This is a genomic window from Mumia sp. zg.B53, assembly GCF_019550935.1.
Lineage (GTDB): Bacteria > Actinomycetota > Actinomycetes > Propionibacteriales > Nocardioidaceae > Mumia.
The window spans coordinates 284,660-340,427 of sequence record NZ_JAHWCK010000006.1 but is presented as its reverse complement, the minus strand read 5'-3'; the positions used below and the strand labels follow the sequence as shown (position 1 = coordinate 340,427).

Here is a 55,768-nt window from a genome sequence, read left to right as displayed (position 1 = left end):
CGTCGGCCTGCTCCGCGGTCAGGATCAACGGCGGCACGAGCCGCAGCCGTCGAGGAGTGGCGGCGTTGATCACGACGCCGCGCTCGAGAACTGCGGCCTGCACCTGCGGCGCCACCGGAGCGTGCAGCCCGATGCCGATGAGAAGGCCGGCGCCCGAGACGTCGGTGACCATCGGGTGATCGGCCAGCGCGGCGCGCAGCCTCTCCCCTGTCGCGGTCGCCTGCGCCAGGAGCCCTTCACCCTCGATCGTGTCCAGCACGGCGTGGGCAGCCGCTGCGGCGACCGGGTTGCCGCCGAACGTCGTACCGTGGTTGCCGGGCTGGAGCAGCTCACCAGCCTCACCGACGGCGATGCAGGCGCCGATGGGGATCCCGCCGCCGAGGCCCTTCGCGAGCGTCACGACGTCGGGCACGATGCCTTCGGTGCTGTGCGCGAACCACGCGCCCGTGCGACCGATGCCGGTCTGCACCTCGTCGAGCCACAGCAGGGCTCCGTGGCTGCTCGTGATCTCGCGCGCGGCGGCCAGGTAGCCGGCACCGGGCACCACCGCTCCGGCCTCGCCCTGGATGGGCTCCAGCACGACCGCGGCCACGGTGTCGTCCACCGCTGCCCGCAGCGCCTCCACGTCACCGTAGGGAACGAACGTGACCTCGCCCGGGAGCGGCTCGAACGGCGCCCGGTAGGCCTCCTTGCTGGTGAGCGCGAGCGCACCCATGGTGCGTCCGTGGAAGCCGCCGACGGCCGCCACGAGGCGGGTGCGACCGGTCCGCCGTGTCAGCTTGAACGCGGCCTCGTTGGCCTCGGTGCCCGAGTTGGTGAAGAACACCTTGCCGTCGGTCCCGAGCAGTGCCAGGAGCCGCTCGGCCAGGCTCACCTGGGGCTCGCTGGCAAAGAAGTTGGAGATGTGACCGAGGGTGCCGATCTGCGCGGTCACCGCCTTGACCACCGCAGGGTGGGCGTGCCCCAGCACGTTGACGGCAATGCCTGCGAGCAGGTCGAGGTAGCGGTTGCCGTCGGCGTCCCAGACGTACGCGCCCTCGCCACGCACGAGAACGCGCTGCGGAGGACCGAAGGTGTTCATGACTGCGCCGGAGTAGCGCTCGAGCCACTCCTGCTGGTTGGTGCTCTCGGCACTCATGCCTGCCTCCTCAACGCGGTCCGTACCTTGGTCTCCGCCTCGGGGAGGACCTGCGTCCCGACACCCTCGTCGGTGAAGATCTCCAGCAGCACGGCATGCGGCTCCCGGCCGTCGACGACCGTTGCTCGTGGCACTCCCCCTCGTACGGCCTGGGCGCACGCGCCCATCTTGGGGACCATGCCGGAGGCGAGGCTCGGCATCAGGTCCTCCAGTGCGTCCACGCCGATCTCACCGATCACGTCGTCGCTGTCGGGCCAGTCGCGGTAGAGGCCTTCGACGTCGGTCAGGACGAGCAGCTTCTCGGCACCGAGCGCGACCGCGAGCGCGGCGGCGGCGGTGTCGGCGTTGACGTTGTGGACCTGGCCCGACGCGTCTGGGGCCACCGACGAGACCACCGGGACGCGTCCGGCCTCGATCAGGTCGAGAACCGCCTCCGGACGCACCTCGCTCACGGTGCCTACGAGTCCGAGGTCGACCTCCTCGCCGTCGACGACGGCGCCGGTCGCGACCGCGGTGAAGAGTCCGGCGTCCTCGCCCGACAATCCGACGGCGACAGGTCCATGGGCGTTGAGGAGCCCGACGAGCTCACGGCCGACCTGGCCGACGAGCACCATGCGGACCACCTCCATCGCCTCGGGCGTGGTCACCCGCAGCCCGCTTCGGAACTCCGAACGGATGTCGAGCCGGTCGAGCATCGTCGAGATCTGCGGCCCACCGCCGTGGACCACCACCGGCCGGAAGCCGGCGTAGCGCAGGAACATCACGTCCTCGGCGAACGCCCGCTTGAGCTCGTCGTCGACCATGGCGTTGCCGCCGTACTTCACGACGATGATCTTGCCGTGGTACTTCATCAGCCACGGCAGCGCATCGGCCAGGATCGCGGCCTTCTCGGTCTTCCGCTTCCAGTGGGCCGGGACGTTGGTCGTCAGGTCGGTGCCGCTCATGAGGAGTACGCCGAGTTCTCGTGGACGTAGGAGTGCGTGAGGTCGTTGGTCCAGATCGTCCCCGCGGCGGACCCGGCCTTCAGATCGATCGTGACCGTGACCGCCCTCGGCTCCAGGTCGACCTTCTCCCGCGGGTCTCCTGGGCCACTGTTCCGGCAGACCCAGACCCCGTTGATCGCAACGTCGAGGTCGGCGGGATCGAACGCCGCTGCGGTGGTGCCGACCGAGGCGAGGATGCGCCCCCAGTTGGGGTCCCGGCCGAAGATCGCGGCCTTGAACAAGGCACTGCGCGAGACGGCCCTGCCCACCTCCAGCGCGTCGGCCTCCGAGGCCGCGTTGACCACGTCGATCGCGATGTCGTGGTCGGCGCCCTCGGCGTCGGAGAGCAGCTGGAGCGCGAGGTCGCGGCACAGCGTCTCCAGCTGGCCCTGGACCTCGGCGAGGTCCGGCTCTACGCCGGACGCGCCGTTGGCCATCAGGAGGACGGTGTCGTTGGTGGACTGGCAGCCGTCTGAGTCGAGCCGGTCGAAGCTGCGTGCGGTGGCGTGCCGGAGGACGGTGTCGCACTCCTCGGAACTCAGGACGGCGTCGGTGGTGATCACGACGAGCATCGTCGCCAGAGACGGGGCGAGCATGCCTGCGCCCTTGGCCATCGCTCCGAAGGTGTATCCCGCACCCTCGAGCACGACCTGCTTCGGGCGGGTGTCGGTCGTCATGATCGCCCGCGCCGCGTCGGGCCCGGCCTCGGCGTCGAGGGACGCGACGGCCGTCCGGACCCCGGCGAGCAGGTCGTCGCGGTCGTTGAGCAGACCGATCAGGCCGGTCGAGGCCACCTGGACCTCGATCGGCGCGATCCCGAGCAGCCCGGCGGCCGTCTCGGCGGTCAGGTGGGTCGTCGCGAACCCTTCCGTCCCGGTGTAGCAGTTGGCTCCCCCGGAGTTGATGACGACCGCACGGGCGCTCCCGGCCTTGATCGCCTGCTCGCTCCAGAGGACGGGGTTGGCCTTGCAGCGGTTGGCCGTGAAGACGGCGGCGGCACCGGCGCGAGGGCCGTCGTTGACCACGACGGCGACGTCGGGCTCACCGGTCGACTTGAGACCGGCGACGACGCCGGCGGCACGGAAGCCTTGAGGTGCGGTCACGCTCACGGCGCCACCCCGACGACCGGCAGACCGAGCGTCTCGGGAAGCCCGAGCGCGAGGTTCATGGACTGGATCGCCGTGCCGGCCGTCCCCTTGGTCAGGTTGTCGATCGCCCCGACCGCGACGACCCTCCCGACCCTGGTGTCGACCGCGACCTGGACGTGGACGCTGTTGGACCCGAGCACGGCCTTGGTGGCCGGCCACTGCCCCTCGGGGAGCAGGTGGACGAAGGGCTCGTCGGCGTAGGCCTTCTCGTACGCCACCCGGACCGCGTCGGCGTCGACTCCGGCTGCGAGCGGAGCGCTTGCCGTGGCGAGGATCCCCCGTGACATCGGGGCGAGGACGGGAGTGAAGGAGACGCGTGCGTCGGCGGCACCGGCGCGCCGCAGGTTCTGCTCGATCTCCGGCGTGTGCCGGTGAACTCCCCCGACGCCGTAGACCGAGGCCTGCCCCATCACCTCCGATCCCAGGAGGTGCGGCTTGAGCGACCTGCCCGCGCCCGAGGTACCCGTGGCGGCGACAACGACCACCTCGGGCTCGACGAGGCTCTCGGCGACCGCCGGCAGGATGCTGAGCGTGGTGACGGTCGGGAAGCAGCCCGGCGCGGCGATCCGGCGTGCGCCCGCCAGCCGGTCGCGCTGACCGGGAAGCTCGGGCAGGCCGTACGGCCACGTGCCGGCGTGCTCGCCGCCGTAGAACGCGGTCCACTCGTCGGGGTCGTCCAGACGGAAGTCGGCGCCGCAGTCGACCACGAGGACGTCGTCGCCCAGCTCCCCCGCGAGCGCGGCGGACGCGCCGTGCGGGAGGCCGAGGAACACGACGTCGTGACCGGCGAGGGTCTCAGGCGTGGTGTCAACGAGCGTGCGTCCGGCGAGCGGGGTCAGGTGCGGGTGGTGGGCACCGAGCGCGGTCCCGGCGCTCGATCCGGCGGTGAGGGCCCCGATCTCGACCTCGGGATGGCCGAGGAGCAGCCGGAGGACCTCGCCACCGGCGTACCCGCTCGCTCCTGCGACGGCGATCGTGAGGGAAGCCATGTGCATAGTCTTGCAGCCCATTGCAAAGTCCTGCAAGGCGGGGTGGGGGTGGTGCCAGTCGTCCGGCCCCACCCCTCTCCCGTCAGGTGCGCTGAACCGCTCCGGTGACCTCGCCGGCGCGGGCAACGGCCGCGTCTCGTACGGTCGCCGTCTCGGCCTCGGTCAGCGTGCGCTCGGGCGCCCGCATCCGCAGCGCGAAGGCCAGGGACTTGTGCCCCGCGGGCACCTGCTCGCCGGTGTAGACGTCGAAGAGTCGCACCGACTCCACCAGGTCGCCGCCACCCTCGAGGAGGGCGTCGGCCACGTCCTGGCTGGGGACGGACTCCGCGACGACGAGGGCCACGTCCTCCTTGGCGACGGGATACGTCGAGAAGGAGGGCCGCGGGCCGAGCTCCGGCGCCGCACCCAGGATCGCGTCGAGATCGACCTCGGCCGCGACGGTGCGGGCCGGGACGCCGTAGGCGCGACAGACACGGGGGTGCAGCTCCCCGGCGAACCCGACCGGCGCACCGTCGACGCGCAGGACAGCCGTACGGCCGGGGTGCCATGGCGCAGGCACCTCACCGCCGCCGACCGCCAGGTCGACGTGCACCGCGGACGCCACGCGGCGGACGGCCTCGACGGCGTCGGCCCACTGCACGCGACGGCCGTCGCCCCACCAGCCGGCCCGCTCGCGACGACCGGTCGCCGCCAGCACCAGGTGCAGAGGCTGGTCGGGCAGAGCCTCGTCGAAGGCGGCGTACTCCTCCGCGCTCGGCGCCCGGTCGACGCCGTAGACCGGGGCCTCCGGTGCGGACTCCTTGGGCAGGAAGACGCGGCCGGTCTCGAAGATCGCCACGTCGTCGTGCCCGCGCCCGACGTTGAGGGCGAGGGCCTTCATGGCGCCCGTCATCAGGGTGGTCGTCAGGCCGGGCTCCTCCGCGGAGAGCGGGTTCTCGAGGAGGACCTGGTCGCGCCGAGGATCGTCCTCGGGGATGCCGAGCTGGTCGAAGTCGGCGGGCCCCGCGAACGGGAACGTCTTGACCTCGACGTAACCGGCTCCGGCGAGCACCAGCCCAGCACGCCGTCGCAGACGCTGCTGGGTGCTCAGCCCGCGGCCGGCCGGGGCGTGCGGCAGCACGGACGGGACCTTGTCGTAGCCCACGTAGCGCAGCACCTCCTCCACGACGTCGTACGGGTCGGTGAGGTCCAGGCGCCACGAGGGTGGCACGACGTGGAGGGTGCCCGCCTCGTGCTCGACCGTGCACGCGTTGGCCTCCAGGGCACGCACCGCCGTCTCGGCATCGACGTCGACACCGGAGATCCGCGCCGGAAGATCGTCGGCGAGCGAGATCTGGGGCGCCGCAGGCGGCGTCCCGACCGATGTGAGGCCGTCGGAGATCCGACCTCCGCCGTGCTCCACGAGCAGCTCGGCCACCCGCTGGGCGGCGTACGGCGGCAGTGCCGGGTCGACCCCGCGCTCGAACCGACGGGACGCCTCGCTGCCGAGGCGCTGCAGCCGGGCCGTGCGCGCGATCGTCGGGGGGTCGAAGTGCGCCGCCTCGATGACGATGTCCGTCGTGCCGGCAGCGAGCTCTGTCGTCTGACCACCCATCACCCCGGCCAGACCGATCGGGCCGGAGTCGTCGGTGATCAACAGGTCGTCCGGCGTCACGTCGCGCACCACGTCGTCGAGGGTCGTGACCTTCTCCCCCGGACGTCCGCGGCGCACGGTGATCGGACCCGTCAACGCGCTGCGGTCGTAGCCGTGGATCGGCTGACCCAGCTCGAGCATGACGTAGTTGGTGACATCGACCGCCAGCGAGATGGGACGCATGCCCATCAGCTCCAGCCGGCGTGCCATCCAGCGAGGGGTGGGCCGCGTCGGGTCGAAACCCGTGACCGTCCGGGTGACGAAGACCGGACAGGCGAGCGGGTCCTCGACGACGACCGGGTACGCGTCGGACCCGTCGCTCGGGACCTCGATCGCCGCCGGGTCGCGGAAGCCGACCTCGTAGCCCATCGCGGCGTCACGGGCGACGCCACGCAACGACAGCGCGTACGCACGGTCGGGGTTGACCTCCAGGTCGAGCACGTCCTCGCGGAGGCCGAGCAGCGCGATCGCGTCGTCACCGACCTCGGCGGAACCCTCGGGCAGCACGATGATCCCGTCGGGGTCACCCGCCGTCCCCAGCTCGGCACCCGAGCAGATCATGCCGTCCGAGACGTGGCCGTACGTCTTGCGCGAGCTGATCGCGAACGGTCCGGGCAGCACCGACCCCGGGAGGGCGACGACGACCAGGTCACCGGGACCGAAGTTGTGGGCGCCGCAGACGATGCCACGGGGCGCGCCGTCGGCGGCGTTGTGGTCCGGGCCGACGTCGACCGAGCACCAGTTGATCGTCTTGCCGTTCTTCTGCGGCTCGGGCTCGGCCGACAGCACCCGACCGACGACGATCGGACCCGAGATGTCGGCGCCGACGGCGTCGATCTCCTCGAGCTTGAGGTCGAGCATGGTGAGCCGGTCGGCCAGTGCGGCAGTGCTCAGGTCGGTCGGCAGGTCGGCGTACTCCCTCAGCCACGAGACTGGGACGCGCATCAGATCTCCACTCCGAACGGTTCGGTGAACCGGACGTCTCCGTCGAACAGGTCGCGCAGGTCGGCGATGTCGTACCGGCCGGTGATCGTCCGGTCGAGCCCGATCCCGAAGGCGAAGCCGGTGTAGCGCTCGGGGTCCACGCCGTTGGCGATCAGCACCCGCGGGTTCACGACGCCGCAGCCGCCCCACTCGACCCAGCCCTCGCCCTTGCACGTCCGGCAGTCGGCGACCGTGGCGGGATCGTTGTGGCAGACGTAGCAGAGCAGGTCCATCTCGGCGCTCGGCTCGGTGAACGGGAAGTAGGAAGGACGGAACCGCGTCGTCATGCCCTCGCCGTAGATCGCCTGCGCGAAGTGGTCGAGGGTGCCCTTGAGGTGGGCCATCGACAGACCCTCGTCGATCGCGAGGCCCTCGACCTGGTGGAACACCGGCGAGTGCGTGGCGTCGAGCTCGTCGGTGCGGAAGACCCGCCCCGGCACCACGACGTAGATCGGCGGCTTCCGGGTGAGCATGGTCCGCGCCTGCACGGGCGAGGTGTGCGTGCGCAGCACCATCGCGGCCTTGTGCGGGGCGACCCAGAACGTGTCCTGCATCGTACGAGCGGGGTGGTCCGGTCCCAGGTTGAGCGCGTCGAAGTTGAGCCACTCCGCCTCGACCTCGGGCCCCTCGGCGACCTCCCAGCCCATCGCCACGAAGATGTCGGCGACGCGCTCCTGGATGGTCGTCAGCGGGTGACGCGCACCGACGGGCTCGCGGTCGGTCGGCAGCGTGACGTCGACCGTCTCCTCGGCGAGCATGCGCGCCTCGGCCTCGACCTCGAGCACGGCCGTACGCTCGGCGATCGCCTCCGCGAGGGCCTTGCGGGCCTGGCCGACACGCATGCCGGCGTCCTTGCGGGCCTGCGGCGGGAGCGCGCCGATCTCGCGGTTGGCGAGTGCCAGCGGCGAACGGTCTCCGGCGTGGTCGAGGCGCACCTGCTTGAGCGCCTCGAGCGAGTCTGCGGCCGCGACCGCAGCGAGAGCCGCGTCACGCATCGCCGCGACCTCCTCAGGCTGCAGCGGCGAGACCTCGACCGGGTCGTAGTCGCTGTTGGGTCCGGACATGGTCACCTTTCTTCGGCACGGGACGTCGGCCCCGGCGCTGCTCGCGCGGCACCGAACACGTCCTCGGCTCCTGCGTCGTCCCGTCTGGTCAAGTCTAGGGAGGTTGTCGAACCCGTTATCCCCGCGGGCCGTCGCGGAGCACCTCGGGCACGTTCTCGGGGAACCAGACCCCCACGCACGCGCCTCCCTTGTCACCGTCGCAGACCTCGATCTCGCCCCCGTGGGCGTCGACCACGCCCTTGACGATGTAGAGGCCGAGGCCCGTGCCGCCCCGGTCGCCCGAGCGCCAGAAGCGGGTGAACATCCGCGCGCGGATCTCCTCGGGGATCCCGGGTCCGAAGTCGAAGATCTCGAACGCCACTCCGTCGGGGAAGCGCGACGGGCGCCTCACGACGATCTCTCGGACACCCATCCCGTGCCGCTGGGCGTTCTCCACCAGGTTGGTCACGACCTGCGCGAACCGGTCGGGGTCGACCCACACCTTGGGCAGGTCCTCGTCGGCGGTCACCTCGAGCGTGAGGCCGCTCCCGGCCGCGACGTTCTCCAGGATCCGTCGTGTCTCCTCGGCCAGGTCGACCGGCTGCGGGCGCAGCGTGAGCCGCCCGGAGTCGATCCGTGCGGCGTCGAGAAGGTCGGTGATCAGACGCGAGAGGCGGTCGGCGTCGGAGTCGACGGTCTCGAGCATCAGCTGACGCTGCTCGTCGGAGAAGCGGTCCCAGTTGTTGAGGAGCGTGGCCGTGAACCCCTTGACGCCGGTCAACGGCGAGCGCAGCTCGTGGGCCACCGTCGCGACGAGGTCGGATCGTGCGCGGTCACGGTGGGCTCGTGCCTTCGCGGTGCGCAGGCACACAACGACCTCGCGGACGGGCTGGCGCGGGGCGTCACGGTGGAGCGTCGCGGTCACGAGGATCTCGACCCCGGACTGGGTGTGCCAGCTGGACTCCGAGAGCCGGGTGCGCGTCGACAGCCCGGTGTAGGGGCGCATGCAGTCGAACCAGCAGTTGCCGGCCAGGTCGTCGAGCGGGAGGGCGTCGGAGAGGTGGAGCCCGATCAGCTCCTCGGCGCTGCGCTGGAGCATCCGGGACGCCGCCGCGTTGACACGGAACACCGTGCCGTCGGCGTCGGCGAGCACGACCCCGTCGGGAAGCAGGTCGACGTCGATCATGGCCGCCGTCCCTCGGCCGGGGTCGTACGCCCGGCGCGTGCGGAGGCGTACAGGCAGACCGCGGCGGCGGTGGCCAGGTTGAGGCTCTCGGCGCGGCCGAAGATCGGCACCGCGACGACCGTGTCGGCGAGCGCGCGGGTGGCGGCGGGCAGCCCCCATGCCTCGTTGCCGAACAGCCACGCCGTCGGGCCGTCGAGCAGGCCGCTCTGCTCGGCGGCGAAGAGATCGACGTCGGCGACCCCGTCTGCGGCGAGGACTCGGAGTCCGACGGCCTGCAGCGCCGACACAGCCGCGGCCGTGTCGCGCTCCACCACCACGTCGAGGTGGAAGAGGCTGCCGACGCTGGCGCGGACCGCCTTGGGGTTGTAGGGGTCGACCGAGTCGCCCAGCAGGATCACCGCGTCGGCACCAGCGGCGTCCGCGCACCGTACGACCGCGCCGGCGTTGCCGGGGTCGCGAACCTCCGCGCAGACCGCGACCAGGCGCGGGGAACGCTCGAGCACCGAGGAGAGCGGGACGTCGAGGTAGTCACAGACCGCGACCACGCCCTGCGGCGACACCGTCTCGCTGATCGCCGCGACCACCTGGTCGTCGACGACCTGCCAGCGGGATCCCGCAGCCGCGACCAGCTCGGGGTAGCGGGCGGTGACGTCCGGGGTCGCGTAGACCTCGCGGACGAGGCCGGCCTCTCGCGTCGCGGCGTCGAGCGCCTCGCGGACGGCCTGCGGCCCCTCGGCGAGGAAGGCCCGCTCCTTCTCCCGGAAACGCCGCGTGGCGAGCCTGCGGGCAGCCTTCACCCTCCCCGTACGGGGGGTGAGGACGTGCTCGGGACTCGCCACGTTGCGTACGCAGAAGCCTGAATCAGGCCGCGGCGTCCTTCGGCTTGTTGACGTCGTCGGGGAGGCTGGCCTTCGCCGACTCGACCAGAGCCGCGAAGGCGCCCGGATCGCTGATCGCCAGGTCGGCGAGGATCTTGCGGTCGACCTCGATGCCGGCCAGGCGAAGACCCTGGATGAAGCGGTTGTAAGTCAGGCCGTGCTGACGGACGCCGGCGTTGATGCGGGTGATCCAGAGGCGACGGAAGTCGCCCTTCTTGGCGCGGCGGTCACGGTAGCTGTAGACCAGCGAGTGGGTGACCTGCTCCTTGGCCTTGCGATACAGGCGCGAACGCTGTCCGCGGTAGCCGGATGCGCGCTCGAGCGTCTCGCGGCGCTTCTTGGCTGCGTTGACGGAACGCTTGACGCGTGCCATGGGTTACTCCTCGTTCGGTGTGACTCGGGTGCGGCGTGCGAGGTCTCGGCTCAGAGGCCGAGCATCTTCTTCACGCGGGGGACGTCAGCCTTCGCGATCGGCTGGTCGCCGCTCTCGAGGCGGGTGCGCGCCGTGTTGGACTTCTGCATCAGGTGGGTACGACGACGGCCGTGCTTGTGCACGAGCTTGCCGGTGCCCGTCACCTTGACGCGCTTCTTCATGCCCGAGTTGCGCTTCATCTTCGGCATCTCATGCCTCCATGTCGGGGTCGATGTTCTCCGAGCGCTTGCGCGGCTTCTTGGCCGACACAGGCTGCTCGCTCGCGTCACGCTGCGCCTTGTCGAACTCTCGGTCGGCGTCGCGCTCGGCTGCCCGCTCGGCTGCGAGACGATCCTTCGCCTCCTTGGCCTCCACACGGGCTTCGGACTTCTTCTTGTGCGGTGCCACGACCATCGTCATGTTGCGGCCGTCCTGACGAGGGGACGCCTCGACGAAGCCGAGCTCCTCGATGTCGCCGGCGAGGCGCTGGAGGAGACGGAAGCCGAGCTCGGGCCGGCTCTGCTCGCGACCGCGGAACATGATCGTGATCTTGACCTTGTCGCCCTGCTTGAGGAACCGCTCGACGTGACCCTTCTTGGTGTCGTAGTCGTGCTGGTCGATCTTGGGGCGCAGCTTCATCTCTTTGATGATGGTGTGCGTCTGGTTGCGCCGGGACTCGCGTGCCTTCTGGGCGGTCTCGTACTTGAACTTGCCGTAGTCCATCAGGCGGCAGACCGGCGGGCGGGCCGTCGGAGCGACCTCGACCAGGTCGAGGTCGGACTCCTGAGCCAGCCGCAGGGCATCGTCGAGTCGGACGATGCCGACCTGTTCGCCGTTGGGTCCGACGAGACGCACCTCGTTGGCGCGAATGCGGTCGTTGACGCGCAGTTCTGTGGTGATGGGTCCTCCTGGGTTCGTACCGGTCGGTTCGTCGTGCGACGACCACCGTGAACGAAAAAATGGCCTTCGCTTGCGAAGCGAAGGCCAGGGTCCCCACGCATGAGATGCGCGCTGTCTCCTCGACGGTCCGGAGGACGTCTCGGTGACGAAGAACCCGACGATCCGAAGATCGCCCAGGTGGGAGTGGTCTCCACTTCGACGGCCCACAGTAGCAGACGGTCCGAACCGACCGAAATCCGACGGGGATCGTGCCGAGCACCACCGTCCAGGGTCAGAGCCTGCGACAGATTTGTTAGGCTTCCGCGCGTCCCCGGCCCTCCCCGGGACATGACCGAGGAGCAGTCGTGAGGATCCCCCTGCGTGTCGTGGCCGTCTGCGGCGCAGCCGCCCTGCTCTCCGCCTGCGGGAGCGAGCCGATCGACGCCGACCGCCTCGAGCAGCGCATCAGGACAGGGTACGAGCGCCAGGTCGAAGGGACCACGGTGAAGTCCGTCACGTGCCCCAGCTCGCTCAAGCGGGAGCCCGGCGTCACCGCCACCTGCCGCCTCACGCTCTCGACGGGTGTGTCCGGGACGGTCGACATCCGTGTGCGTGACGACAAGAAGATCGAGTGGAAGGTCGCCGGCGCCGCGGGCTGAGGCCAGGGACCCGCGGGCTAGGAGTGCCGGGTCCAGCCCCACGAGCCGCCGACCAGGACCAGCTCGTCGCCGGCGGCGAGGTGCTCGAGGTCGTCGGTCTCCACCACCACCGGCACGGTGCCGGCGAGGTCGAGAAGCAGCGCCGTGGCGCCCTCTGCGAGCGCGGCGCGTGCCGCCTCGCGGGCCCACACCGGCACCGGACGCGCCTCGGGGCGCCAGCGCCGGAGCGTCTCGAGCGCGCTGAACGCGAGGAGACCCTTGCGGCCGTCCGCCCCCGTGAGCATGACCGTCGCCATGTCGGCTTCCTTGTCGCCGTCGGTGGCCGTCTCACCCCGTACGGCGACGACCGGGACCAGCACCCGGGCGCGGGCGAGGGCGACCAGGACAGGCCCGAGGTCACCGTCGGCGTCATACGTCGTCAACGCAGCAGCGAGGCCCGGATCGACCGAGCCGTCGTCGCCCGGGAACGCGGGTTCAGCCAGAGATGCCACACCCACCACGCTAACCGGTGGGCACGACCGCACCTGCTCCGAGGTCGGTGCGGCAGACTGGGGGCATGACCGCCGATGCCGTCACCCTGCTCCCCTGGGCAGCCCTGCTGTCCGCGATCGCCGTCTTCTTCGCGTGGCGGGCGTGGAAGGCAGGCGACCGTGCCGCCGTGGTCCGGCGCGTCGGATGGGCGCTGGTGCCATGGGCGCTCTGGCTCGTAGGGGCGCTGAAGCTCGTCGTACGCATCGGGTCCGCCGTCGCCGACTGGGCGGCCGGGTTCGTCTTCCGGCCCTCCGTCTGGCTCGGCATCGCCCTCGCGATCGTCGCGGTGCTGTTGATCGTCGCGGGGTCGCGGGGCCGCGGCAAGAGTCGTGCCGTCGAGGGCGGTGCGCCCACGAGGGACGCCCCGGCGGTGGGGGCCGCGCCGAGCGCGCGCCGGAAGAAGGGCAGCCCGAAGAAGGGCGGCGCCACGGCGCAGGACGACGACCTCGCCGAGATCGAGGACATCCTGCGACGGCACGGCATCGAGTAGCCGTCGCAGGTCGCCCTCACCGGTGCGTTCGCGTGAGCGTCGGCGGCTCAGCGCCCGGCGTCGAGGATCCGCTCGCGCAGGTACCAGACCGCGTCCCGTGCCCGCGGGCCGTCCGACGCCGGGATGCCCATCATCATGATGCGCCGGTCGTCCCGGGTCGCCAGCACGGGCCACGGGGCACCGGACGAGTAGGCGACATCGACGATCTCCGACCACCGGAGGTCGTGGTTCCGATAGCCGTTGCGGACGTGCAGTCCGTCGTTGTCGGCGATCACGCGACTGCGCCCGATCCCCCACATCGCGGCGTCGAACGCCAGAAGGAACAGGGCTAGCGTCGCCGTCTGCGGCCAGGTGAACTGCGCGCGGACCTCGGCGGGCAGGGTCAGCGCGATCGCGAAGAACAGCACCCACAGGCACACGATGGCCACGATCCCGACGACGCGGGGTCCGACAGGTCGGAACACCCGTCGACCGTCAGCCGCCGCGCCGGGCGTCTCGCCGCTCACAGCCGGCACGCCAGGATGTCGGTGACGAGCGTGCCGCGTGCGCCGAGGGTCCACAGCTCGTCCATGACCTTCTGGGCAGCGTCCCGACGCACCATCGAACGGACCGCGACCCACCCTTCGCGATGAAGCGGCGACACCGTCGGCGACTCGATCCCGGGGGTGAGCGCCACGGCGGCCTCGACCTGCTCGACCCGGATGTCGTAGTCCATCATCACGTACGACCGGGCGACCAGGACGCCCTGGAGACGACGCTCGAACACCGCGAAGCCGTCCGGCTCCGGGCGGTCCTTCGGACGGATGACGACGGCCTCGGAGGTGAGGATCGGCTCACCGACCACCTCGAGGCCGGCCTGTCGCAGGGTCGAACCGGTCTCGACCACGTCGGCGATCACGTCGGCCACGCCGAGGCGTACCGACGACTCGACCGCACCGTCGAGGCGGATGACCTTGGCGTCGAGTCCTCGCTCCTCCAGCCAGGCGCGCACGATGCCCGGGTACGAGGTGGCGATGGTGCGACCGCCGATCGCATCGAGGCTCGGCAGCTGACCCAGCGGTGCTGCGAAGTGGAAGCTGGATCCGCCGAAGCCCAACGACACCACCTCGTCGGCTGCCGCCCCGGAGTCGAGGAGCAGGTCGCGGCCCGTGACTCCGACGTCGAGCGTGCCCTCGCCGACGTAGATCGCGATGTCACGCGGACGGAGGTAGAAGAACTCCACGTCGTTGTCGACGTCGAGGGTGACGAGGTCCCTGGTGCTGCGGCGCTGGCGGTATCCCGCCTCGACGAGCATCTGGGCGGCGGACTCGGACAGCGAGCCCTTGTTGGGTACGGCGACTCTCAACATGGCGATCTTCCCGATCGGTTCTGGTGCTCACCGGACCCGGAGGCACGGCGGTCGTCTGCAGGCGAAGGCACGGGCAAGGGTGACGTGGCAGCTTGCCCGTCACAGATGCGCGTAGACGTCGTCCAGCGTCAGTCCCTTGGCGAGCATCATCACCTGCACGTGGTAGAGCAGCTGGCTGATCTCCTCGGCCGTCCGCTCACGGGTCTCGTGCTCAGCCGCCATCCACGACTCGGCGGCTTCTTCGACCAGCTTCTTGCCGATCGTGTGCACGCCGCCGTCGAGCTCGACGACGGTGCGCGAGCCCTCGGGGCGGTTCACCGCCTTGTCGCTCAGCTCGGCGAAGAGTGCGTCGAAGGTCTTCATCGAGGCCTAGCGTACCGAGGCGAGGACGCGCGCCGTCGCGACGGCTGCCTGCGCCGCCTCCCGACCCTTGTCCTCCCTGCTGTGGGGCAGGCCGGCACGGTCCAGCGCCTGCGCCTCGTCGTCGCAGGTCAGCAAGCCGAACCCGACCGGGACCCCGGTCTCGAGGGCGACACGGGACAGGCCGTCCGTCGCGGCCTGGCAGACGTAGTCGAAGTGCGGCGTGCCACCTCGGATCACGACGCCGAGCGCGACGACCGCGTCGTACCCGCTGCGGGCGTAGGCCTGGACGACGAGTGGGAGCTCGAACGAGCCGGGAAGCCGTACGAGGACAGGCTCGGCGCAGCCCATCGCCGAGAGAGCGTCCTTCGCGCCGGCGATCAGTCCGTCCATCACGACGGTGTGCCACGACGACGCGACGATCGCGATCTTCAGGCCGTGTCCGTCGGCGCTGCTCAGGTCGGGCGACCCCTGTCCGCTCATCGTGCGTTCTCCTCCATGTCGGCAGCCTTCTCCTCGATCTCGACCAGGTCCGGAAGGTGGTGTCCCATCCGCTCGGCCTTGGTCTGCAGATAGCGCAGGTTGTCCTCGGTCGGGTTGATCGCCAGCGGGACACGCTCGGTGACGGCGACCCCGAAGCGCTCCAGCGCCGCGACCTTGTCCGGGTTGTTGGTGAGCAGCCGCACCGAGGACACGCCCAGGTCGCGCAGGATCTGCGCTCCGTCGGCGTAGTGCCGGGCGTCGATGGGCAGCCCGAGCGCCAGGTTGGCGTCGACGGTGTCCTGACCGTCGTCCTGGAGCGCGTACGCCCGCAGCTTGGCGAGCAGTCCGATCCCCCGTCCCTCGTGCCCCCGCAGATAGACGATGACGCCGGCACCGTGCTCGGTCACTGCGGCCATCGACGCCTGCAGCTGCGGGCCGCAGTCGCAGCGCTGGGACCCCAGCACGTCCCCGGTCAGGCACTCGGAGTGGACCCGGACCAGCACGTCGGTCCCGTCGCCCAGGTCGCCGTGGACCAGCGCGACCTGCTCGTTGCCGTCGACGACGTTGCGGTAGCCGTACGCGGTGAACGTGCCGAACTCGGTGGGCAGACGCGTCTCGACCTCCCGCGCCATCTGCGACTCGTGCCGCCGGCGGTAGGTGATGAGGTCCTCGATCGAGATCATCGCCAGGTCGTGCTCGTCGGCGAACTCCCGCAGGCGCGGCGCCCGCATCAGGCTGCCGTCGTCGTTGATGAGCTCGCCGATGACACCGGCAGGCGTCAGGCCCGCGAGGCGGGTGAGGTCGACCGCCGCCTCCGTGTGCCCGGCTCGCGCCAGGACGCCGCCGGGCTTGGCGCGCAGCGGAAGGATGTGGCCGGGCTGCACGAGCTCACGCGGCTCGGTCGCGGAGTCGGCGAGGACTCTGACGGTGCGTGCCCGGTCGGCGGCAGAGATGCCGGTGGTCACGCCGTCGCGGGCGTCGACGGAGATCGTGTACGCCGTCTTGAGCCGGTCGCGGTTGTGCGGCGTCATCAGCGCGATCCCGAGCCGGTCGAGGATCTCGCCGGTCACCGGAGCGCAGACGTACCCGCTGGAGTAGCGGACCATGAGCCCCATCAGCGCCGGGGTCGCCTTGCTGGCCGCGAAGATCAGGTCGCCCTCGTTCTCGCGTCCCGGGTCGTCCACGACCACGACCGCCTTGCCGGCCGCGATGTCGGCGACCGCCCGCTCGACCGTGTCCAGGCGTACGGCGTCCAGCGCCTCGTACGGGTCGGGATCCTGCTTCGCCGCAGTCCTCATGCCACCGCCTCCGCTCGCGGGTCGTCGATCCTCGGTGCCTCGTCGCGTGCCGCCCGCCGCCACACCACGAAGCCCCAGACGACGAAGCCCGCGTAGACCGCGTAGAGCACCGCCGACGGGTAGTACTGGAAATAGATGAGCTCGGGGACGCCGACCAGGTCGACGGCGATCCACACGAGCCAGAAGTCCACCCACCCTCGGGCCATCGCGAAGGTGGCGAGGATGGAGCCGACGAAGATCCACGCGTCGGCGACGTAGTACCAGCCCGGAGCCGGCCAGCCGGCGCCGATCTGGGTGAACAGCCACGCGCAGAAGACGACGGCGATCGCGCCGGCGAGCAGGTACGCCGTCCGCTCGCGGCGGGTCGCCCAGCGCGGGACCACGGCCGGCGCATCGGGCTCGGTCCGGCTGCTCCGCCAGCGGTACCAGCCGTAGACCGAGACGGCGACGAAGAACACCTGGCGCGCGGCCTGCCCGAAGAGCGGCGCACCGTAGCCGCCGAGCGCGGTCCCGAGGAACACGGTGAACAGCAGCACGTTGCCGACGATCCCGACCGGCCACGCCCAGACCTTGCGGCGCATGCCCCCGATCGCGGACGCCAGCCCGAACCCGTTGCCCGCGATCTCGCGCCACGCGATCGGGTGCCCGCCGATCGTCAGGTGGGCGTCGTAGAGGTCGATGAGGACGCTCATGAGCGCGGTTCCCCCTCGGTCGCGCGGCCAGAGGCGAGCAGACGCTCCACGTACTTCGCGAGCACGTCGACCTCGAGGTTCACCGGGTCGCCCGGCTGCTTCGTGCCGAGCGTCGTCGCCGCCAGCGTGGTCGGGATCAGCGAGATCGTGAAGGTCTCGTCGCCGACGTCGACGACCGTGAGCGACGTGCCGTCGACGGTGACGGAGCCCTTAGGAACGAGGTAGCGACCGAGCTCGCGGGGATAGGCGACCGCGACGACCTCCCAGTGCTCGCTCGCCGTCCGCGACGCGATGGTCCCGGTACCGTCGACGTGTCCCTGGACCACGTGACCGCCGAAGCGTCCGTCGGCTCGCATCGCACGCTCGAGGTTCACCGGGTCACCGAGGGCCAACGCCCCGAGCGAGGTCTTGTCGAGCGACTCCTTCATCACGTCCACGGTGAAGGTGTCGGCGTCGTGGTCGGTCACGGTCAGGCAGCAGCCGTTGACGGCGATCGAGTCACCGTGGCCGGCGTCGGAGACCACCAGCGGCCCGCGGAGGGTGAGCCGGATCGCGTCGTCCTGCTCCTCGATGCCGGCGACGCTGCCGAGCTCCTCGACGATTCCTGTGAACATCAGGCGCCTTCTTTCCGGGTGGATCCGGCCCGCTGAGGGCGGGCGGTCAGCCTCAGGTCGGGGCCGATTCGGGTGATGTCGGTGACGTCGAGCCGTACGGTGTCCGCGATCGTGTCGATGCCGGTCCCCCGCAGGGCGTTCGGGCCGGCGCCGAGGAGGGCGGGTGCGAGGTAGGCCACCACCTCGTCGACGAGTCCAGCAGCGATGAACGCACCGGCGAGCACCGGGCCGCCCTCGAGCCACACGTGGCGGATCTCCCGCTCGGCGAGCGCAGCCATGGCGTCGTCGACGTCGCGGGTCCGCAGGTGCAGGAACGGTGCCTCGTCGTCGCGGACTCGCGCGTCGGCCGGGACGGAGCGCTCACCGATCACGACCCGCGCCGGCTGCTCGTCGTACGGCAGGGGCGCGTCCTCGTCGTCGCGGAGGGTGAGTCGCGGGTCGTCGGTGATCACGGTCCCCGTGCCGACGACGATCGCGTCGCACACGCTGCGCAGGCGCTGCACGTCCAGACGCGCGGCCGACCCGGTGATCCACCGGCTGGTGCCGTCGGCAGCAGCGCTGCGCCCGTCGAGGGTCGCGGCGAACTTCCAGGTCACGAACGGCCGGCCGGTGCGTACGGCGTGGGCCCACGCTGTGTTCAGCGCCTCAGCCTCGTGGGCCAGCACTCCGCCCTCGACGTCGACGCCCGCCGTACGGAGCCGATCGGCACCGCCGGCACCGATCGGATTCGGGTCGTCCATCCCGTAGACCACCCTGACGACCCCTGCGGCGATCAGCGCCTCCGAGCACGGACCCGTGCGGCCGGTGTGATTGCACGGCTCCTGCGTGACGACGACCGTCGCCCCGCGAGCCGCCTCACCGGCGTGCGTCAGCGCATCGACCTCGGCGTGCGGCGTCCCCGCACCTCGGTGGGCGCCCACGGCGATGACGGCTCCGGACGGGTCCAGGATCACGCAGCCCACGCGCGGGTTGGGCAACGCCGTGCGCACCGCGTCTCGGGCGGCGGCGAGCGCGCGCCGCATCGCCGTTTGCTCGTGATCGTCTGCCACCGGTCCGCCCTCTCGTCTACTGACGCGGGCTCCGGGGTCGTCGAACGGACGCCTCTGCGTGCGGACCCACGGGTCCCACGTCAGAGGTGTCTGCGTGATCCTCCCATCCGGACTTTCACCGTCGGTCCTGGAGTTCCACCAGGTCAACCAGTCTCCCGGAGGCTTCTGGGTCGCGGACTGTTACCGCCGGCTCGGAATTACACCGACCCCGGAGCACGCAATGCTCTGGAGCCAGTGTACGAGAGGCCCCGCGACACCCGCACCATCCCGCCGGTCGGTGAGACGTACGCCACGCGCCCAGGGGTGAGCCGGGGCTCCTCAGGCGTGACGGTGGTTCGCGGCCGCGGCCTGCTCCCGCAGCTGGTCGACCATCGCCGCCGGGTCGTCCGCGCCGAAGACCGCGGAGCCGGCGACGAACGTGTCCGCACCGGCCTCGGCGCACCTCTCGATCGTCGTCGCGGAGACTCCGCCGTCGACCTGGAGCCAGATGTCGCCGCCGTGCTTGTCCAGCAGCGCCCGGGTGCGCCGGATCTTGGGGAGCATGATGTCGAGGAACGCCTGCCCACCGAATCCCGGCTCGACGGTCATCAGCAGCACCATGTCGAGCTCGGGGAGAAGATCCTCGTACGGCTCGACGGGGGTGGCGGGCTTGAGCGCCATCGACGCCCGTGCGCCACGCCCGCGCAGCTCGCGGGCGAGGCGCACGGGCGCGGCCGCCGCCTCGACGTGGAACGTCACGCTGCCCGCCCCGGCCTCGGCGTACGCAGGCGCCCAGCGGTCGGGGTCCTCGATCATCAGGTGCACGTCGATCGGGGTCTCGGTGACCTTGCCGATCGCCTCGACCACGGGCAGGCCGAGCGTGAGGTTGGGGACGAAGTGGTTGTCCATGACGTCCACGTGCAGCCAGTCGGCGTTCGCGATCCGCGTCACCTCGCTCTCGAGGTTGGCGAAGTCGGCGGAGAGGATGCTCGGCGAGATGCGCAGGCCCATGGCGTCAGGCTAGCCGGACCCGCCGATGTGCCCGACACGTGAGTCCCCGTCCCCTGCCGCTCGCGGGTCGCCGTCGCGCACTCGCGGGTCACTCTCGCGTGCTCGCGGGTCACCGCCGCGTGCGCGCGGGTCACTCTCTGGCGCCCGCGGGTCACCATCCGCGCGGAGAGTGACCCGCGGACCCCAGAGACTGACCCGCGGACGCCAGGAAGTGACCCGCGGACGCCAGAGGGTGACCCGCGAGCGGAGAGGAAGGGGTCAGCGGGTGCGGCGCAGGGCCGCGACGAACATCGCGTCGGTCCCGTGCAGGTGCGGCCAGAGCTGGACGTACGGCTCCGAACGCTCGAGGTGGGGCACACCGGCGAGCACGCTGGTCGCGTCGACGAGCTCGACGTCGTCACGTGCGGCGAGCACGGCCTCCACGACCTCGCGGGTCTCGCGCCGGTGCGGCGAGCAGGTCGCGTAGGTCACCACCCCGCCAGGTCGCGCAAGGTCCACCGCATGGTTCAGCAGGTCTCGCTGGAGCACCGTCAGGTCGTCGAGGTCCGACTGCTGCCGGCGCCACCGCGCCTCGGGCCGCCGCCGCAGCGCCCCGAGACCGGTGCAGGGCGCGTCCACGACCACACGGTCGTATGCGGTGCCGGTCTCCAGCGTGCGTCCGTCCTCGACCGACACATCGACATTGTCGAGCAGCCGCACGGCCGATCGGACGAGCTCCGCACGGTGCGGCGTGACCTCGTTGGCGAGCACGTGCGCGTCACGTCCGCCGGCGATGGCGCCGAGCAGGGCCGCCTTGCCGCCGGGGCCGGCGCAGAGGTCGAGCCAGTGCTCGTCGGCCCCGTCGACGGCGAACGACGCGGCGGCGATCGCGACCAGCTGCGACCCCTCGTCCTGGACGCCGATCCGACCCTCGCGCACGGCCGGCACGGCGCCCGGGTCGCCGCCGGCGAGCCGGAACGCGTACGGCGACCACTCCCCCGCCTCGCCCTCGAGGCCCTCGAGGTCCTCGGGCTCGGCGAGTCCCGGGCGAGCCACCAGCGTGACCCGCGGAGGTGCGTTGTCAGCCGCCAGCAGCGCCGCGAGCTCCTCCGGCGCGGCGTCGCCGAGCGCATCGCGGAACGCCTCGACCACCCATCGCGGGTGTGCGTGGACGACCGCCAGGTGGCCGACCGGGTCGTCGTCGTACGGCGGGGCGACGCGCGACACCCACGTGTCCAGGTCAGCGGCGGCGACCTTGCGCAGCACCGCGTTGACGAACGAGGCGGGCCGGTGCCCGATCACGGCGCGGGTCAGGTCGACGCTGGTCGAGACCGCCGCGTGGCTCGGCACCCGCATGGCGAGGAGCTGGTGGGCCCCCAGCCGCAGAACGTCACGCACCGGGGCGTCGATCCTCTTGGGAGCGAGCCGGTCGAGCACCGCGTCGTAGGTGCGGGACCGCCGGATCGTGCCGTGGGTCAGCTCGGTGGTGAAGGCCGCGTCCCGTCCCGTGATGCCGTTCTCACGCAGGAGGCCGGGCAGCAGGAGGTTGACGTAGGCGTCCTGCTCCTCGACCGCGCGCAGCACCTCCCACGCGACCCGGCGGGTGGGGTCGACGCGCTGGCGCGTCTGCGGACGGTCGCGGCGCTCAGCCAAGGCGGGTCCCCGACTCGAGACGGGCGCCTCGCGCCCAGTCCGCGGCCGGCATCGCCTTCTTGCCGTGCGGCTGGACGTCGCCGAGCACCACGTCGGTGGTGCCGGTGCCGACCCGGACCTCCGTCTTCGAGACACCGAGCGCGCCCGGCTTCAGCTCGGCGCTGTCGAGCACCGTGACCGGCCCGACCTTGAGGCGCTCGTCGGCGTAGGTCGTCCACGCGCCCGGGGCGGGAGTGCAACCGCGGATCCGCCGGTCGACCCCGAGGGCGGGCGCGGACCAGTCAACCCTCGCGTCCTCGGTGGTGAGCTTCGGCGCGTACGACAGCCCGTCCTCCGGCTGGGGACGCGCCTCGATGTCACCGAGGGCGAGATGGTCGAGCACGTCGACGAGCAGGCCCGACCCCACGTCGGCCAGCCGCGCCAGCAGCGTCCCCGCGGTGTCCTCGGGCCGGATGCGCTCGGTCAGCAGCCCGAAGACAGGACCGGCGTCGAGCTCGGGGACCAACGAGAACACCGACGCTCCCGTCACCTCGTCCCCGGCGATGAGTGCGTGCTGCACCGGTGCGGCTCCACGCCAGGCGGGCAGGACGGAGAAGTGGAGATTCACCCAGCCCAGGCGCGGGATCGCGAGCACGTCGGACGGGATCAGCCCGCCATAGGCGACGACGGGTGCGCAGTCCGGAGCGATCTCGCCCAGGCGCGCCACGAAGTCGGGATCGCTCGGACGCGGCGGCCGCAGGACCTCGATCCCGAGGTCGAGTGCCCTCGCGGCCACCGGAGACGGGCGCAGCGTACGGCCGCGGCCCGCGCGCGCGTCGGGTCGGGTGACGACAGCGGCCACCTCGTGGTCGCTCTCGACGAGGGCATCCAGGGCAGGCAGCGCGACCTCGGGGGTCCCGGCGAAGACGAGTCTCACAGGACCAGCGTAGGGGGCGCCTCCTGCCGAAATCCGGTCGCTCCGCGCCACCGGCGTGATGGGGTGGAGATATGACTCAGCAGCCGCACCCCGTCGTCCATCCCCCGAAGCCCCGACAAGGCGACCGTGTCGCGGTGCTCTCCCCCTCCTTCGCGGCCCCCGCGCACTTCCCCGCCGTCCACGAGCAGGCGATGGTCCGGTTGCGCGAGGTGACCGGTCTGGAGCCGGTCGAGTACGCCACGACACGGGCCGACTCCTCCGCAGAGGCACGGGCGAGCGACATCAACGCCGCATTCGCCGATCCCGACATCCGAGCGATCCTCGCCACGGTCGGCGGCGACGATCAGATCACGGTCGTCCGCCACCTCGACCCCGCCCTCGCCCGCGCCGACCCCAAGCCCTTCCTCGGCTACAGCGACAACACCAATCTCCTCAACTGGCTCTGGGTGAACGGCGTCGCCGGCTTCTACGGCGGATCGACGCAGGTCCACCTCGGGGCGGGACCCGGCGTGGACGCGATCCACGCGGCCTCGTTGCGCGCGGCGTTGCTGTCCGGCGGCACCCTCGAGCTCAGCGAACCCGGGGAGTCCGAGGACACCGGGAGGCCGTGGGACGACCCGACCGCGCTGACCGCGTACGGCGAGCGCGAGGCCACGGAGCCGTGGACCTGGCACGGCCCGGCACGCTCGGTCACGGGCCGCACCTGGGGCGGGTGCCTGGAGGTCCTCGAGTGGATCCTCACCGCCGACAGATTCCCTTTCCCGCCGAGAGTGCTCGACGGGGGTGTGCTGCTCGTGGAGACCTCCGAGGAGCTGCCCTCGGCACAGACGGTGGGTCGCATCCTCCGGTCGATCGGTGAGCGCGGGCTCCTCTCGGCCGTCGACGCGGTCGTCGTCGCGCGCCCACCGACGTCCGACCTGGAGCACCGACCCCCGACCGACGAGCGTCGACGCCTCCGCGACGCCCAGCGAGACGTGGTCACAGCGACCGTCGCGACCTACAACCCGGAGGCGGTCGTCGTCGTCGGCATCCCCTTCGGACACACGCGTCCCCAGTGGATCGTGCCCTACGGCGGCACGATGACCGTCGACGGCGTACGGCAACGGGTGGTGGCCGACTACTCCTGACAGCGCCTGGTCACCGGGGTCCGCCTCGACGGGCCGCAGCCTGTCAGCCGAGAGCCTGGGGATCGATCGCGATGCGGTACGGGCGAGCCTTGTGCACCGCCCGCTCAGACTGCGCCACCTGCAACCGGCGCGCGAGGGCAGCACCCTCCGTACGGGGCACCGCCACGATCAGCCGACCCCACGGGTGGTCCTCGTCCTCCCCTGCCGGCCGGAGCTCCACAGGCCCGAGGACCTGAGCGGGCTCCGGCCACGGCCCACCCGCGAGCTCGCGGAGGGCGGGCAGCTCGCCCTCGACGGCTGCGAGCCGGGCCGCGGGCGGGAGCCGGGTCTCGATCCGGGCGACCAGCTCTCGCTCGGCGTGGCCGACGGGATCGGCCCGCACCAACGCCTGGAGCACGGGCAGCCCAGGATCTCCGACGGCGACGACCTGGCCGCCGTCGGTCGACGACCGCACCAGCGCGGAGGCGTTGAGCCAGCGGCGCAGCGACTCCTCGTGCGTCCGCAGGTCGGGTCGGGAGAGGGAGGCGGCGGTGTCGAGGAGCAGCGCGGCAGCGTATCCGCGCTCGGCGCGCGGCTCCGCCCCCGGCGTCGCGACGACGATCGCCGGCTCGTCGGGCACCTCGCGCAGCACCGCGTCACCGGCGGAGCTGCGGACCCGCACGCCGGGGAAGGCGCGCCCGAGCTCTTCTGCGGTACGCCGCTCCCCCGACACCGGTGCCCGCAGCCGCCGCCCCCCGCAGGTGGGGCACGACCAGTCGGCGGCCGCCTCGCCGCACCACCGGCAGCGGGGGGCGTCCCCGGGCCGGTCCTGGCCGAGGGGTCCGCTGCAGCGCCCGCACCGGGCCGGTGTCCGGCAGTCCTGGCACGCGAGTGCGGCCCGGTAGCCGACGCGCGGCACCTGGACGAGCACCGGGCCGACGGCGAGCCCCGACCGGACCGCGGCGAACGCCGCGCCGGGGATCCGTGCGGCCTGGAGCGCCCCCGCCCCCGCGTCGACGGTGATCCGCGCCCAGTGCGCACGGCGTTCGCGCATCGGGGCCGTGAGAGAGCGGCACCACCCGGAGGCGACGAGCTGCTGGGCCTCGGCCGTGCGTGCGTAGCCTCCGACGAGCACTCCGCACCCGGTGTCCCACGCCCGCGTCAGCAGGACCTCACGGGCGTGCGGGTACGGCGCCCGTGGCTCGGCGAGCAGGTCGTCGCCGTCGTCCCAGACGGCGACGAGCCCCAGGTCGTGCACGGGTGCGAAAGCGGCCGCACGGGTGCCGACCACCGCGCGGACCTGACCTCGGGCGAGGGCGAGGAACGCCGCGTAGCGTGCCGACGGACCGAGGTCGGCGGTGAGGACCACATGGCGGCCCGGTCCGAGGACCTCGGTGAAGACGGCATCGGCGCGCACCACGTCGGAGACGTCGGGGAGACAGACCACCGCCCCGCGTCCCGAGCGCAAGACGGCGTCGACGGCCTGGGCGAGCGCGCGCTCGGGCGGATCGGACGGCACAGCGTTCCACACGGCGCGGGGGCCGGAGCCGTCGGCAAGGGCGTGGACGAAGTCGGAGCCGCCCTCGTACACCGCCCAGGCGGCGTCCTGGGCAGGACCGAGCGGCTCGATCGCGACCTCGCGCGGGGCCTTCTTCTCGGTGCGGGCATGACGGGGCGGGACGGCCAGGCGGACGACGTCGGCGAAGACACCGGCGTAGCGGTCGGCGACCTCGCGGCACAGGCGGACGACGTCGGGACGCAGCACCACCTCCGGCGAGAGGACACGACCGAGTCGGCCCAGACGGCCGACGTGCTCGGTCGTGGCCGCTCGCTCGAGGACGAAGCCGCCCACCTGCTTGCCGGCGAAGCGGACGGTGACTCGACAGCCAGGCACCGCGTCGTCGGCCAGGTCGGCCGGCACCAGGTAGTCGAACGGGCGGTCGAGGTGGGCGAGACTGACGTCTGCCGCCACGCGCGCGATCGGGAGGTGCTCGGCGGCACCGGCGAACCGTGGGTCGGCCGCGCGCGGCCCCGGCGGAGGGGTCTCCTCCACCAGGGCCGGCTGAGCGTCGCGCGTCTCGGTCACCAGGTAGTTCTACCAAGGGGTCTGGACGTGGGCGTGTGCCGCAGTCAGACTCCGGCGGCCGCGCGCAGGGCGTCGGCCCGGCCGGTCCCCTCCCAGGTGAACTCGGGGAGCTCGCGTCCGAAGTGACCGTAGGCCGCGGTCTTGGCGTAGATCGGGCGCAGGAGGTCGAGGTCGCGCACGATCGCGGCGGGACGCAGGTCGAAGACTTCATCGACGGCGGAGACGATGCGCTCCAGCCGCACCTTCTCGGTGCCGAACGTCTCGATGTAGAACCCGACCGGGTGCGCCTTGCCGATCGCGTAGGCGACCTGGCACTCGACCCGGCTGGCGAGTCCGGCCGCCACGATGTTCTTGGCGACCCACCGCATCGCGTACGCGGCGGAGCGGTCGACCTTGCTCGGGTCCTTGCCGGAGAAGGCGCCGCCACCGTGGCGAGCCATGCCTCCGTAGGTGTCGATGATGATCTTGCGGCCGGTCAGGCCGGCGTCGCCCATGGGGCCGCCGATCTCGAAGCGACCGGTCGGGTTGACCAGCAGCCGGTAGTCGGCGTGGTCGATGTCGAACGTGTCCAGGACCGCGTCGACGACGTGCTTCTTGACGTCGGGGGTGAGCATCGCCTCGAGGTCGATGTCGGCGGCGTGCTGGGTCGAGACCACGACCGTGTCGACCCGGACAGGCCGGTGGTCGTCGTCGTACTCGATGGTGACCTGGGTCTTGCCGTCGGGACGCAGGTAGGGAACCGTGCCGTCCTTGCGTACGGCGGTCAGCCGCTCCGCGAGCCGGTGCGCGATCGTGATCGGCAGCGGCATGAGCTCGGGGGTCTCGTCGGTGGCGTAGCCGAACATCAGCCCCTGATCACCGGCACCCTGCAGGTCGAGCGGGTCGGCCGAGCCCTCGGCCCGCTCCTCGTAGGCCTGGTCCACGCCCTGGGCGATGTCGGGCGACTGCTGGCCGATCGTCACGGTCACACCGCAGGATGCGCCGTCGAAGCCCTTGGTCGACGAGTCGTAGCCGATCTCGAGGACGCGGTCGCGCGCGATCCGGGCGATGTCGGCGTACGCGCGGGTGGTCACCTCTCCACCGACGAGAACGAGTCCGGTCGTCACGAACGTCTCACAGGCGACGCGCGCCTGGGGGTCCTGCGCGAGGAGTGCGTCGAGCACGCTGTCGCTGATCTGGTCGGCGATCTTGTCCGGGTGACCCTCGGTCACGGACTCAGAGGTGAACAGGCGGCTCACAGGGTGTCCTTTCGGCTGCCGTTGGACGAGTCGACCCAGCCTATACCGCGGGTCGGCGAACGATCAGCCGTTGTCCAGGCGCTGGGCGACCGTGTCCCAGATCGAGTGGGCGACCGCGACCTTGGGGCCGTACGGGACCTCGGCGACGCTGCCGTCGCGGCCGAGGACGACGACCTCGTTGTCGGCACGGTCGAACGCCTTGCCTCCGCTCACGTCGTTGAGCACCAGAAAGTCGCAGCCCTTGCGTGCCAGCTTGGCCCGAGCGTGGTCGAGGACGCCCGCGGTGTCGTCCCCGGTCTCGGCGGCGAAGCCGACGATCAGCGGCGCGGCGGCGCCCGAGCGACGCTCGACGAGGTCGCGGAGGATGTCGGGGTTCTGGACGAGCGTGACCTGCGGGACCGACCCGGCGTCGTCCTTCTTGATCTTGGTCGCGGCCACTGCGGCGGGACGGAAGTCGGCGGGCGCCGCGGCCATCACCACCACGTCGGCAGCCCCAGCCCGCTCCAGCATCGCGTCGTGGAGCTCGGCGGTCGTCTCGACCCGGACGACGTCGACACCGGCCGGCACGGGGACCGACACGTTCGCGGCGACCAGCGTGACCTTCGCTCCTCGGGACACGGCGGCCTGGGCGATCGCGATGCCCTGGCGCCCGGAGGACCGGTTGCCGAGGTAGCGGACGGGGTCGAGGTATTCGCGGGTGCCTCCGGCACTGACCAGGACGCGCACGTCACCGAGGTCGTTCGTCCGCGCCTCGTCGCGCGCAAGGACGGCCAATGCGGCCTCGACGACCTCGCCCGGGTCGGGGAGACGCCCTTTGCCGGTGTCCTTGCCGGTCAGTCGACCCACGGCGGGCTCGAGAACGATCACGCCGCGCGACCGCAGCGTGGCCACGTTGGCCTGGGTCGCCGCGTGCTCCCACATCTCTGTGTGCATCGCCGGTGCCATCACGACCGGGCACCGGGCGGTGAGCAAGGTGTTGGTCAGCAGGTCGTCGGCCAACCCGTGCGCGGCCTTGGCCAGCAGGTCGGCGGTCGCCGGTGCCACGACGACGAGGTCGGCGGACTGACCGATCGAGACGTGCGGGACCTCCGGCACGGACGTGAAAACGTCCGTGCTGACCGGCTGTCCCGACAGCGCCTCCCAGGTCGGGGCACCGACGAACTTCAGGGCCGCGGCCGTCGGCACCACGCGCACGCGGTGGCCGGACTCGCTGAACCTGCGCAGGATCTCCGCGCCCTTGTAGGCGGCGATGCCGCCGCCTACACCCAGGACGACGTTGCTCATGGGCTTCGACGCCGTCAGCAGGTCAGGCCTGCTTGGCGCCCTGCTCCTCGGCGTCGGGAGTCTCGGGCTCGGTCTTGAGCAGGCCACCGTCGATCTCGCGCAGCGCGATCGAGAGCGGCTTCTCCTGGACGTGGGTGTCGAGGAGCGGACCGACGTACTCGAGCAGGCCCTCGCCGAGCTGCGCGTAGTACGCGTTGATCTGGCGGGCGCGCTTGGCGCTCACCAGGACGAGCTCGTACTTCGAGCCCACCTTGCTGAGCAGGTCGTCGATGGGCGGGTAGGTGATGCCTTCAGGGGCAGCCTGGGTGCCGGACACGTGGTGGCCTCACAAGGGATTCGTGGGTGTTCCCCGGACGACGTCCGGGGGATTCTGGACCAATGCTACCAACTCGGCACAGGCGCGGCGGACGTCGGCGTTGACGATCGTCACGTCGAACTCCTTCTCCGCGGCGAGCTCCACCCTGGCGGTGGCCAGCCGACGCTCGCGCTCGGCCTCGTCCTCGGTCCCTCGTCCGACAAGGCGGCTGACCAGCTCCTCCCACGACGGCGGCGCGAGGAAGACGAACAACGCCTCGGGCATCGCCTCGCGCACCTGGCGCGCACCCTGGAGGTCGATCTCCAGCAGGGCGGGCGTGCCGGCGGCGAGGTGCTCGTCGACGGGGATCCGGGGTGTCCCGTAGCGGTGGTTGCCATGGACGACCGCCCACTCGAGCATCTGCCCGTCGTCGACCAGCCGGTCGAACTCGGCCGGGGTCACGAAGTGGTAGTGGACCCCGTCGACCTCTCCGGGCCGTGGAGGTCGCGTCGTGGCCGACACCGAGATCCAGATGTCAGGATGCTCGGCGCGCACGCACGCCGCCACCGTGCCCTTGCCGACAGCGGTCGGTCCTGCCAGCACGACGAGCCGGGCAGCGCCCGAGGCGGGGGGCACGGACTCAGCCACGGTTGGCGAACTCGTGCTCCAGAGCCGCGATCTGCTTGACGCCCAGTCCGCGCACGCGCCGCGAGTCGGCGATACCGATCCGCTCCATCATCTGGCGAGCACGCACCTTGCCCAGGCCGGGCATCGACTGCAGCAGGTCGTAGACCTTCATCTTGCCGACGACGTCGTTGGTCTGGCCGTCCTCCAGCACCTCCGAGAGCGAGGCACCCGAGTGCTTGAGGCGATTCTTGATCTCGGCGCGCTCACGGCGCGCGGCCGCCGCCTTCTCGAGCGCGGCCTGGCGCTGCTCAGGCGTGAGCGAAGGAAGGGCCAACGTGGGTCACCTCGTGGGTCGGGTCGATTCAGTGAACTTAGCCAGGGTTTCCGCAGGGCGGCAACACGAAGTCGCCCACCGCGTCGCGGGTCGGCGACAGCCTAGTAGGCCGCGCTGGTCACGACGCGGAGAGGTCGACCCGGCACACGCGCTTCACCTGCGCCTCGACCGCCGCACGGGTCTTCGGGACGCGGCTCTGACGCTGCACGGCCTTCCGGACGGCGACCCGTTGCTGCGCCGAGAGCTCGGCGGTGACGGAGGCGTCGGCAAGGTCCTCCATGCGCAAACCCGCTCGTGCGATGCCTCGCTGAAGGTCGACCAGGCTCTTGTGGAGCACGCCCCAGCGAGGCGCGACACGCCGTGGCGATGCATCGCGGACCGCAGCGACCGCCGCCACGGTCTCGCTCAGCGCGTCGTCGGTGGGGTAACCGTCACGACCGATGCCGGTGAGACGGTCGCGATGGGCGACCACGACGTCGCAGTACGGCGAGGTGACAGGGCGCGGCGTCGGCGACGCCGTCGCGGACGGGGTCGCCGACGCCGTGGCCGGAGCGTCTCCGCTCGCCGAGGCCTCGTCACCGGCCGCGGCGGCAGGCATGTCCTGGTCGCGGTCCTCGCCGCCGCTGCACCCGGCGAGACCGACGACGAGAAGGACAGCGACGACGGTGGGAAGCGTGCGACGGGACATGCGGGGGGCCCTCCTCAACGACACCGGACACGAGGTGACACCAGAGGTGCACCCCGAGGTCCCAGCACCTTAGCCCGCGATCGGGGTCCCCGAGAAGGGACCGAGCTAGCTGGTGCTCTCGTTCAGGTCGATGTCGCAGTCGGCCTTGACCTGCTTCTCGAGGTCCTTGCCGGCCTTCTCCAGCTTGGCGGAGTCGACGTCGGCGACATCGCCCTTCTGCACGGCCTCGTACGAGGTGATCAGGATGTCCCAGTTCTCCTTGGTCTTGCCCGAGGCCTCGTCGCGAACCTTCTTGAGACTGTCTACCGCGGCCTTGATGTCGCCCTGTCCCGTGACGCCGTTGATCGACTTCGCGGCGGACCGTACGGAGTCGCAGTAGGCCTCGTTGGTGTCCTTGTCGTCACCACCGCATCCGGCCAGGGTGGCGACGGCCAGCGTGGCGCTCGCGATGGCGAAGGTGAGACGGCGCATGGAAGCTCCTTGTCGTGCGGCCGCTCGGCGACCTGGTGGGGCGTACGTATCCGCGATCGCGGGGTACGAGCGCAGCGACCGGGAGAGGGACGTCGCCGCACGGCGAGTGCCACCTTAGCCGCCGTCGAAGTCCTGGGCGAGGGCCCTGGTCAACCGAGCTGGTCGCGCACCGCGCGTGCCGCACCCCGCAGGGCGGACACGTCGGGACCCGCGGCGAGGATGCCGCGGGAGCTGGCGGGCAGCACGTGCTCCCACACGTGCCCGAAGAGCCGTCGCAGGTCGGCGACGGTCCCGCCCTGCGCTCCGAAGCCCGGGATCAGGAGAGGACCGCCGATCGCCACGTCCTCGGTCAGGTCACCCACTGTGGCGCCCACGACGGCACCGTACGAGCCCTGCGGCTGCGCCCCGGCGTTGCGGTCTCGGAGGTGGCCCAGCATCCGTCCGGCGACGGTCTGCTCCCCCACGCGGGCGTGCTGCACCTCGGGCCCCTCCGGGTTGGAGGTCAGTGCCAGGACGAACACGCCTCCCCCGTGCCGCTCGGCTGCGCTGAGGAACGGCTCGAGGGACCCGAAGCCGAGGTACGGCGACACCGTGACCGCGTCGACACGCATCGGCGAGGCCGGATCGAGGTACGCGTCGGCGTACGCAGCAGCCGTCGAGCCGATGTCTCCGCGCTTGACGTCGAGCAGGACGAGGAGCCCTGCCTCGCGCGCGGTCTGGATCGTCTGCTCGAGGACCGCGACACCAGCAGCGCCATGCCGCTCGAAGAACGCCGACTGCGGCTTGACGACCGCCACCTCGCCGGACATCGCCTCGACGACGGTCGACGCGAACCGCTCGAGTCCAGCGACATCGTCGGAGAGCCCCCAGTCCGCGAGCAGCGACGCGTGCGGGTCGATGCCGACGCACAGTGGGCCGTACTCCCCCACCGCCTCGCTCAGCCGTGCGCCGAACGACCTCGTCGCGTGCGCTGTCTCAGCCATGCGCGGCTCCTCTGACCTCGTCGAGCGATCGGATCCCCCGCCGCGCGAGCTCGTCGCGCAGCTCGCGCACGATGCGGGCAGGGGCGCTGGGGTCGTTGAAGATGACGGTCCCGACCTGCACGGCGAGCGCCCCGGCGAGCACGAACTCGAGCGCGTCGAACCCCGTGCGGATGCCGCCGACGCCGATGATCGGCAGGTCGGGCAGCGCCTTTCGGATCTGCCAGACCGCGCGGACCGCGACCGGACGGACCGCCGGACCGCTCAGGCCACCGGTGACACCGCCGAGCCGAGGGCGCAGCGTGTCGGGGTCCATCGAGAGACCGAGCAGGGTGTTGATCACGGTGACGCCGTCGGCTCCGGCGTCGGAGACGGCTCCCGCGATCGCGGCGATGTCGGTGACGTCGGGCGTCAGCTTGGCGAACACCGGGATGTCGGCGGGGATGTGCGGGCGGACCTCCTCGACCACCCGGTACGAGGAGTCAGGGTCGCAGGCGAAGACGAGTCCGCGGTTCTCGACGTTGGGGCAGGAGATGTTGACCTCGATGGCCGCGACGCCGGGGGCCTGGCCGACCCGCCGGGCCAGCTCGACGTAGTCGTCCGGCTTGTCCCCCGCGATCGAGACGATCGCTCGAGCGCCCCGCTGGACCAGCCAGGGGAGGTCGCGGGCCAGGAACGCGTCGATCCCGGGTCCCTGGAGGCCGATCGAGTTGAGCATCCCTGACGGCGTCTCGACCATCCGCGGCGTCGGGCGACCCGACCGCGGGTTGAGCATGATCGATTTGGTGACGACCGCACCCAGCGCCGCGACGTCGAAGAACTGGTCGAGCTCACGACCGGCGGCGGCGCAGCCCGAGGCGGTCATCACCGGGTTCGGAAGCGTCACACCGCACAGGTCGACCGAGAGATCGACCTCCTCGGGCGCGATGGCAGCCGTCGTCGTCATCGCGGACCTCCCAGCGTCCCCGGCGGGATGGTCCCGACGGCGTCCCACCGGACCCGGTCGCCCCGGAAGACGGGGCCTTCGACGCAGCTGCGGACCATACGGACGATGCCGTCCTCTCCCTCGACGGGCAGCACGCAGGTCATGCAGACCCCGATGCCGCACGCCATCGACTCCTCGACGGCGCACTGGCTCCAGGCGCCGTTCTCCTCGGCGACCTCGGACACCGCTCGCAGCATCCCCATCGGGCCGCAGGCATAGACCACCGCCGCGTCGGTGTCGTCGACGAGGGTGGCGAGGACGTCGGTCACCCGGCCTCGGGTGCCGGTCGACCCGTCCTCGGTAGTCACGTGCACGCTGCTCGCGACCTTGTTGGCCTCCAGCAGCCCGAAGAGGCGCGGGGTCGTGGCGGCACCGAGCACGAGGTGCGCCGCGCAGCCGCGCTCGCGCAGCGTGGTCGCGAGCGAGAACATCGGTGCGGAGCCGTACCCGCCGCCGACGAGCACGCAGGAGACCGGCTCCTTCGGCAGCGCGAACGGTCGGCCGACCGGCCCGACGACGTCGATCGGGTCGCCCGGTGCGAGATCGGCCATCCAGCGGGTGCCCTTGCCGTGCTCGGCGAAGACGATCTCGACGGTCTCGCCGTGGCGTCCGGTCGTCGACGTGCGATAGATCGAGAACGCCCGCCGCAGGAGCATCGCACTGTCCGCTCCTCCGACGGCCAGCGCGACGAAGTGACCGGGGCGCGTGTGCGCCGCGATGCCCTCGGCGGCGATGACGAGGTGGTGGTAGTCGCCAACCAGGGTGCGCGACACCACCGTCCCCTGGGCCTGCGTCGCGCTCACGAGTCGTCCCGCGCGGGAGTCGACCGCGGGCGTACGGCCTCGGCCCACGACTGCAGCGAACGCACTCCGACGCCGCCCTCGCGAGCCGCCTCGATGCCCTGCACCGCGGCGGCGAGACCCTGCACCGTCGTGATGCACGGCACGCCGGCAGCGATCGCCGCCGTACGGATCTCGTAGCCGTCGACGCGCGGGCTGCCTCCCGAGGTCGTCCCGTGCGGGGTGTTGACGACGAGACCGACCTCTCCGGAGGTGATCAGATCCACCAACCGTCGGCCGTCGTTCGTGGCCGAGGACTCGCTGAGCTTGCGGACCACGGTCGCGGTGACGCCGTTGCGGCGCAGCACCTCGGCCGTGCCGGACGTGGCCACGATCTCGAAGCCGAGGTCGGCCAGCCGCTTGATCGGGAAGATCATGTGGCGCTTGTCGCGGTTGGCGACCGAGACGAAGACCTTGCCCGAGGTCGGCAGCCCTTCCTGGGCTCCGGCCTGAGCCTTGGCGAACGCGGTGCCGAAGAGCGCGTCGATCCCCATCACCTCGCCGGTCGAGCGCATCTCGGGGCCGAGCAGGGTGTCGACGGACATGCCCTCGAGGGTGCGGAACCGGTTGAAGGGCATCACCGCCTCCTTGACCGCGACCGGGGCGTCCGGGCCGACGTCGGCCCCGTCTCCCTCGGCCGGCAGGACGCCGGCGGCACGCAGGTCGGCGATCGACTCCCCCAGCATCAGTCGAGCGGCTGCCTTCGCCAACGGGACGCCGGTCGCCTTCGAGACGAACGGGACGGTCCGCGAGGCGCGCGGGTTCGCCTCGAGGACGTAGAGCACGTCCGAGCTCAGGGCGAACTGGATGTTGATGAGTCCGCGGACCCCGACGCCCTCGGCGATGGCCCGGGTCGACACCCGGATCTTGGCGAGGTCCTCGGCGCCGAGCGTGATCGGCGGGAGCGCGCACGAGGAGTCGCCCGAGTGGATCCCGGCCTCCTCGATGTGCTCCATGACGCCGCCGAGGAAGAGGTCGGTCCCGTCGAAGAGCGCGTCCACGTCGATCTCGACGGCGTCGTCGAGGAACCGGTCGACCAGGACGGGGTGCTCGGGCGAGATCTCGGTCGACCGCGCGATGTAGTCGGCGAGCGTCGGCTCGTCGTACACGATCTCCATGCCGCGCCCGCCCAGGACGTAGGACGGCCGGACCAGCACCGGGTAGCCGATCTCGTCGGCGACCTTCTTGGCCCCGGGGAACGAGGTCGCCGTGCCGTGCTTGGGTGCGGGGAGGTTCGCGTCGGCCAGCACCCGCCCGAACGCCCCGCGGTGCTCGGCCAGGTCGATGGCCGCCGGCGACGTCCCGACGATCGGGACGCCCTCGCGCTCCAACGCCGCAGCGAGCCCGAGCGGGGTCTGGCCCCCCAGCTGCACGATGACGCCGACGACCGGTCCGGCCTGGCGCTCGGCGTGGATGACCTCGAGGACGTCCTCGAGCGACAGCGGCTCGAAGTAGAGCCGGTCGGAGGTGTCGTAGTCGGTCGAGACGGTCTCCGGGTTGCAGTTGACCATCACGGTCTCGTAGCCGATCTCCGACAGCGCGAGCGCCGCATGGACGCACGAGTAGTCGAACTCGATCCCCTGCCCGATGCGGTTGGGTCCGGAGCCGAGGATCAGCACCGCCGGACGCTCGCGCGGCTCCACCTCGGTCTCCTCGTCGTACGACGAGTAGTGGTAGGGCGTCCGGGCGGCGAACTCGGCGGCGCAGGTGTCGACCGTCTTGTAGACGGGGCGGATCCCCAGCGCGTGCCGCACGCCCCGCACGACGTCGGCACTCATGCCGCGGATCTTGCCGATCTGGTCGTCCGAGAACCCGTGCCGCTTGGCCTTGCGCAGCAGACCGGGCGTGAGCTCGTCGGCGGCCGTCACCTCGGCGGCGACCTCGTTGATGAGCGCGAGCTGGTCGAGGAACCAGGGGTCGATCCTGGTCGCCTCGAAGAGCTCCTCGGGCGTCGCGCCGGCACGGATCGCGTCCATCACCTTCTTGAGCCGGCCGTCGTGAGGGACGGCGATCTCGGCGAGCACCGCGTCCTTGTCCAGGTCGACCCACTCGCGGCGCCAGTCGAAGGCGGCGTTGGGCCGCTCCAGCGAGCGCAGGGCCTTCTGGAGCGCCTCGGTGAAGCTGCGGCCGATCGCCATCGCCTCACCGACCGACTTCATGTGGGTCGTCAGGCGCTCGTCGGCGGACGGGAACTTCTCGAACGCAAATCGGGGCACCTTGACGACCACGTAGTCGAGCGTCGGCTCGAAGCTCGCCGGCGTCTCCCGCGTGATGTCGTTGGGGATCTCGTCGAGCGTGTAGCCGATCGCGAGCTTGGCGGCGATCTTGGCGATGGGGAAGCCGGTCGCCTTCGACGCGAGGGCGCTCGAGCGGGAGACCCGCGGGTTCATCTCGATGACGACGATGCGTCCGTCTGCGGGGTTCACCGCGAACTGGATGTTGCACCCGCCGGTGTCGACGCCGACCTCGCGGATCACGCCGATCGCGATGTCGCGCAGCCGCTGGAACTCGCGGTCGGTCAGTGTCATCGCTGGCGCGACCGTGATCGAGTCGCCGGTGTGGACGCCCATCGGGTCGAGGTTCTCGATCGAGCACACGATGACGACGTTGTCGGCCCTGTCGCGCATCACCTCCAGCTCGTACTCCTTCCAGCCGAGGATCGACTCCTCCAGGAGGACCTCGGTGGTCGGGCTCGCGGCGAGGCCCGCACCGGCGATGCGGTGGAGATCCTCCTCGTCGTGGGCGATGCCCGAGCCGACACCACCCATCGTGTACGACGGCCGGACGACGACGGGATAGCCGAGGGTCGCGACGGCCTCCAGGCACTCGTCCATCGTGTGGCAGATGAGCGAGCGGGCGACCTCTGCGGCCCAGGCCTCCGGCAGTCCCTCGACGATCGCCTTGAACAACTCGCGGTTCTCGCCCTTCTCGATCGCCTCCACCGAGGCCCCGATCAGCTCGACGCCGTACTTCTCGAGCACACCGGCGGCGTCCAGCGCCATCGCGGTGTTGAGCGCGGTCTGGCCACCGAGGGTCGCGAGCAATGCGTCGGGCCGCTCCTGGGCGATCACCCGCTCGACGAACTCCGGGGTGATGGGCTCGACGTAGGTGGCGTCGGCGAACTCGGGGTCGGTCATGATCGTCGCCGGGTTGGAGTTGACCAGCACGACCCGCAGGCCCTCGCTGCGCAGCACCCGGCACGCCTGCGTGCCGGAGTAGTCGAACTCGCAGGCCTGCCCGATCACGATCGGGCCGGACCCGATGACCAGGACGGAGGAGATGTCGTCACGGCGGGGCATTCAGCGCACCGTCCCTTCTGTGCTGCGGGTCCGGCGCGCCGTCATCAGCTCGGTGAACCGGTCGAACAGGTGCTCGGCGTCGTGCGGGCCGGCGGCGGCCTCGGGGTGGTACTGGACGCTGAACGCGACCAGGTCGCCGTCGTCGTCGCGGACCTCGAGGCCTTCGACGACGTCGTCGTTGAGGCACACGTGGCTCACGGCGGCGTCGCCGAAGGGCGTCGCCACGGTGTCGCCCAGGTCGGTCGGCCACGCGACCGCGAACCCGTGGTTGTGCGCGGTGATCTCGACCCTGCCGGTGGTGCGGTCCATCACCGGCTGGTTGATGCCCCGGTGCCCGTAGGTGAGCTTGAACGTCTCCAGCCCGAGTGCTCGGCCCAGCATCTGGTTGCCGAAGCAGATCCCGAAGAACGGCGTGCGCTCGCGCAGCACGTCCTGGAGCAGCGACACGGCGTCGGTGGTCGCGGCGGGGTCGCCCGGCCCGTTGGAGAAGAAGACGCCGTCGGCTCCGGTGGCACGGACCTGCTCCAGCGTTGCGTCGGCCGGCAGGACGTGCACCTCGATCCCGCGCTCGGCCATCCGGTGCGGCGTCATCGCCTTGATGCCGAGGTCGACCGCGGCGACCGTCAGCCGCTTCTCGCCGACCGCGGGCACGACGTACGGCTCCGACGTCGTCACCTCGCCGGCGAGATCGGCGCCGGCCATCGACGGGGACTCCCGCACCAGGGCGAGCAGCGCGTCGGCGTCCTCGGAGACCGAGCTGATCCCGACCCGCATGGCGCCCCGCTCACGGAGGTGACGGGTCAAGGCTCGGGTGTCGACACCGCTGATGCCGACGATCCCCTGCTCGACGAGGTCGTCCTCGAGGGTCGCGGTGGCGCGCCAGCTGCTCGCGACCCGCGCGGGCTCGCGGACGACGTAGCCCGCGACCCAGATCCGGTCCGACTCGGCGTCCTCGGTGTTGACCCCGGTGTTGCCGATGTGCGGCGCCGTCATCACGACAACCTGCCGCCGGTAGGAGGGGTCGGTCAGCGTCTCCTGGTATCCGGTCATGCCGGTGGAGAACACCGCCTCTCCCACGGTCTGGCCGAGCGCACCGTACGACTCCCCGCGGAAGACGCGGCCGTCCTCGAGCACCAGGATCGCCGGCGTGCGGGTGGCACGGGTGGTGGCGGCGGCGTTCACGCGGCCACCTCCTCGACCACGGCGCCGTGGAGGACGGTGGGCCGCCCTCGGAGGAAGGTCGCGACCACGCGGCCCGGCAGCTCCATGCCTCGGTACGGCGTGTTGCGCGAGCGCGACACCGAGTCGGAGGGCTCGACCATGCGGGTGGCACGCGGGTCGTACAGCACGACGTTGGCCGGCTCCCCCACGGCGATCGGACGACCGTGGGTGGCGACGCGACCGATCCGCGCGGGCGCGGCCGACATGCGCTCGGCGACGCCGGCCCAGTCGAGGAGCCCGGTGTCGACCATCGCGTGCTGGACGACCGACAGCGCGGTCTCGAGGCCGGTCATGCCGAACGCGGCCGCCGCCCACTCGCAGTCCTTGTCCTCGCTCGGGTGCGGCGCGTGGTCGGTGGCGACGATGTCGATCACACCCTCGGCCAGCGCCTCGCGCAGCGCCTCGACGTCGTCGGCCGTGCGCAGCGGCGGGTTGACCTTGTAGATCGGGTCGTACGTCGCCGCCAGCTGGTCGGTCAGCAGCAGGTGGTGCGGGGTCACCTCGGCGGTCACGTCGATCCCGCGGGACTTCGCCCAGCGGACGATCTCGACCGATCCGCGGGTCGAGAGGTGGCAGACGTGCAGACGGGAGCCGACGTGCTCGGCGAGCAGGACGTCACGCGCGATGATCGCCTCCTCGGCGACCGCGGGCCAGCCGGTGAGGCCGAGGACACCCGAGAGCTCGCCCTCGTTCATCTGCGCGCCCTCGGTGAGGCGCGGCTCCTGGGCGTGCTGCGCGATGACGCCGTCGAAGGCCTTGACGTACTCGAGCGCCCGGCGCATCAGCACCGCGTCCGAGACGCACTTGCCGTCGTCGGAGAAGACCCGGACGTGAGCGGCCGAGTCGGCCATCGCGCCGAGCTCGGCGAGCGTGGATCCGCCGAGCCCCACGGTGACCGCACCGACGGGCGCGACGTCGCAGAAGCCGTGCTCACGCCCGAGCCGCCAGACCTGCTCGACGACGCCGGCGGTGTCGGCGACGGGGTCGGTGTTGGCCATGGCGTGGACCAGGGTGAAGCCGCCGACCGCGGCGGCTCGCGTCCCGGTCTCGACGGTCTCGGCGTCCTCGCGGCCCGGCTCGCGCAGGTGGGTGTGGAGATCGACCAGGCCGGGGAGCGCGATCAGGCCGTCGGCGTCGAGGACCTCGGCGTCTCCCGTGTCGAGGTCGCGACCGATCTCGGAGATGACGCCGTCCACGATGCGCAGGTCGGTGACCTCGTCACCGAGGAGGTTCGCGTTGCGGATCACGTAGGCGGTCATGCCTGCCCTTCTGTCTGGTCGGAGAGAACGCCGCCGGCGTCGCCGGGGGTCGGCTCGGGGGTGCGGACGCCGCTGAGCAGCAGGTAGAGCGCCGCCATGCGGACGGCGACCCCGTTGGTCACCTGCTCCACGATCACCGAGCGCGTGGAGTCGGCGACGTCGGCGCTGATCTCCATGCCGCGGTTCATCGGGCCGGGGTGCATGACGATCGCGTCGTCGGGCATCTTCGCCATCCGCTTGCTGTCGAGTCCGTAGCGCCGGCTGTACTCGCGGGCGCTCGGGAAGTACGCGGCGTTCATGCGCTCGTGCTGGACGCGCAGCATCATGACCGCGTCGGACTTGGCGAGGACCGGGTCGAGGTCGTACGAGGTCTCGACCGGCCACGACGCCACGCCGTACGGCATCAGTGTCGGCGGGGCGACGAGAGTGACCTCGGCGCCGAGCGTGCTGAGCAGGAGGGCGTTGGACCGCGCGACCCGGCTGTGCAGGACGTCACCGACGATCGCCACCCGCCGGCCCTCGAGGGTGCGGTCGCCGGCGGGCGCCAGGTGCCGGCGCATCGTGAACGCGTCGAGGAGCGCCTGCGTCGGGTGCTCGTGCGAGCCGTCTCCGGCGTTGAGGATGGCCGAGTCGATCCAGCCGGCGCGGGCCAGCCGCGCGGGCGCACCGGAGGCGCCGTGGCGGATCACGACCGCGTCCGCGCCCATCGCCTGCAGGGTCAGCGCCGTGTCCTTCAGGCTCTCACCCTTGGACACGCTCGATCCCTTGGCGGCGAAGTTGATCACGTCGGCGGAGAGCCTCTTGGCGGCGGCCTCGAAGGAGATCCGGGTGCGGGTCGAGTCCTCGAAGAAGAGGTTGACGACCGTCCGGCCGCGCAACGTCGGCAGCTTCTTGATGGGTCGCTCGGCGACGCTCAGCATCTCCTCGGCGGTGTCGAGGAGAAGGACGGCCTCGTCGCGGGAGAGGTCACCGGTGGAGAGGAGGTGCCTCATCGGGTGCCTGCCCCGGGTGCGACCTGGCGCGCGGAGACGATCCGGACCTCGTCGCGCTCATCGAGGCCGGACACGGCGACCTTGACCTGCTCGGCGAGGGAGGTGGGGAGGTTCTTGCCGACGAAGTCGGCGCGGATGGGGAGCTCTCGGTGGCCGCGGTCGACCAGGACCGCGAGCTGGACGGCCCGGGGCCGGCCGAGGTCGTTGAGGGCATCGAGGGCGGCGCGGATGGTGCGGCCGGAGAACAGGACGTCGTCGACCAGGACGACGACCCGGTCGTCGAGATCGACGGGGATGTCGGTCTTCTCCAGCGCGCGGGCGGGCTTCATCCGCAGGTCGTCGCGATACATCGTGATGTCGAGCGAGCCGTACGGCACGGGATGCCCGTCGACCTCGCTCATCCGCTCGGCGACACGGCGGCCGAGCTCGACCCCACGCGTCGGGATGCCCAGGACGACCACGCGGGACGAGCCGCGGTTCTTCTCGATGATCTCGTGGGTGATCCGGGTCAGCGCCCGGGAGATGTCACCGGCGTCGAGGACCACGGTCGAGGTGCCGCCCGCAGGATCCGAGGATGCTGGGGACGTGGAATCAGGGGTGTGCGCAGACACCGGCTGACCTCCTTCTCCGCCTCACGGGACGGTGGTTAAAGGATGTCTTTCGGTTCTCAGCCTACACGTGCGAGGCGGCGCTCCCGGCACCGCGGGGCGGGGGTGGTCACCCCACCAGCCCTTGCTCCCGCAGCCAGTCGCGGGCGACGAGGGCGGGTTCTCCCCCGTCGACGTCCACCTTCGCGTTGAGCTCGAGCATCACCTCGTTGGTGAGCAGGGGGCGCACCTTGGCGAACACGTCGGCGATCTCCGGGTGCGCGTCGAGCAGGTCGGTGTTGACGACCGGTGCCAGGTTGTAGAGCGGGAAGAACCGCTTGTTGTCCTCGAGGACCGTGAGGTCGAGCGCCAGGATGCGACCGTCGGTGGTGAAGACCTCGCCGAAGTTGCACGCGCCGCGCGCCGTCGCGTCGTAGATGACACCGGTGTCCATCCGCAGCACGTTGCGGGCGGGGACGTCCTTGCCGTACTTCATGCCGTACGTCTCCAGCATCGGCTGGAAGCCGTCCTCGCGGCTGAAGAACTCGTCCTCCACGCAGAACGTCCGCTGCGCGACCGGCAGATCCTTGATCTGCGAGAGCTTCGTGATCCCCAGCCGCTTGGTCGCCGCAGGCCCCATCGCGAACGCGTACGTGTTGTTGACCGGGCTGTAGGGCAACCAGGTCAGGCCGTAGCGGAGGTCCGCGTCGTGGACGGCCTGCCACTGCGCCTGCTCGCCCTTGATCGGCTTGGCGTTGCCGAGGTAGCTGATCCAGCCGGTGCCGGTGTACTCGGGCGCGACGTCGACCGAGCCGTTGAGGAGCGCGTTGCGGACGCCCACGCTGCCGGCGATGTTGCTGCGGTTGGTGACGTCGGCGCCGGCGGTCTGCAGCAGCGTGGCGTACATGTTGCCGAGGATGAGCTGCTCGGTGAAGTCCTTGGAGCCCACCGTGATCTCCACGCCCTCGAGCGACTTCATCCGCTCGACGGCCGCAGGCTCGGCCGGTGCGATGTAGCCGTTGGCGTTCTCGAGCCCGCATCCCGCGAGGACCGCGGTCACGGTGGTCAGGGCGACGAACGCGAGCGTACGGCGCAGCGAGCGGTGCCCGCGAGCGATGGTGGTGCGCATCAGAGTCCCTTCGGCGTCGCCGCCTGCTCGATCAGACGGGCGAGCCAGTCGATGAACAGCGCGAGCGCAGCGATGGCCAGGGCGCCGACGACGAGGACGTTGTCGAGCCCCAGCTTGATCCCCGTGTTGACGAGCGTCCCGAGACCGCCGGCGTTGACGAACCCGCCGAGCGCCGCAGTGCCGGTCATCAGGACGAGGGCGGTCCGGACCCCGGTCATGATCACCGGGACCGCCAGCGCCAGCTCGACCCGCATCAGCGTGTCGAACGCCGACATCCCCATCCCCCTCGCCGCCTCGACGAGACGGCGGTCGACGCCGTCGAGGCCGGTGACGACGTTGGCGAGGACCGGCAGGATCCCGTAGACGGCGAGCGCGCCGATGAACGGGAACCGCCCGGTGCCGAAGTAGAGCGCGGCGATGACGATGAGTCCGATCGCCGGCGCCGCCTGACCGAAGCCCGCGACCGCGATGATGGGCGTGGAGTAGCGCCGCATCGGACCCCGGGTCAGCAGGATCCCGAGCGGGATCGCCACCACGACCACGAGGGCGGCCGCGGAGAAGGCCAGCAGCATGTGCTCCCACGACAGGGTGAGGAGCCGGTCGACGCTGAGGGTACGGGCCTCCACCGACGAGAGGTCGGCGAACGAGACGTAGGCGAGCAGGGCGGCGAAGACGGCGACGCAGGCCAGCAGCTGTCCGACAGCGCGGCCCCGTCGCAGACGCGCAGGGCCGTCCGTCCCGCTCGCCGTGGTCGCGGCCGGGACGGCGTCGACGGCGGTGGTGGAGGCGGTCACCGGACCACCCGTCCGGCATCGCGGGACGCCGCGGGAATCCGCTGGATCGCGTCCATGACGGTCTCGATCCGCACGACGCCCTCGTAGCGGCCACGCCGGCCGATCACGACGACGACACCGTGCGAGGAGGTGAGCATCGTGTCGAGCGCGTCGTTGAGCGTCGAGGACAGGCTCACGGACTCGAGGTGCTCGTCGGGGGTCACCTGGGAGAGCGCGTCGGCACGCCGAAGGTCGCGCAACGACAGCCAGCGCAGCGGCCGTTCGGAGGAGTCCAGCACGATGACGTGCTCGCGGCCGAGCGCCACCGCGGCTGCGGCCGCCGCAGCCGGGTCGTCACCGACGTGGGCGACGGCCGCCTCGTGCAGCGGCACGTCACGCACCCGGGTCAGGGTCAGCTGCATCAGTGCCGCCCCGTGGCCGATGAACCCCTCCACGAACTCGTTGGCCGGCTCGGCGAGGATCGCCTCGGGCGTGTCGTACTGGGCGATCGTGGAGCCCATGTCGAGGATCGCGATCCGGTCACCGAGCTTGACCGCCTCCTCGAAGTCGTGCGTGACGAAGACGATCGTCTTGTGGAGCTCCTCCTGGAGCCGCAGGAGCTCGTCCTGGAGCCGCTGGCGCGTGATCGGGTCGACGGCGCCGAAGGGCTCGTCCATGAGCAGCACCGGCGGGTCGGCCGCGAGCGCGCGGGCGACGCCGACGCGCTGCTGCTGGCCACCGGAGAGCTCGCGCGGGTAGCGGTCGGCGTAGGTGTCGGCGTCGAGGTTGACGAGCTCGAGCATCTCCCGGACCCGCGCGTCGACGCGGTCCTTGTCCCAGTCGAGGAGCCTGGGGACGAGCGCGATGTTCTTGGCGACGGTGAGGTGCGGGAAGAGGCCCGCTCCCTGGATGACGTAGCCCACGTGGCGGCGAAGCTCGTCGGGGTTCTTGCGGGTCACGTCCTCGTCGCCGATGAGGATACGACCACTCGTCGGCTCGATCAGACGGTTGATCATCTTGAGGGTGGTCGTCTTGCCGCATCCGGACGGGCCGACGAGCATGACGATCTCGCCGGCGGGGATCTCCATCCGGATGTCGTCGACAGCCGCGCTGTCCTGACCGGGGTAGCGCTTGGTGACGCCGTCGAGGAAGATCCGCTGCCCGCGCGCCTCGGTCAGCACGGTGTCGTCGGCCGGGCGGTCGGCAGGCGGGTTCACGTCGGTCTCAGACACGGATACCCCTCGAGGTGGTCAGGCGTCCCAGGACGTTCAGGACGAGGTCGAGCAGGATCGCGAGGCCGACGATGGCCAGCGTCCCTGCCCAGGCGGAGTTGGTCGCGTTGGCGCCGCCGATGCGCGACAACCCGGAGAAGATGAAGGTGCCGAGCCCGGGACCGGAGACGTAGGCGGCGATGGCGGCGATCCCCATCAGCATCTGCGCCGAGATGCGGATGCCGGTGACGATCACCGGCCACGCGAGCGGGATCTCGAGCCGCACGAGGGTAGCCGTCCGGCTCATGCCCATGCCGCGCGCAGACTCGACGAGGGTGGAGTCGACGCCGGCAAGACCCACGATGGCGTTGCGCAGGATGGGGAGTGCTCCGTAGAACGCCAACGCACCGACCGACACGGTGACCCCGTTGGGGATGAAGGCGATGAGAAGGCCGAACAGCGCGAAAGACGGGAAGGTCAGCCCGACCGAGCTCGCCGACAGCGCGACGTTGGTCACGCGCGACGAACGGTAGGAGAGGCACGCGATCACGACGGCCAGCACCGTGGCGATCGCCAGCGACTGCACGACGAGGCTCACGTGCTGGTAGCCCTGGAAGGACAAGAGCGACCAGCGGTCCTGCACGAACTCCCACAGCGTCACCCTGCGCTCCTCAAGCCGTCACCCGTCCATTCCGTCTCACCCGTCGACGTCGCCGAGCGCTCCGGTGACACCGGGGGCGACGCTAACGCATACCCGAGACGCCGCTGTCGAGTGGCTCGCAGCTCCCGTCACGTCGTCAGCAGCGCTGACGCTTAAGCCTTGACTTATATTAGTGACCGCGAAAGTATGCGGCATATGGGGGCTTTCGACATCCTCGGCGAACCGGTCCGACGGCGCATCTTGGAGATCCTCGCCGACGGGGAGAAGGCAGCCGGCGAAGTCGCCGTGATCGTGGGCGAGGAATTCTCGATCAGCCAGCCCGCCGTCTCGCAGCACCTTCGTGTGCTGCGAGAGAGCGGGTTCGCCACCGTACGCACCGAGGGCACCCGCCGCCTCTACGCCCTCGATCCCACGCCTCTCACCGAGGTCGAGGAGTGGACCGCCGGACTCCGGCGGTTCTGGGACCAGCGGCTCGACGCCCTGGGCACCGAGCTGGCCCGAGGCGCCCGCAAACGCCGTACCACCGACGCGAGGAGAACACCATGAAGGACCTCATCGACGAGATCGACGCCGCACACCGTGCCGTACGCGATGGGAAGCTTCCCGCCGGGGACGCCCACGTCGTCGCCCTGTCACGGACCTACCCCGCGCCCGTCGAGGAGGTGTGGGACGCCCTGACCGACGCCGAGCGGATCCCCCGCTGGTTCCTGCCGATCAGCGGGGACCTCCGACTCGGCGGGACCTATCAGCTCGAAGGCAACGCAGGCGGCGAGATCCGCGTCTGCGAGCCGCCCGAGCGCCTGCTGGTCACCTGGGTCATGGGCGAGCCGGCCGGACCCGAGGACGCGTCGATCGTCGAGGTCCGGCTCGAGCCGGCCGGAGACGGCAGCACCCACCTCCGTCTCGAGCACACCGCCGTCGTCCCGCCTGAGATGTGGGACCAGTTCGGGCCGGGAGCCGTGGGGGTCGGCTGGGACCTCACCCTTCTCGGGATGTGGGCGCACCTCACCGGGCTCGCGCTCGGATCACCGGAGCAGCTCGACAAGGATCCGACGATCAGAACCTGCATGACCAAGAGCAGCCAGGCCTGGGGCGCGGCACTCGCCGAGACGGGCGCGTCGCCTGACGACGTGGCGGCCAAGGTCACGGCGACGACCGCGTTCTACGTGCCTCCGCTCGACGGCGCGTGACGCGACGCAGCAGGTGGTGCGGTCAGACCGACAGCGTCGGCTTGACCTCCACGATCCGGCTCAGCAGACCCTGCACGAAGCTCGGAGAGTCGTCGGTCGACAGCTCGGCGGCGAGGTTGGTCGCCTCCGACACCGCCACGGCATCGGGGACCTCGTCGCGATAGAGCACCTCGTACACCCCGATGCGCAGCAGGTTGCGGTCGACGGCCGGCATCCGGTCGAGCGTCCACCCCTGCGCGTACTCCTCGAGGAGGGCGTCGATCCGGTCGCGGTGCTCGCGCACACCCTCGACCAGCTCGATCGTGTACGGGTTGACCGGCGGGTCGCCCGCGGCGACGCGACCGTCGAGGGTCGCGCCGACGCCGCGGCTCTGCAGCTCGCTCTCGAACAGGACGTCGAGAGCGCGCTTGCGGGCCTTCGTGCGAGAACCCGCCATCAGGAGCTGACGCGGCCCTGGTAGGAACCGTCGCGGGTGTCCACCTTGACCTTCTCGCCGGTCGTGATGAAGAGCGGCACCTGGATCTCGCGACCGGTCTCCAGCTTGGCCGGCTTGGTGCCGCCGGACGAGCGGTCGCCCTGCAGGCCAGGCTCGGTGTACTCGATGGTGAGCTCGACGGACGCCGGCAGCTCGATGTAGAGCGGGTTGCCGTCGTTCATCGCGACCACGGCCTCCTGGTTGTCCAGGAGGAAGCCCGAGGCGTCACCGACGGTGGCCTCGGGCAGCTCGTACTGGTCGAACGTCGAGGTGTCCATGAAGACGTACGAGGTGCCGTCGTGGTACAGGAACTGCATCGTGCGCTTGTCGACGTTGGCCACGTCGACCTTGACGTCGGCGTTGAAGGTGCGGTCCACGATCTTGCCCGAGAGCACGCTCTTGAGCTTGGTGCGGACCACGGCGCCGCCCTTGCCGGGCTTGTGGTGCTGGAACCACACGACGGACCAGAGCTGCCCGTCGAGGTTCAGCACCATGCCGTTCTTCAAGTCGTTCGTCGTTGCCATCAGGCGAGCTCCAGGAGGTCTTTGGTCGCGACCGTGAGCAGCTCTGCTGGTCCGTCGGTCACGACGAGGGTGTCTTCGATCCGCACGCCGCCGCGACCAGGCACATAGATGCCGGGCTCCACGGTCAGGGCAGTGCGACGTTCAAGTCTAGCGGGGGCCGGTCGGCTCAGGAACGGGTCCTCGTGGATCTGCAGTCCCACACCATGACCCAGTCCTGTCGTGAACGCCTCCAGCCACCCCGCGTCCTCGAGGCTGCGGCGGACGACCGCGTCCACGTCGTGCGTCTGGGCACCGGCGGTGACGGCGTCGACACCCGCCTGCTGGGCCGTACGGACCACCTCGTACACCTCGGTCTGCCAGGCGTCGGCCCGGCCGACGACGACCGTACGGGTGCAGTCAGCGTGGTAGCCGTCGACGCGGGCGCCGAAGTCGATCTTGAGGAGCTCGTCGCGACCCACGGGCCGGTCGGTCGGGTCGTGGTGCGGGATCGCGGCGTTCGCCCCGGCGGCGACGATGGTCTCGAACCCGATCGCCTCCGCACCCATGGCGTACATCGTCCACTCCAGGTCACGGGCGATCTCCCGCTCGGTACGCCCGAGCAGCGGTCCCGCGAGCAGCTCGTCGAGTGCCTGGACCGAGATGTCGCAGGCCCTCCGCAGCGCGTCCAGCTCGTCCTCGTCCTTCACGACGCGCAGCACCTCGACCGCCCGGTCGAGCGAGACCAGCTCGACGCCGGCGAGGACCTCGCGGGCGTGGACGTGGTCGTCGACGGTGAGCACGTGGGTCTCGATGCCCACGCGCGCCGCGCCACGGGCGCCGCCGGCGAGCACACCGAGAAGGTCTCGACCGATCGTCACCGCGACGTCCGGGGCCTCCTCCGCGGCCTGGTCGCGATAACGACCGTCGGTGGCGAGCTCGGCCGACCCGTCCTCCGCGACGCGTACGGCACCGTTGGACCCCGTGAATCCGGTCAGGTAGCGGACGTTCACCAGGTCGGTGACCAGCGCGGCGGCGAGACCGCGCCCGCGCAGCTGCGCGGCAAGGCGTTCGCGGCGGGCGACGTGCGGGGCGGGCATGGCGCCAGCCTACGGGTCGGGGACTCCTAGCCCGAGATCTCCGCGTACGCCGCCGTGAGCAGGCCCTCGTCGGGACCGGGGAAGATCACCGGCTGGGCGAGACCGTCCAGCACCACGAACCGCAGCTGTGACCCGCGCGACTTCTTGTCGAGCCGCATCCCGGCCGCGAGCTCGTCCCACACGCCGGGTCGGTAGCCGGTCGGCAGTCCCAGCGAGCCCAGCACGGACCGGTGCCGACGGGCGAGGTCGGCGTCGATGCGTCCGTCGAGCCGGGCCAGCTCGGCGGCGTACACCATGCCGATCGAGACCGCGGCACCGTGACGGAACGCGTACGACTCGTACCGCTCGATCGCGTGCCCCAGCGTGTGCCCGTAGTTGAGGGCCTCGCGGCCGATCGTCCCGTCTGCCCCCGTCTCGGTCAGGTCGGTCGCGACGACCGACGCCTTGACCCGGATGCCTCGCTCGACGACGTCACGCAACACCTCGCTGCGGACGTCGAGGACAGCGGCGGGATCGGCCTCGATGCGGTCGAGGATCTCCGGGTCGGCGATGAACCCGCACTTGACGACCTCGGCAAGGCCGGAGCGCACCTCGTTGACCGGGAGCGTGCTCAGCAGCGAGAGGTCGCACAGCACCCCGACCGGCTCGTGGAAGGCGCCGACGAGGTTCTTGCCCTCGGCGGTGTCGATGGCGGTCTTGCCGCCCACCGCCGCATCGACCATGCCCAGCACGGTCGTCGGGATCAGCACGTGGCGTACGCCCCGCAGCCACGTCGCGGCGACGAACCCGGCGAGGTCGGTGGCCGCCCCGCCGCCGACCCCGATCACCACGTCGGACCGGGTGAATCCCCCCTTGCCGAGCACCGACCAGCAGAACGCCGCCACGTCGGACGTCTTCGCGGCCTCGCCGTCCGGGATCTCGATGGCGTGCGCCTCGCGTCCCCCGGCGGCGAGCGTCGCGCGGATCGCCTCACCCAAGGCGCGCAGAGAGGCCGGATAGAGCACGGCGGCGCGGACGGCGTCCTCGGGGATCAGCCCTGGGAGCTCGCCGCTCAGTCCGGTCCCGAGTAGGACCTCGTACGGGGCGTCGGTGTCGACATTGATCCGGGTGGTCTCTGCCACGACGAAACTCCTCGATGAGCGGCCGGTGGTGCGCGAGCGGCGGACGGACGGGGTCTGGTGCTCGGTCACCCGAGCAGAGTCAGGATCTCCTCGGCGATGTCGGACGGCGTACGGCCGTCGGTGGCGACCACGTGCGTCGCCACCGCCTCGTACGTCGGGCGCCGGGCGTCGAGCAGAGCCTTCATCTGCGAGCGTACGTTGCCGAGCAGAAGCGGCCTCGTGCCCGTGAGGCCGACGCGCGCCGCAGCCTCGGCGAGCCCGACGTCGAGGAAGACCACCGTGTGGCCCGAGAGCGCCGCCCGCGTCTCCTCGCGCATGACCGCACCTCCGCCGAGGGCGACGACCCCGCCGTGCTCAGCGAGCGCCGCGGCGACCGCCTCGACCTCGAGCCGCCGGAAGTGCTCTTCGCCGTGCGTGACGAACAGGTCGCCGATGCTGACGCCCGCGGCCTCCTCGATGTCACGGTCGGTGTCGCGCACGTCGACCCCGAGCGCGTCGGCGAGCAGCGCCGCCACGGTCGACTTGCCGGCGCCGGGCGGACCGACCAGGACGACGAGCGGCCGCTGCGGGGTCCCGGGCGTCGACGCGCTCACGCGGGCGTCATCGCGTCGAGGTAGGACGCGACGTTGCGGGCGGTCTCGGTGACGGAGTCGCCACCGAACTTCTCGAGCAGGACGTCGGCCAGCGTGAGCGCGACCATGGCCTCGGCGACGATGCCCGCAGCGGGCACCGCGGCCACGTCGGAACGCTGGTGGTGGGCCTGCGCGGGCTCGCCGGTCGCCACGTCGATCGTCCGGAGGGCGCGGGGCACGGTCGCGATCGGCTTCATGGCGGCGCGCACCCGGAGCACCTCGCCCGTCGACATGCCGCCCTCCGTCCCACCCGAGCGACCCGACGCACGGCGGATGCCGTCCTCGGTGCCGACGATCTCGTCGTGGGCCAGCGACCCACGGGTACGGGCGAGCTCGAAGCCGTCACCCACCTCCACACCCTTGATCGCCTGGATGCCCATCAGTGCGGAGGCCAGACGTGCGTCGAGGCGGCGGTCCCAGTGGACGTGGCTGCCGAGACCCGGCGGGAGGCCGTGCACGACCACCTCGACGATGCCGCCGAGGGTGTCGCCGTCCTTGCGTGCGGCGTCGACCTCCGCGACCATCGCGGCCGAGGTGGCCGGGTCGAGCGTGCGCACCGGGTCGGCGTCGAGTCGCTCGACGTCGTCGATCGTCGGGAGGAGGCCCGCGGGCGCCTTGACCGAGCCGAACTCGACGACGTGGCTGAGCACCGTCGCCCCGCACACCTGGCGCAGGAACGCGGTCGCGACTGCTCCCAGGGCGACGCGCGCGGCTGTCTCGCGAGCGCTCGCCCGTTCGAGGATCGGACGGGCCTCGTCGAAGCCGTACTTCTGCATGCCGACGAGATCGGCGTGACCGGGTCGCGGGCGGGTCAGCGGGGCGTTGCGGGCGACGCCTGCGAGCTCCTCGGGGTCGACCGGGTCGGCCGACATCACCTGCTCCCACTTCGGCCACTCGCTGTTGCCGATCCGCAGGGCGATCGGGCTGCCGAGCGTGAGCCCGTGGCGGATGCCGCCGACAATCTCGAGCTCGTCGGCCTCGAAGTTCATCCGCGCACCGCGGCCGTAGCCGAGCCGACGTCGCGCGAGCGCGTCCGAGATCGTGGCGCTCGTCACCGAGACGCCCGCAGGCATCCCCTCGACGACGGCAACCAGTGCAGGACCGTGCGACTCCCCGGCCGTCAACCAACGCAGCATGGGGCAAGTCTGTCATGCATGCGCGCCGCGCCCGCCGCGGTCTCGCGCCGGGCTCAGCCCCATGTCCCGAGGAGTGCGCCTCCCCACATCGCGCCGGACCACGCGCCGAGCACCATGAACGGACCGAAGGGGAAGGCCAAGCGGTCGACCAGACCCGCGACGGCGAGCGCGACTCCCCCGACGGCGCCGAGCACGAACCCCGCATAGGCACCGACGATCAGCTCGGCCCACCCAAGCGTCGCCAGCGCGATCGCGATCAGGCCCGACAGCCGGACGTCGCCGTAGCCGATGCCGCGCGGGGCGACGAACCAGAGCAGGGCGTACACGCCGGACACCGCGGCCCAACCCACCGCCACGCGGACGAGCACGTCGGCGCTCCCCTCGGCGAGCGCGACGACCCCTGCGAGGAGCAGCGCGACAGGGTAGGCGGGGAGGACGAGGCGTTTGGGCAGGAGGTGCGTGTGCCAGTCGATGGACGAGAGCACGACCCCGAGGACGATGAAGCCGATCCAGAGCGGTAGCGCGGGATCGAGACCCAGACGCCAGCCGAGCGCCGAGGCGAGCACCGCGCAGACGGCGGCGAGCGCCGCGGGAAGGTGCGGCCGCGCCGCCAGCTCGGCGTACGGGATCTTGCGCCGGGCGGAGGGCACGGTGACGGCCGCGTCGGTTGCCGGCTCCGGCAGGCGGGCGATCGACCACGGCGCGACCAGGCCACCGACCGCCGCGGCGACGGCGGCGATCATGGCGGCGACCAGAGGCTCGGGCACGGGGGAACGATAGCCCGGTTGAGGACATGCTCAGCCGCGTTGTCCCCAGGCGCTGCGACGATGCCCCAGTGACCCCGGACCTCCGATCCCAGCTTCCGCTCGACGAGCAGGTCGCCGCACTCCGCGACGCTCTCGCGCAGAACCCCACCCTCGTCACCGTGCTCGAACGCACCGCGGCGCTCGACCTCCCCGGCTGGTACGTCACGGCGGGCGCTGTCTTCCAGACGGTGTGGAACGTCGTGTGCGATCGCCCGGCCGACGCGGGGATCCGCGACTACGACGTCTTCTACCACGACGCGAGCGACCTCTCCTGGGAGGCGGAGGATGTCGTCGTGCGTCGGGCGGCGGAGGTCTTCGACGACCTCGGCGTGGAGGTGGAGGTCCGCAACGAGGCGAGGGTGCACCTCTGGTACGAGGCTCGGTTCGGCGTCGCCTGTCCCCCGTTCCGGTCCTCGGAGGACGCCATCGACCACTTCGCCGCCACCACGTGCTGCGTCGGCCTCCGCCTCGGAGCCGACGGCGGCTGGCAGGTCTACGCGCCGCACGGTCTGGGCGACGTCTTCGGGATGGTCGTGCGACCCAACCCGGTGCTCGCGCCGCGGCACGTCTACGACGAGAAGACCGCCCGCTGGGCACGCGAGTGGCCGCGGCTGCGCGTCCTCCCCTGGCCCGAGCACGCGTGACCGGGGTTGTCAGTGACACCCGATAGCGTCGTACACATGTTCGATCACGCCCTTCCCGAGACGGCCGCCGCCGACCTCGCGGCCACGCTCGTCGCGGGGGTCCACGCGGTGGTGGAGGCGGTGCGCTCGCGAGCCACGCAGCACGGCGCCGACGCGATCGAGCTGGGCGCTGCCGAGGTCGACCTCGTCACGGCGTGCGAGGAGGTGGTGCGGATCGCCCAGGGCACCCAGCTCGAGGCCGTCCAGATGCTCGACGAGCGCCGGCGGCGGGTGATGGACGACCGGGTCGACGAGACGGTTCTCACGCGGTCGTTGTTCGCCGAGATCGCACTGGCTCGCCGCGTCTCGACTCCGTCCGGCGAGACCACGTACGCGCTGGCCCGAGCGCTCGCAGTCCACCCTCGGACCCACGACCTGCTCCGCGACGGCACGATCTCGCAGGGTGTCGCGGCAGCGGTCTGCCGTGAGACGACGTTCGCGTCGCTCGACGACCGGCGCCTCATCGACGCCCAGCTGGCGCCGGTGCTCCCCGAGCTCTCACCGCGACGCGCCGCCCAGGAGGCGCGCCGTCTCGTCCTCGCCTCCGACCCGCACGCCGCCTACGAGCGCGTGGTCCGTGCTCGCGCCGAGCGTGCCGTGTCGCTGCGACCGGAGCTCGATGCCATGGCCACGATGACGGTGTACGCGCCCGCGGAGCAGCTCGTGAGCGCCTTCGAGCGCCTCGACCGTGACGCGTCTGCCCGCCGCGCGGACGGCGATCCTCGCACCATCCGACAGATCACAGCCGACCTCGCGGTCGAGGCGCTGACCGGGGTCGGCGTGAAGCAGGACGGTTGGGCGCACCTCGGCGTCGAGGTCGGGGTGGTCATGACGGCCGACACGCTGTTCACGTCCGCTGACGCCCCGGCGACGCTCACCGGCTACGGTCCGGTCCCGGCCGAGCTGGCGCGCCGCCTCGCGTCGTCCGAGCATGCCTGGGTCCGTCGGTTCTTCACCGCTCCGGACGGCGAGACGCTCACCGGCTCCGACCCGCGGGCGCGCCGGTTCACCGCGGCGGTTCGGCGACTCGTGCAGGTGGTCGACGGTCAGTGCCGCAGACCGTGGTGCGACTGTCGGATCCGCGACATCGACCATGTGGTGCCCTACGCGCGCGGCGGGTCCACGTCCGCCAGCAACGCCCAAGGTGCGTGCCAGTCCGACAACCTCGTCAAGGAGCTCCCCGGCTGGGCGGTCACAGGCAGAGCGTCGCCTGACAGGACCCTGCCCTCGGAGGTGCGGTGGCGGACACCGACCGGCCATCTCCACACGTCGCGGCGGCGCGGCGCCGCGCGTGTCCCACCGCCGGCCTCCCGAGGGGGCGAAGGCGAGCCTGAGTCAGCGATGGAGTCAGCGACAAGGTCGGCGATGGAGTCACGGTTCGCCGCCCTGCTGAGCGCGTGACCGCGACTCTCCGCGTGACCGCAACGAACCACGCGCCCGCGTGACCGCGACGACCCGCGGTGCGGGTCGCTAGCGGCACGCCGACAACGCCGCGAGCGCGGCGTCGCGGAGCAGCACGGCCGACACCTCGTGACCGGTCATGAGCCGGACCTGTTCGGCGCCCTGGTGCGCGAGCAGGTCGAGTCCCGAGACGATGGGGACCGCCTCGGCGTGAGCGGCTCGGGCGAGCGGGGTCGGCCACGGGTCGTAGACGACGTCGAGGACGGCGTCGCACCGCATCGCGAGCATCTGCGCGAACGGCGCGACCGCGTCGGCCGGGACGGTCGAGACCACGACCTCGGCCGAGCGAGCGAGGTCCGCCCCCATGCCGACGACCTCCACCGCGATCGCGTCCTCGCCGCCGGCCGCGCTCGTGATCCGCTCCGCGAGAAGCGCCCCGCGGTCCAGCGAACGGACGGCGAGGGTGACGCGGCGCAGGCCGAGACGCCGCAACGAGGCCACCATCGACTCCGCTGTCGCTCCGGCGCCGATGACGAGCGCGTCCTCCACCTCGTGGACGCCTCGCTCCCGGAGCGCTGCCGCACCCCCCGACACGTCGGTGTTGAACCCGTGCCTGCCTTCGACGTCGATGATGACGGTGTTGACGCCGCCGACCTCGCGGCCCGTCTCGTGAACGGTGTCGAGGTACGGGATGACCGCTCGCTTCAGCGGCATCGTCAGCGACAGCCCACGCCACGCCTCGTCGAGCCCCGAGAGGAACGGGCCGATGCCGTCCTCATCGACCTCCAACGCGTCATAGCTCCAGTCGGACAGTCCCAGCTCGGCGTACGCAGCCCGGTGCATGACCGGTGACAGCGAGTGCGAGATGGGGCTCCCGAGCACGGCACAGCGGGGCATCAGCACTTCTCGGACGTCGTGCAGAACTCCCGCAGCTCGGCGATGTTGCGGTTGTGCTCCTCGAGCGACGGCGCGAACTTCGTCTCGCCGGTGTCGAGGTCGACCGCGACGAAATAGAGCCAGTCGCCGTCAGCCGGGTTCAGGGTGGCCTCCAGCGCCGCCTCACCCGGGTTGCCGATCGGTCCCGGCGGCAGACCGACGACCTTGTACGTGTTGTACGGGGAGTCGGAGTCGCGGTCGGTGCTGTCGGTCCACACCGAGCCGTCCTTGCCGGAGACGAAGTGGACCGTGGAATCCATCTGCAGCGCCATGCCGACGTCCAGGCGGTTGTAGATCACCCGCGCGACCTTCGGCGCATCCTTCGCACGACCCGACTCCGCCTCGACGATGCTCGCGATGGTGAGTGCCTCGTGCGGCGTGATCCCCAGCGCCGCGGCGCGACCCTCGAGGTCGAGGTCGCTCTCCATCTCGACCGCCTTCTTGACCATCTGCTGGAGCAGCGAGAGCGGCGTCGCGTCGGGCGCGACGGTGTAGGTGGCCGGGAAGAGGTAACCCTGAGGATCACCGTCGGCCGCCGCAGGGAGACCGAGCTTCGGATCCTCCAGGGCGGCCATGACGTCCTTCTTGGAGAACTCTGTCCGCTTGACGATCTGGGCGACGACCTGGTCGACCCGAGCGCCCTCCGGCACCGAGATGGACGCGTCGACGCGACTGTCCGGACTGATCAGCGTCGTGACCGCCGAGCGTGCCGCCATCTCCTTCTTGAGCTGGTAGAAGCCGGGCTGCACCTGGTTCATCTCCGGCGCACCCGAGGCTGCCTCGAGGAACGCATCGACACTCGCGACGACGCCCTTCGCCTTCAGCTCCCGCCCGATGGCCGCCACGGTGTCGCCCTTGCGGACCTCGATGACGACGCTCCCGGTGCCGTCACCGGAGTAGTCCTCGGGTCCACCGAGGAAGTCGCCGGCAGCACCCACGAGCTTGGAGACGCCGAGATAGCCGCCGACGCAGACGGCGGCGACGATGAGCAGGAGGAAGAAGCAGCCGGGTCCGCGGCGTTGCTTCTTCTGCGCGCGGGCGGCCCGGTGGCCGGCGGGGCGGCGCTCACGGTCGGGCAGGATACCGAGGTCGCTCACGAGCCCACCTCGATCAGCTCACCGGGAAGGTTGCCGCTCGTCCGCTCGATGTCGAGCGCGGACTGGAGGATCACGACCGCAGCGGCCTGATCCACGACAGAGCGTTGCTGCTTCGCCTTCCGGCCGGCCTGGCGCAGGCCCTGCTGTGCAGTCACCGTCGACATCCTCTCGTCCACGAGCCTGACCGGGGTTGGAGCCGACGCTGCCGCCAGCTCCTCGGCGTAGGCCCTCACCTTGCGTGCTGCGGGCCCCATGTCTCCCGAGAGCGACCGTGGCAAGCCAACCACAATT

General features: G+C 71.4%; 60 protein-coding genes and 1 riboswitch (2 of these 61 cut by a window edge). Of the genes, 7 read left to right on the top strand and 53 right to left on the bottom strand.

Annotated elements, in window-relative coordinates; genetic code table 11:
* From KV102_RS18755 to infC, 11 genes are all read right to left on the bottom strand, one after another.
* Window positions 1-1,138: the 5' portion of an acetylornithine transaminase gene (locus KV102_RS18755; protein ID WP_220347182.1), read on the bottom strand. 62 nt of this gene lie to the left of the window's left edge; only the first 1,138 of its 1,200 coding nucleotides appear in the window; the start codon lies at window positions 1,136-1,138; its stop codon lies off the left edge, out of view.
* Entirely contained in the window at window positions 1,135-2,082 is a 948-nt protein-coding gene (gene argB / locus KV102_RS18750) for an acetylglutamate kinase (protein WP_220347181.1), read from the bottom strand. The genes KV102_RS18755 and argB overlap by 4 nt, the downstream gene beginning before the upstream one ends.
* The gene (argJ, locus tag KV102_RS18745) at window positions 2,079-3,230 is read right to left on the bottom strand and encodes a bifunctional glutamate N-acetyltransferase/amino-acid acetyltransferase ArgJ (RefSeq protein WP_220347180.1); all 1,152 of its coding nucleotides are present in this window, start codon (window positions 3,228-3,230) and stop codon (window positions 2,079-2,081) included. Before argJ ends, argB begins: the two co-directional genes overlap by 4 nt.
* Window positions 3,227-4,264, bottom strand: coding sequence for an N-acetyl-gamma-glutamyl-phosphate reductase (gene argC, locus KV102_RS18740; RefSeq protein ID WP_220347179.1), 1,038 nt, complete (start codon window positions 4,262-4,264; stop codon window positions 3,227-3,229). Before argC ends, argJ begins: the two co-directional genes overlap by 4 nt.
* Window positions 4,265-4,340: 76 nt before the next feature.
* Window positions 4,341-6,836 (bottom strand): phenylalanine--tRNA ligase subunit beta, encoded by a 2,496-nt coding sequence (gene pheT / locus KV102_RS18735; RefSeq protein WP_220347178.1) that lies wholly within the window; start codon window positions 6,834-6,836, stop codon window positions 4,341-4,343.
* The gene (gene pheS, locus KV102_RS18730; RefSeq protein ID WP_220344674.1) at window positions 6,836-7,939 is read right to left on the bottom strand and encodes a phenylalanine--tRNA ligase subunit alpha; all 1,104 of its coding nucleotides are present in this window, start codon (window positions 7,937-7,939) and stop codon (window positions 6,836-6,838) included. Before pheS ends, pheT begins: the two co-directional genes overlap by 1 nt.
* Window positions 7,940-8,054: 115 nt before the next feature.
* Complete coding sequence (locus KV102_RS18725) at window positions 8,055-9,104, bottom strand: ATP-binding protein (protein WP_220344673.1); 1,050 nt, start codon at window positions 9,102-9,104, stop codon at window positions 8,055-8,057.
* A complete protein-coding gene (locus KV102_RS18720) occupies window positions 9,101-9,943 on the bottom strand; it encodes an RNA methyltransferase (RefSeq protein WP_220347177.1) in 843 nt (280 codons plus the stop codon). The genes KV102_RS18725 and KV102_RS18720 overlap by 4 nt, the downstream gene beginning before the upstream one ends.
* A 22-nt stretch (window positions 9,944-9,965) precedes the next feature.
* Entirely contained in the window at window positions 9,966-10,355 is a 390-nt protein-coding gene (gene rplT / locus KV102_RS18715; protein WP_220344671.1) for a 50S ribosomal protein L20, read from the bottom strand.
* Between the two features lie 50 nt (window positions 10,356-10,405).
* A complete protein-coding gene (locus KV102_RS18710; protein ID WP_255559395.1) occupies window positions 10,406-10,594 on the bottom strand; it encodes a 50S ribosomal protein L35 in 189 nt (62 codons plus the stop codon).
* Window positions 10,595-10,604: 10 nt separating this feature from the next.
* A complete protein-coding gene (infC, locus tag KV102_RS18705) occupies window positions 10,605-11,249 on the bottom strand; it encodes a translation initiation factor IF-3 (RefSeq protein WP_374106984.1) in 645 nt (214 codons plus the stop codon).
* A 389-nt stretch (window positions 11,250-11,638) separates the two neighbouring features.
* Here infC and KV102_RS18700 point away from each other — a divergent pair, with 389 nt between their 5' ends.
* Window positions 11,639-11,932 (top strand): DUF4333 domain-containing protein, encoded by a 294-nt coding sequence (locus KV102_RS18700; protein WP_220347176.1) that lies wholly within the window; start codon window positions 11,639-11,641, stop codon window positions 11,930-11,932.
* 17 nt (window positions 11,933-11,949) lie between these two features.
* On the opposite strand, the gene KV102_RS18695 is transcribed toward KV102_RS18700, so the two are convergent.
* Window positions 11,950-12,423, bottom strand: a complete 474-nt coding sequence (locus KV102_RS18695) for an SseB family protein (RefSeq protein WP_301021532.1) — start codon at window positions 12,421-12,423, stop codon at window positions 11,950-11,952.
* Window positions 12,424-12,488: 65 nt separating this feature from the next.
* Here KV102_RS18695 and KV102_RS18690 point away from each other — a divergent pair, with 65 nt between their 5' ends.
* A complete protein-coding gene (locus KV102_RS18690) occupies window positions 12,489-12,953 on the top strand; it encodes a hypothetical protein (RefSeq protein WP_220347174.1) in 465 nt (154 codons plus the stop codon).
* A gap of 47 nt (window positions 12,954-13,000) precedes the next feature.
* Here the strand turns inward: KV102_RS18690 and KV102_RS19695 are convergent, their stop codons facing one another.
* The 11 genes from KV102_RS19695 to fmt all read right to left on the bottom strand — a co-directional run bounded on the left by KV102_RS19695 (window position 13,001) and on the right by fmt (window position 22,335).
* Complete coding sequence (locus tag KV102_RS19695) at window positions 13,001-13,417, bottom strand: PH domain-containing protein (protein WP_220344666.1); 417 nt, start codon at window positions 13,415-13,417, stop codon at window positions 13,001-13,003.
* A gap of 38 nt (window positions 13,418-13,455) precedes the next feature.
* The gene (gene hisG, locus KV102_RS18680; protein ID WP_220344665.1) at window positions 13,456-14,301 is read right to left on the bottom strand and encodes an ATP phosphoribosyltransferase; all 846 of its coding nucleotides are present in this window, start codon (window positions 14,299-14,301) and stop codon (window positions 13,456-13,458) included.
* 99 nt (window positions 14,302-14,400) lie between these two features.
* Window positions 14,401-14,664, bottom strand: a complete 264-nt coding sequence (locus KV102_RS18675) for a phosphoribosyl-ATP diphosphatase (RefSeq protein WP_220344664.1) — start codon at window positions 14,662-14,664, stop codon at window positions 14,401-14,403.
* 6 nt (window positions 14,665-14,670) lie between these two features.
* The gene (gene ribH, locus KV102_RS18670) at window positions 14,671-15,144 is read right to left on the bottom strand and encodes a 6,7-dimethyl-8-ribityllumazine synthase (RefSeq protein ID WP_220347173.1); all 474 of its coding nucleotides are present in this window, start codon (window positions 15,142-15,144) and stop codon (window positions 14,671-14,673) included.
* A complete protein-coding gene (locus tag KV102_RS18665) occupies window positions 15,141-16,442 on the bottom strand; it encodes a bifunctional 3,4-dihydroxy-2-butanone-4-phosphate synthase/GTP cyclohydrolase II (protein WP_220347172.1) in 1,302 nt (433 codons plus the stop codon). The genes ribH and KV102_RS18665 overlap by 4 nt, the downstream gene beginning before the upstream one ends.
* The gene (pnuC, locus tag KV102_RS18660; protein ID WP_220344661.1) at window positions 16,439-17,134 is read right to left on the bottom strand and encodes a nicotinamide riboside transporter PnuC; all 696 of its coding nucleotides are present in this window, start codon (window positions 17,132-17,134) and stop codon (window positions 16,439-16,441) included. Before pnuC ends, KV102_RS18665 begins: the two co-directional genes overlap by 4 nt.
* On the bottom strand, window positions 17,131-17,748 hold the full coding sequence (locus KV102_RS18655; protein WP_220347171.1) for a riboflavin synthase: 618 nt from the start codon (window positions 17,746-17,748) through the stop codon (window positions 17,131-17,133). Before KV102_RS18655 ends, pnuC begins: the two co-directional genes overlap by 4 nt.
* Window positions 17,748-18,770 carry a bifunctional diaminohydroxyphosphoribosylaminopyrimidine deaminase/5-amino-6-(5-phosphoribosylamino)uracil reductase RibD gene (ribD, locus tag KV102_RS18650; protein ID WP_220347207.1) on the bottom strand — a complete coding sequence of 341 codons (1,023 nt, stop codon included), beginning with the start codon at window positions 18,768-18,770 and terminating at the stop codon, window positions 17,748-17,750. Before ribD ends, KV102_RS18655 begins: the two co-directional genes overlap by 1 nt.
* 117 nt (window positions 18,771-18,887) lie before the next feature.
* Window positions 18,888-19,018: riboswitch (FMN riboswitch) on the bottom strand.
* A 97-nt stretch (window positions 19,019-19,115) separates the two neighbouring features.
* Window positions 19,116-19,787 carry a ribulose-phosphate 3-epimerase gene (gene rpe / locus KV102_RS18645; RefSeq protein ID WP_220347170.1) on the bottom strand — a complete coding sequence of 224 codons (672 nt, stop codon included), beginning with the start codon at window positions 19,785-19,787 and terminating at the stop codon, window positions 19,116-19,118.
* 258 nt (window positions 19,788-20,045) lie between these two features.
* A complete protein-coding gene (locus KV102_RS18640; protein ID WP_220347169.1) occupies window positions 20,046-21,419 on the bottom strand; it encodes an RsmB/NOP family class I SAM-dependent RNA methyltransferase in 1,374 nt (457 codons plus the stop codon).
* Window positions 21,412-22,335, bottom strand: a complete 924-nt coding sequence (fmt, locus tag KV102_RS18635) for a methionyl-tRNA formyltransferase (protein ID WP_220347168.1) — start codon at window positions 22,333-22,335, stop codon at window positions 21,412-21,414. The genes KV102_RS18640 and fmt overlap by 8 nt, the downstream gene beginning before the upstream one ends.
* Window positions 22,336-22,469: 134 nt before the next feature.
* Here fmt and KV102_RS18630 point away from each other — a divergent pair, with 134 nt between their 5' ends.
* Window positions 22,470-23,462 carry an LD-carboxypeptidase gene (locus KV102_RS18630; RefSeq protein WP_308290372.1) on the top strand — a complete coding sequence of 331 codons (993 nt, stop codon included), beginning with the start codon at window positions 22,470-22,472 and terminating at the stop codon, window positions 23,460-23,462.
* Between the two features lie 43 nt (window positions 23,463-23,505).
* Here KV102_RS18630 and KV102_RS18625 read toward each other — a convergent pair whose 3' ends face one another.
* From KV102_RS18625 to KV102_RS18530, 20 genes are all read right to left on the bottom strand, one after another.
* Window positions 23,506-25,527, bottom strand: coding sequence for a primosomal protein N' (locus KV102_RS18625; RefSeq protein WP_308290371.1), 2,022 nt, complete (start codon window positions 25,525-25,527; stop codon window positions 23,506-23,508).
* Window positions 25,528-25,571: 44 nt separating this feature from the next.
* Complete coding sequence (gene metK, locus KV102_RS18620; protein WP_220344655.1) at window positions 25,572-26,765, bottom strand: methionine adenosyltransferase; 1,194 nt, start codon at window positions 26,763-26,765, stop codon at window positions 25,572-25,574.
* Window positions 26,766-26,828: 63 nt separating this feature from the next.
* The gene (coaBC, locus tag KV102_RS18615; protein WP_220347166.1) at window positions 26,829-28,049 is read right to left on the bottom strand and encodes a bifunctional phosphopantothenoylcysteine decarboxylase/phosphopantothenate--cysteine ligase CoaBC; all 1,221 of its coding nucleotides are present in this window, start codon (window positions 28,047-28,049) and stop codon (window positions 26,829-26,831) included.
* Between the two features lie 22 nt (window positions 28,050-28,071).
* Window positions 28,072-28,365 carry a DNA-directed RNA polymerase subunit omega gene (gene rpoZ / locus KV102_RS18610; protein WP_220344653.1) on the bottom strand — a complete coding sequence of 98 codons (294 nt, stop codon included), beginning with the start codon at window positions 28,363-28,365 and terminating at the stop codon, window positions 28,072-28,074.
* Window positions 28,366-28,374: 9 nt separating this feature from the next.
* On the bottom strand, window positions 28,375-28,980 hold the full coding sequence (gmk, locus tag KV102_RS18605) for a guanylate kinase (protein ID WP_220347165.1): 606 nt from the start codon (window positions 28,978-28,980) through the stop codon (window positions 28,375-28,377).
* A gap of 4 nt (window positions 28,981-28,984) precedes the next feature.
* Window positions 28,985-29,305 (bottom strand): integration host factor, actinobacterial type, encoded by a 321-nt coding sequence (gene mihF, locus KV102_RS18600; protein ID WP_220344651.1) that lies wholly within the window; start codon window positions 29,303-29,305, stop codon window positions 28,985-28,987.
* Between the two features lie 118 nt (window positions 29,306-29,423).
* Window positions 29,424-29,993: a hypothetical protein gene (locus KV102_RS18595; protein ID WP_220347164.1), complete on the bottom strand. Its 570-nt coding sequence runs from the start codon at window positions 29,991-29,993 to the stop codon at window positions 29,424-29,426.
* A 105-nt stretch (window positions 29,994-30,098) separates the two neighbouring features.
* Window positions 30,099-30,464, bottom strand: coding sequence for a hypothetical protein (locus KV102_RS18590; RefSeq protein ID WP_220344649.1), 366 nt, complete (start codon window positions 30,462-30,464; stop codon window positions 30,099-30,101).
* Between the two features lie 149 nt (window positions 30,465-30,613).
* A complete protein-coding gene (pyrF, locus tag KV102_RS18585; protein WP_220344648.1) occupies window positions 30,614-31,447 on the bottom strand; it encodes an orotidine-5'-phosphate decarboxylase in 834 nt (277 codons plus the stop codon).
* A complete protein-coding gene (locus KV102_RS18580) occupies window positions 31,440-32,390 on the bottom strand; it encodes a dihydroorotate dehydrogenase (RefSeq protein WP_220344647.1) in 951 nt (316 codons plus the stop codon). Before KV102_RS18580 ends, pyrF begins: the two co-directional genes overlap by 8 nt.
* The gene (locus tag KV102_RS18575) at window positions 32,387-33,232 is read right to left on the bottom strand and encodes a dihydroorotate dehydrogenase electron transfer subunit (RefSeq protein ID WP_220347163.1); all 846 of its coding nucleotides are present in this window, start codon (window positions 33,230-33,232) and stop codon (window positions 32,387-32,389) included. Before KV102_RS18575 ends, KV102_RS18580 begins: the two co-directional genes overlap by 4 nt.
* On the bottom strand, window positions 33,229-36,567 hold the full coding sequence (gene carB / locus KV102_RS18570) for a carbamoyl-phosphate synthase large subunit (RefSeq protein ID WP_220347162.1): 3,339 nt from the start codon (window positions 36,565-36,567) through the stop codon (window positions 33,229-33,231). Before carB ends, KV102_RS18575 begins: the two co-directional genes overlap by 4 nt.
* Complete coding sequence (gene carA / locus KV102_RS18565) at window positions 36,568-37,749, bottom strand: glutamine-hydrolyzing carbamoyl-phosphate synthase small subunit (RefSeq protein WP_220347161.1); 1,182 nt, start codon at window positions 37,747-37,749, stop codon at window positions 36,568-36,570.
* Window positions 37,746-39,047 (bottom strand): dihydroorotase, encoded by a 1,302-nt coding sequence (locus tag KV102_RS18560; protein WP_220347160.1) that lies wholly within the window; start codon window positions 39,045-39,047, stop codon window positions 37,746-37,748. Before KV102_RS18560 ends, carA begins: the two co-directional genes overlap by 4 nt.
* Window positions 39,044-40,039 carry an aspartate carbamoyltransferase catalytic subunit gene (locus KV102_RS18555; RefSeq protein ID WP_220347159.1) on the bottom strand — a complete coding sequence of 332 codons (996 nt, stop codon included), beginning with the start codon at window positions 40,037-40,039 and terminating at the stop codon, window positions 39,044-39,046. The genes KV102_RS18560 and KV102_RS18555 overlap by 4 nt, the downstream gene beginning before the upstream one ends.
* Window positions 40,036-40,650: a bifunctional pyr operon transcriptional regulator/uracil phosphoribosyltransferase PyrR gene (pyrR, locus tag KV102_RS18550; RefSeq protein WP_301021942.1), complete on the bottom strand. Its 615-nt coding sequence runs from the start codon at window positions 40,648-40,650 to the stop codon at window positions 40,036-40,038. Before pyrR ends, KV102_RS18555 begins: the two co-directional genes overlap by 4 nt.
* 106 nt (window positions 40,651-40,756) lie before the next feature.
* Window positions 40,757-41,755 carry a glycine betaine ABC transporter substrate-binding protein gene (locus tag KV102_RS18545; RefSeq protein ID WP_220347158.1) on the bottom strand — a complete coding sequence of 333 codons (999 nt, stop codon included), beginning with the start codon at window positions 41,753-41,755 and terminating at the stop codon, window positions 40,757-40,759.
* Window positions 41,755-42,549, bottom strand: coding sequence for an ABC transporter permease (locus KV102_RS18540; RefSeq protein WP_220347157.1), 795 nt, complete (start codon window positions 42,547-42,549; stop codon window positions 41,755-41,757). The genes KV102_RS18545 and KV102_RS18540 overlap by 1 nt, the downstream gene beginning before the upstream one ends.
* On the bottom strand, window positions 42,546-43,760 hold the full coding sequence (locus tag KV102_RS18535) for a betaine/proline/choline family ABC transporter ATP-binding protein (RefSeq protein WP_308290370.1): 1,215 nt from the start codon (window positions 43,758-43,760) through the stop codon (window positions 42,546-42,548). The genes KV102_RS18540 and KV102_RS18535 overlap by 4 nt, the downstream gene beginning before the upstream one ends.
* On the bottom strand, window positions 43,753-44,400 hold the full coding sequence (locus tag KV102_RS18530) for an ABC transporter permease (RefSeq protein ID WP_301022806.1): 648 nt from the start codon (window positions 44,398-44,400) through the stop codon (window positions 43,753-43,755). Before KV102_RS18530 ends, KV102_RS18535 begins: the two co-directional genes overlap by 8 nt.
* A 195-nt stretch (window positions 44,401-44,595) precedes the next feature.
* On the opposite strand from KV102_RS18530, the gene KV102_RS18525 reads away from it, so the two are divergent.
* The gene (locus tag KV102_RS18525; protein ID WP_220344634.1) at window positions 44,596-44,946 is read left to right on the top strand and encodes a helix-turn-helix transcriptional regulator; all 351 of its coding nucleotides are present in this window, start codon (window positions 44,596-44,598) and stop codon (window positions 44,944-44,946) included.
* Window positions 44,943-45,590, top strand: coding sequence for an SRPBCC family protein (locus KV102_RS18520; RefSeq protein WP_220347156.1), 648 nt, complete (start codon window positions 44,943-44,945; stop codon window positions 45,588-45,590). The genes KV102_RS18525 and KV102_RS18520 overlap by 4 nt, the downstream gene beginning before the upstream one ends.
* A 22-nt stretch (window positions 45,591-45,612) precedes the next feature.
* Here KV102_RS18520 and nusB read toward each other — a convergent pair whose 3' ends face one another.
* From nusB to KV102_RS18485, 7 genes are all read right to left on the bottom strand, one after another.
* Entirely contained in the window at window positions 45,613-46,026 is a 414-nt protein-coding gene (gene nusB, locus KV102_RS18515; RefSeq protein WP_220344630.1) for a transcription antitermination factor NusB, read from the bottom strand.
* On the bottom strand, window positions 46,026-46,592 hold the full coding sequence (efp, locus tag KV102_RS18510; protein ID WP_220344753.1) for an elongation factor P: 567 nt from the start codon (window positions 46,590-46,592) through the stop codon (window positions 46,026-46,028). The genes nusB and efp overlap by 1 nt, the downstream gene beginning before the upstream one ends.
* Window positions 46,589-47,665: a Xaa-Pro peptidase family protein gene (locus tag KV102_RS18505; protein WP_220347155.1), complete on the bottom strand. Its 1,077-nt coding sequence runs from the start codon at window positions 47,663-47,665 to the stop codon at window positions 46,589-46,591. Before KV102_RS18505 ends, efp begins: the two co-directional genes overlap by 4 nt.
* Window positions 47,666-47,691: 26 nt before the next feature.
* A complete protein-coding gene (aroB, locus tag KV102_RS18500; protein ID WP_220347154.1) occupies window positions 47,692-48,786 on the bottom strand; it encodes a 3-dehydroquinate synthase in 1,095 nt (364 codons plus the stop codon).
* Window positions 48,787-48,851: 65 nt separating this feature from the next.
* Window positions 48,852-49,379 (bottom strand): shikimate kinase, encoded by a 528-nt coding sequence (locus KV102_RS18495; protein WP_220347153.1) that lies wholly within the window; start codon window positions 49,377-49,379, stop codon window positions 48,852-48,854.
* Window positions 49,376-50,554, bottom strand: coding sequence for a chorismate synthase (gene aroC, locus KV102_RS18490; RefSeq protein WP_220344623.1), 1,179 nt, complete (start codon window positions 50,552-50,554; stop codon window positions 49,376-49,378). The genes KV102_RS18495 and aroC overlap by 4 nt, the downstream gene beginning before the upstream one ends.
* Window positions 50,555-50,607: 53 nt before the next feature.
* Entirely contained in the window at window positions 50,608-51,321 is a 714-nt protein-coding gene (locus KV102_RS18485) for an A24 family peptidase (protein WP_220344622.1), read from the bottom strand.
* Between the two features lie 68 nt (window positions 51,322-51,389).
* Between KV102_RS18485 and KV102_RS18480 the strand changes: the two genes are divergently transcribed.
* Both KV102_RS18480 and KV102_RS18475 read left to right on the top strand, forming a co-directional pair.
* Window positions 51,390-52,004 (top strand): nucleotidyltransferase family protein, encoded by a 615-nt coding sequence (locus KV102_RS18480; RefSeq protein WP_220347152.1) that lies wholly within the window; start codon window positions 51,390-51,392, stop codon window positions 52,002-52,004.
* Between the two features lie 36 nt (window positions 52,005-52,040).
* Entirely contained in the window at window positions 52,041-53,444 is a 1,404-nt protein-coding gene (locus KV102_RS18475) for an HNH endonuclease (protein ID WP_220347151.1), read from the top strand.
* A gap of 69 nt (window positions 53,445-53,513) precedes the next feature.
* On the opposite strand, the gene KV102_RS18470 is transcribed toward KV102_RS18475, so the two are convergent.
* The 3 genes in view from KV102_RS18470 to ruvX are tightly spaced (each overlapping or abutting the next) and all read right to left on the bottom strand, a layout consistent with a single transcriptional unit that may run on beyond the window.
* A complete protein-coding gene (locus KV102_RS18470) occupies window positions 53,514-54,341 on the bottom strand; it encodes a shikimate dehydrogenase (protein ID WP_220347150.1) in 828 nt (275 codons plus the stop codon).
* A complete protein-coding gene (mltG, locus tag KV102_RS18465; RefSeq protein WP_220344618.1) occupies window positions 54,341-55,477 on the bottom strand; it encodes an endolytic transglycosylase MltG in 1,137 nt (378 codons plus the stop codon). Before mltG ends, KV102_RS18470 begins: the two co-directional genes overlap by 1 nt.
* On the bottom strand, window positions 55,474-55,768 hold the 3' portion of the coding sequence (gene ruvX, locus KV102_RS18460) for a Holliday junction resolvase RuvX (protein WP_220344617.1). Its footprint extends 164 nt past the window's final position; 295 of the gene's 459 nt are visible here — the last part of the coding sequence; its start codon lies off the right edge, out of view; its stop codon occupies window positions 55,474-55,476. The genes mltG and ruvX overlap by 4 nt, the downstream gene beginning before the upstream one ends.

Coding starts and splice junctions, on each gene's coding strand:
- KV102_RS18590 (WP_220344649.1), bottom strand. CDS start 30,464: ATGCGCCGTCTCACCTTCGCCATCGCGAGCGCCACGCTGGCCGTCGCC.
- pheT (WP_220347178.1), bottom strand. CDS start 6,836: ATGCGCGTCCCAGTCTCGTGGCTGAGGGAGTACGCCGACCTGCCGACC.
- aroC (WP_220344623.1), bottom strand. CDS start 50,554: ATGCTGCGTTGGTTGACGGCCGGGGAGTCGCACGGTCCTGCACTGGTT.
- carB (WP_220347162.1), bottom strand. CDS start 36,567: ATGCCCCGCCGTGACGACATCTCCTCCGTCCTGGTCATCGGGTCCGGC.
- KV102_RS18560 (WP_220347160.1), bottom strand. CDS start 39,047: ATGACCGCCTACGTGATCCGCAACGCGAACCTCCTCGGTGACGAGGTC.
- coaBC (WP_220347166.1), bottom strand. CDS start 28,049: ATGAGCAACGTCGTCCTGGGTGTAGGCGGCGGCATCGCCGCCTACAAG.
- pnuC (WP_220344661.1), bottom strand. CDS start 17,134: ATGAGCGTCCTCATCGACCTCTACGACGCCCACCTGACGATCGGCGGG.
- rplT (WP_220344671.1), bottom strand. CDS start 10,355: ATGGCACGCGTCAAGCGTTCCGTCAACGCAGCCAAGAAGCGCCGCGAG.
- argB (WP_220347181.1), bottom strand. CDS start 2,082: ATGAGCGGCACCGACCTGACGACCAACGTCCCGGCCCACTGGAAGCGG.
- hisG (WP_220344665.1), bottom strand. CDS start 14,301: ATGTTGAGAGTCGCCGTACCCAACAAGGGCTCGCTGTCCGAGTCCGCC.
- KV102_RS18520 (WP_220347156.1), top strand. CDS start 44,943: ATGAAGGACCTCATCGACGAGATCGACGCCGCACACCGTGCCGTACGC.
- KV102_RS18525 (WP_220344634.1), top strand. CDS start 44,596: ATGGGGGCTTTCGACATCCTCGGCGAACCGGTCCGACGGCGCATCTTG.
- KV102_RS18505 (WP_220347155.1), bottom strand. CDS start 47,665: ATGCCCGCCCCGCACGTCGCCCGCCGCGAACGCCTTGCCGCGCAGCTG.
- KV102_RS18545 (WP_220347158.1), bottom strand. CDS start 41,755: ATGCGCACCACCATCGCTCGCGGGCACCGCTCGCTGCGCCGTACGCTC.
- pyrF (WP_220344648.1), bottom strand. CDS start 31,447: ATGGCTGAGACAGCGCACGCGACGAGGTCGTTCGGCGCACGGCTGAGC.
- KV102_RS18595 (WP_220347164.1), bottom strand. CDS start 29,993: ATGTCCCGTCGCACGCTTCCCACCGTCGTCGCTGTCCTTCTCGTCGTC.
- KV102_RS18470 (WP_220347150.1), bottom strand. CDS start 54,341: ATGCCCCGCTGTGCCGTGCTCGGGAGCCCCATCTCGCACTCGCTGTCA.
- pheS (WP_220344674.1), bottom strand. CDS start 7,939: ATGTCCGGACCCAACAGCGACTACGACCCGGTCGAGGTCTCGCCGCTG.
- KV102_RS18675 (WP_220344664.1), bottom strand. CDS start 14,664: ATGAAGACCTTCGACGCACTCTTCGCCGAGCTGAGCGACAAGGCGGTG.
- nusB (WP_220344630.1), bottom strand. CDS start 46,026: ATGGCGGGTTCTCGCACGAAGGCCCGCAAGCGCGCTCTCGACGTCCTG.
- rpe (WP_220347170.1), bottom strand. CDS start 19,787: ATGGGCCTGCGCATCTCGCCGAGCATCCTCTCCGCCGACTTCGCCAAC.
- KV102_RS18725 (WP_220344673.1), bottom strand. CDS start 9,104: ATGATCGACGTCGACCTGCTTCCCGACGGGGTCGTGCTCGCCGACGCC.
- KV102_RS18580 (WP_220344647.1), bottom strand. CDS start 32,390: ATGACGACGACGGCTGCCATCGCGCCCGAGGAGGTCGATCTCTCGGTC.
- KV102_RS18665 (WP_220347172.1), bottom strand. CDS start 16,442: ATGAGGACTGCGGCGAAGCAGGATCCCGACCCGTACGAGGCGCTGGAC.
- KV102_RS18690 (WP_220347174.1), top strand. CDS start 12,489: ATGACCGCCGATGCCGTCACCCTGCTCCCCTGGGCAGCCCTGCTGTCC.
- KV102_RS18475 (WP_220347151.1), top strand. CDS start 52,041: ATGTTCGATCACGCCCTTCCCGAGACGGCCGCCGCCGACCTCGCGGCC.
- KV102_RS18655 (WP_220347171.1), bottom strand. CDS start 17,748: ATGTTCACAGGAATCGTCGAGGAGCTCGGCAGCGTCGCCGGCATCGAG.
- ribH (WP_220347173.1), bottom strand. CDS start 15,144: ATGAGCGGACAGGGGTCGCCCGACCTGAGCAGCGCCGACGGACACGGC.
- ribD (WP_220347207.1), bottom strand. CDS start 18,770: ATGCGGCGCGCGCTCGCCGCCGCCCGAGACGCGGTGCGCACGGCGTTG.
- KV102_RS18710 (WP_255559395.1), bottom strand. CDS start 10,594: ATGAAGCGCAACTCGGGCATGAAGAAGCGCGTCAAGGTGACGGGCACC.
- argC (WP_220347179.1), bottom strand. CDS start 4,264: ATGCACATGGCTTCCCTCACGATCGCCGTCGCAGGAGCGAGCGGGTAC.
- KV102_RS18555 (WP_220347159.1), bottom strand. CDS start 40,039: ATGAGGCACCTCCTCTCCACCGGTGACCTCTCCCGCGACGAGGCCGTC.